A 57,345-nucleotide genomic window follows, 5' to 3' on the forward strand; every position below is an offset into this window, starting at 1 on the left:
ACCACCACGTCGCGCCCGGGTGGCGGCCCCTTGGGTCGCGCCCCCGCAGTTGCTGCCGGACCGGACGAGGACGATGGTCCGCGCCAGATCCGTCGTGGCCCCGGCGGCGCCGCGCGCCCCGTGGTGGCGCCCAAACCCACCCACAAGCCTGGCCCGCAGAAGGAGCGCGGCCGCCTGACCGTCGTCACCGCGCTCAATGCCGACGAGGTTCGCGAGCGCTCGATCGCCTCGTTCCGCCGCCGCACCCAGCGCCTGAAGGGCCACGCCTCGAACGAGCCGAAGGAAAAGCTCATTCGCGAAGTGACGATCCCGGAAGCGATCACCATCCAGGAACTCGCCAACCGCATGTCCGAACGCGCGGTCGACGTCATCCGCATGCTGATGAAGCAGGGCGCGATGCACAAGATCACCGACGTGATCGACGCCGACACTGCGCAGCTGATCGCCGAGGAGCTCGGCCACACCGTCAAGCGCGTCGCCGCGTCGGACGTTGAAGAGGGTCTGTTCGACCAGGTCGACGATTCCACCGACACCGAGACGCGGTCGCCGGTGGTGACCGTGATGGGCCACGTCGACCACGGCAAGACCTCGCTGCTCGACGCGCTCCGTCATGCCAACGTGGTCTCCGGCGAAGCCGGCGGCATCACCCAGCATATCGGCGCCTATCAGGTGCTGTCGCCCGAGAGCGGCAAGAAGATCACCTTCATCGACACGCCCGGCCACGCCGCGTTCACCGCGATGCGCGCCCGCGGCGCCAAGGTCACCGACATCGTCGTGCTAGTGGTCGCGGCCGATGACGGCGTCATGCCGCAGACGGTCGAAGCCATCAACCACGCCAAGGCCGCGCGCGTGCCGATCATCGTTGCCATCAACAAGATCGACAAGCCCGACGCAAAGCCCGAGCGCGTCCGCACCGAGCTGCTCCAGCACGAGGTGCAGGTGGAATCCTTCGGCGGCGACGTCGTCGACGTCGAAGTGTCCGCCAAGAACAAGACCAATCTCGACAAACTGCTCGAGATGATCGCACTGCAGGCCGATATCCTCGACCTGAAGACCAATTCGGAGCGTCCGGCCGAGGGCACCGTGATCGAAGCCAAGCTCGATCGCGGCCGTGGTCCGGTCGCGACCGTATTGGTCCAGCGCGGCACGCTGCGTGTCGGCGACATCATCGTCGCCGGCGCCGAAATGGGCCGCGTCCGCGCGCTGATCTCCGATCAGGGCGAGACGGTTCAGGAAGCCGGCCCCTCGGTGCCGGTCGAAGTGCTCGGCTTCAACGGTCCGCCGGAAGCCGGCGATCGTCTCGCGGTCGTCGAGAACGAAGCCCGCGCCCGCCAGGTCACGAGCTATCGCGCGCACCAGAAGCGCGAGAACGCGGCGGCCTCGATCTCGGGCATGCGCGGCTCGCTCGAGCAGATGATGTCCCAGCTGAAGACAGCGGGCCGCAAGGAATTCCCGCTGATCATCAAGGCCGACGTGCAAGGCTCGCTGGAAGCGATCTTGGGCTCGCTGGAGAAGCTCGGCACCGACGAAGTCGCAGCCCGCATCCTGCATGCGGGCGTCGGCGGCATCTCGGAATCCGACGTCACGCTCGCGGAAGGCTTCAACGCCGCGATCATCGGCTTCTCGGTTCGTGCCAACAAGGAAGCTGCTGCCGCCGCCAAGCGCAACGGCATCGAGATCCGCTACTACAACATCATCTACGATCTCGTGGACGACGTGAAGAAGGCAATGAGCGGCCTGCTCGCGCCGACCTTGCGCGAAACCATGCTGGGCAATGCTGCGATCCTGGAGATCTTCAACATCTCCAAGGTCGGCAAGGTTGCCGGCTGCCGCGTCACCGACGGCACCGTGGAGCGCGGCGCCAATGTGCGCCTGATCCGCGACAACGTCGTCGTGCACGAAGGCAAGCTGTCGACGCTGAAGCGCTTCAAGGACGAAGTGAAGGAAGTCCAGGCCGGCCAGGAATGCGGCATGGCCTTCGAGAACTATCACGACATGCGTGCCGGTGACGTGATCGAGTGTTATCGCGTGGAGACGATCCAGCGCTCCCTGTAAGTCCAAATCTTACCGAAGCGCCCGGATCTTTTTGAGCTGAAATTGCGGGAGTGCGATGGCCGGATTTTTTCCGGCCATCCACGCTCCATTCGTTTCAACAGGACAAATGACAATGCTCGTGTCCCAACGCGGGCACGACGAGGTGATTTTCGACCATGCCACGGCATCATCAGAAAAAGAGTTCCGCGCCCGGCGGCTCGCAGCGCCAGCTGCGCGTCGGCGAGCAGGTTCGCCACGCGATAGCCGATATTCTGGCGCAAGGCAGTGTGCATGATGCGGATCTCGAAGGCCACATCATCACCGTGCCGGAGGTGCGGATGTCGCCCGATCTGAAGCTCGCGACAATCTACGTGATGCCGCTCGGTGGCCGCGACACCGAGCTCGTCATCACTGCGCTCGATCGCAACAAGAAATTCCTGCGCGGCGAAGTCGCGCGGCGCGTTAACCTGAAATTTGCACCTGACCTTCGCTTCCGCGTCGACGAACGATTCGACGAAGCGGAACGGATCGAGAAGCTTTTGCGAACACCTGCGGTGCAGAAGGACTTGGACAAGAATCCGGATTCGGATCGGGAAGAAGAGCAATGATGATGGACCCGGCTCACGGCACGATTGCCAGCAACGAGGCCGACACGCGCGACATCCAGCAAAATAATTTTGCAGATGTCAGCGGCAATGCGCAGCCGCATCAGGAGGCGCGCCGCGTCAACAACGATCCGCGCGCGAACAAGCAGAAGGGCAATCAGGTGCGCCGCGACCGGCGCGACGTGCACGGCTGGGTCGTACTCGACAAACCGATCGGCATGACCTCGACGCAGGCCGTCGCCGTGCTCAAGCGCCTGTTCAACGCCAAGCGCGCCGGCCACGCGGGCACGCTCGATCCGCTCGCCTCCGGCGGCCTGCCGATTGCGCTGGGTGAAGCCACCAAGACGGTTCCTTTCGTGATGGACGGCCGCAAGCGCTACCGCTTTACGGTATGCTGGGGCGAGGAGCGCGACACCGATGATATCGAGGGCCAGGTCACGGCAACGTCGGACCGGCGCCCGACCCGCGAGGCCATCTTGGCCCTGCTGCCGCGATTCACGGGCGTGATCGAGCAGGTTCCGCCGCGCTATTCGGCGATCAAGGTCCAGGGCGAGCGGGCTTATGACCTCGCCCGCGACGGCGAAGTCGTGGAACTGGCGCCCCGCCCGGTCGAGATTCACCATTTAGCCCTTGTAGATCAACCGGATAACGACCGGGCCGTGTTCGAGGCCGAGTGCGGCAAGGGAACCTATGTCCGGGCGCTCGCCCGCGATATGGGCCGGATTCTGGGCACTTTCGGCCATATCTGCGCGCTCAGGCGGACCCTGGTCGGCCCATTCAGCGAGAATGACATGATTCCGCTGGATCAACTGGAGGCTTTGTGCGATAGAGCCGCGTCCGGCGAGGGAAGCCTCGCCGACGCGCTAATGCCCGTTGAGACCGCGCTGGACGACATCCCGGCACTGGCCGTCACTCGGGCTGATGCGGCAAGGCTCCATCGGGGCCAGGCCGTTTTGTTGCGCGGACGGGATGCGCCCACAAGTAGCGGCACAGTCTATGTCACGGTGGCAGGCCGTCTTTTGGCGCTTGCCGAAGTTGGCAATGGCGAAATCATCCCCAAGCGTGTGTTCAACCTGACCGGCTTGACTGCCTCAACCGGTCGCAACGAGAGAAATTGACGATGTCGATTGCCGCAGAACGCAAAGCGGAAGTCATCAAGACGAATGCCACCAAGGCCGGTGATACCGGTTCGCCAGAGGTTCAGGTCGCGATCCTTTCGGAACGCATCAACAACCTGACCAGCCACTTCAAGACCCACGTGAAGGACAACCATTCGCGTCGTGGCCTCCTGAAGCTGGTCTCGACCCGCCGCTCGCTCCTCGACTACCTGAAGAAGAAGGACGAGGCGCGGTACAAGGCGCTGCTCGAGAAGCACAACATTCGTCGTTAAGAGTTCTTGCGCGCGCCACTGGCGCGCGTTTTAGCGCGTGGTTTCGAGCGAAAGCGCTTATTGCAGGGTTTTTGATCGAGGCTCACGCGTACGTCCGGTGCGGGCCAATGACGCTGCGCATCCGGGGCATGATCGGCGAAGACCAAAGGTTCGGTGTTCGCAATCGTGCCGACTGACAGTCCAGCAGCAATCCGGCGGCTGGGCGCAACGGGCAAGGTGCCCGTATGACCCGAAAGGATGGACGCCATCCGACATCCAAAAACCATGGCAGGATCGCAGGACGCTGATCGCCCGCTCCGATCAGCGTCCTGCAATCTTGACATGGTTTTTGTTTTTCGAGCCGTCCCTTCTTTCGAGAACCCATGAAAGAAGACCTCTATGTTCAATAAGCATTCAGTCGAGATCGACTGGGGCGGACGCCCTCTCAAGCTCGAAACCGGCAAGATCGCACGCCAGGCCGACGGCGCCGTCATCGCCACCTATGGCGAGACCGTGGTCCTTGCCACCGTCGTCGCGGCGAAGACGCCGCGTGAAGGCGTCGACTTCCTGCCGCTGACCGTCGACTACCAGGAAAAGACCTACGCGGCTGGCCGCATTCCCGGCGGCTATTTCAAGCGCGAGGGTCGTCCGACCGAGAAGGAGACGCTGGTCTCCCGCCTGATCGACCGTCCGATTCGTCCGCTGTTCGTCGACGGCTGGCGCAACGAGACCCAGGTGATCGCCACCGTGCTGTCGCACGACATGGAGAACGACCCCGATATCGTCGCGCTCGTGGCCTCCTCCGCTGCGCTGACTCTCTCGGGCGCTCCGTTCAAGGGCCCGATCGGCGCCGCCCGCGTCGGCTTCGCCAATGACGAGTTCATCCTCAACCCGACGCTCGACGAGATGGTCGACACCCAGCTCGACCTCGTCGTCGCCGGCACCGCCGACGCCGTGCTGATGGTGGAATCGGAAGCCAAGGAGCTGAACGAAGACATCATGCTCGGCGCCGTGATGTTCGGTCACCGCCACTTCCAGCCCGTGATCAACGCGATCATCGAGCTCGCCGAGAAGGCCGCCAAGGAGCCGCGCGAAGTCACCGTCATCGACAACGCCGCGCTCGAGAAGGAAATGCTCGGCCTGGTCGAGCAGGAGCTGCGCGCCGCCTACGCCATTCCGGTCAAGCAGGATCGCTACGCCGCGGTCGGCAAGGTCAAGGAGAAGGTGATCGCCCACTACTTCCCCGAAGGGCAGGAGCCGAAATACGACAAGCTGCGCATCAGCGCCGTGTTCAAGGAGCTCGAGGCGAAGATCGTTCGCTGGAACATCCTCGACACCGGCAAGCGCATCGACGGTCGCGACTCAAAGACCGTGCGCAACATCATCGCCGAAGTCGGCGTGCTGCCGCGCGCCCACGGTTCGGCGCTGTTCACCCGCGGCGAGACGCAGGGCCTGGTCGTCACCACGCTCGGCACCGGCGAGGACGAGCAGTACATCGACGCGCTGTCGGGAACGTACAAAGAGACGTTCCTGCTGCACTACAACTTCCCTCCCTATTCGGTCGGTGAGACCGGCCGCCTCGGCGGCACCAAGCGCCGCGAGATCGGCCACGGCAAGCTTGCCTGGCGCGCGATCCATCCGGTGCTGCCGCCGCATCACGAGTTCCCCTACACGATCCGCGTGGTCTCGGAGATCACCGAATCCAACGGCTCCTCGTCGATGGCTTCGGTCTGCGGCGCCTCGCTCGCACTGATGGACGCCGGCGTGCCGTTGAAGCGGCCGACCGCGGGCATCGCGATGGGCCTGATCCTCGAAGACAAGCGCTTCGCGGTTCTCTCCGACATCCTCGGCGACGAAGACCATCTCGGCGACATGGACTTCAAGGTGGCCGGCACCGAGCAAGGCATCACCTCGCTCCAGATGGACATCAAGATCGAGGGCATCACCGAGGAGATCATGAAGGTCGCCCTCGGCCAGGCCAAGGAAGGTCGCATCCACATCCTCGGCGAGATGGCGAAGGCGCTCACCAACGCCCGCGCCGAGCTCGGCGAATACGCGCCGCGCATCGAGACCTTCAAGATCGCCACCGACAAGATCCGCGAAGTGATCGGCACCGGCGGCAAGGTGATCCGCGAGATCGTCGAGAAGACCGGCGCCAAGGTCAATATCGAGGACGACGGCACCGTGAAGGTCGCCTCCAGCGACGGCGAAGCGATGAAGGCCGCGATCAAGTGGATCAAGTCGATCGCCTCCGATCCGGAAGTCGGCCAGATCTATGACGGCACCGTCGTCAAGGTGATGGAGTTCGGCGCCTTCGTGAACTTCTTCGGTTCAAAGGACGGCCTGGTTCACATCAGCCAGCTCGCGGCCAACCGCGTGCAGAAGACCTCCGACGTCGTCAAGGAAGGCGACAAGGTCAAGGTCAAGCTGCTCGGCTTCGACGACCGCGGCAAGACCCGCCTGTCGATGAAGGTCGTCGACCAGACCACCGGCGAAGACCTCGAAGGCAAGGGCGGCGACGGCGAGAAGGCTCCGCGCGAAGCGGCCGGCGAGTAATCGCTTCAAGCCATTTCAGAAACACGAAGGGCGGCGTTTCGGCCGCCCTTTTTGTTTGTCGCTTGCTATGCGCTGGGATCACGCTGCGATGTCGAACCGGTCGAGGTTCATCACCTTGGTCCAGGCCTTAGCGAAGTCAGCCACGAACTGCTGCTTGGCATCCGACGAGGCATAGACCTCGGCGAAGGCGCGGAGCTGCGAGTGCGAGCCGAAGATCAAATCGGCACGCGTGGCGGTCCACTTCACCGCATTGGTCTTGCGGTCGCGGCCCTCGTAGGAGCCGTCGGCAGCCGCCGTCCACGCCGTGCTCATGTCGAGCAGGTTGACGAAATAGTCGTTGGACAGCGTGCCCACCTTGGAGGTGAAGACGCCGGCCTTCGACCCGTTCGCATTTGCACCGAGCACGCGCAGGCCGCCGACCAGCACGGTCAACTCAGGACCCGAGAGCTTCAGAAGCTGCGCGCGATCGACGAGCGCTTCTTCCTGCTGCAGGAACTGATGCCTCTTGCTGACATAGTTGCGGAAGCCATCGGCGCGCGGCTCGAGCGGCGCGAAGGACTCGACGTCGGTCTGATCCTGCGTCGCATCCATGCGGCCCGGCGTGAAGCCAACCTTCACGTCGACGCCAGCATCCTTGGCGGCCTTCTCGACCGCGGCGGTGCCGCCGAGCACGATCAGGTCAGCAAGCGAGACCTTCTTCGCACCAGTGCTGAACTCCTTCTGGATCGCTTCGAGCTTGCCGAGCACCTTGGAGAGCTGGGCCGGCTGGTTGACCTCCCAGTCCTTCTGCGGAGCAAGACGGATGCGCGCACCGTTGGCGCCGCCGCGCTTGTCCGAGCCACGGAAGGTCGAGGCCGAGGCCCAGGCGGTCGAGACAAGCTCGGACACCGAGAGACCCGACGCCAGGATCTTCGACTTCAGCGCAGCGATGTCCTGATCACTGACCACCTCGTGGTTCAGGGCCGGGATCGGGTCCTGCCAGATCAGCGTCTCCTTCGGCACCAGCGGGCCGAGATAGCGCTGGATCGGGCCCATGTCGCGGTGGGTGAGCTTGAACCAGGCGCGGGCAAAGGCGTCCGCGAACTGATCGGGATGCTCGAGGAAGCGGCGCGAGATCTTCTCATAGGCCGGATCGAAGCGCAGCGAGAGGTCGGTGGTCAGCATCGTCGGGCGATGCTTCTTCGACTTGTCGAACGGATCAGGAATGATCGCGTCGGCACCCTTGGCGGTCCACTGGTTCGCACCGCCGGGGCTCTTCGTCAGCTCCCATTCGTACTTGAACAGGTTCTCGAAGAAATTGTTGCTCCACTTCGTCGGCGTCGTGGTCCAGGTCACCTCGAGACCGCTGGTGATGGAATCACCGGCGAGGCCCGACGCGTGCTTGCTCTTCCAACCGAGGCCCTGATCTTCTAGCGCGCCTGCTTCCGGCTCCGCACCGACCAGCGACGGGTCGCCCGCGCCGTGGGTCTTGCCGAAGGTGTGGCCGCCCGCGATCAGCGCGACGGTCTCTTCGTCGTTCATCGCCATGCGGAAGAAGGTTTCGCGAATGTCCTTGGCTGCGGCGACCGGATCCGGCTTGCCGTTCGGGCCTTCCGGATTGACGTAGATGAGGCCCATCTGCACGGCGCCGAGCGGCTCGGCGAGCTGGCGTTCGCCGCTGTAGCGCTCATCGCCGAGCCAGGTGCCTTCGGGACCCCAATAGAGCTCTTCCGGCTCCCAGACATCGGCGCGACCACCGGCGAAACCGAAGGTCTTGAAGCCCATCGACTCCAGCGCGACGTTGCCGGCGAGCACCATCAAATCGGCCCAGGAAATCTTGCGGCCGTATTTCTGCTTGATCGGCCAGAGCAGCCGGCGAGCCTTGTCGAGGTTGGCGTTATCGGGCCAGGAGTTGAGCGGAGCGAAACGCTGCTGACCGGCACCGGCGCCGCCGCGGCCGTCCGTGATGCGATAGGTGCCCGCGCTGTGCCAGGCCATGCGGATCATCAAGCCACCATAGTGACCGAAATCGGCGGGCCACCATTCCTGCGAATCCGTCATCAGGGCGGTGAGGTCCTTGATGACCGCGTTCAGGTCGAGCGTCTTGAATTCCTTGGCATAGTCGAACGCCTCGCCCATCGGGTCGGACAGGCTGGAATTCTTGTGCAGCATATCGATGCTGAGATTGGTGGGCCACCAGTCGCGGTTTGCTGGCACGCGTTTGCCGCCCGAAAACGGGCACTTCGAAGTGTCGTCCATGAATACCTCCTCTGGTGGCGTCGCACTCGCGCCATTTACCAGGTCGAACCACTCTAGGCGTCGCCTTCGATCAGGGGAAGTTGACTTTAATGATCGCTGCGATAGTTTTTTCTGATGATCAACCTCACCCTGCGCCAGCTGCGCTATTTCGACGCATTGGCGCGCCACGGTCATTTCGGCCGCGCCGCGGAGGCCTGTTCCATTTCGCAGCCGGCGCTGTCGATGCAGATCAAGGAGCTCGAGCAGGCGCTCGGCGGGCTGCTGCTGGAGCGTAGCGCGCGCCAGGTCGCGCTGACCCGGTTTGGCGAGGAGCTTGCGCAGCGTGTCCGCGACATCCTGCGCTCGGTCGATGAACTCGGCGATTTCGCCCGCGCCTCGCAGGACCGCTTTGCCGGCCGCCTGCGCATCGGCATGATTCCGACGATTGCGCCTTATCTCTTGCCCAAGATCACCAAGAATCTCACGCGCATGCATCCGGAGCTCGACATCCGCGTGCGCGAGACGATGACGCCGCGCTTGATCCAGGAGCTGGTGGAAGGCCGCCTCGACACCGCCATCGTCGCGCTGCCGGTGTCCGAGCCCTCGCTCACCGAGGTCGCATTGTTCGAGGAGAAATTTTTGCTGGTGCGGCCCGGCACGGATGCAGGCACCCCAGCGCCGTCGCGCGAGATGATGCGCGAGATGCGGCTGTTGCTGCTCGAGGAGGGCCATTGTTTCCGCGACCAGGCGCTGTCGTTCTGCAACATGCAATCGGCGCCGCCGCGCGAGATGCTGGATGCGAATTCGCTGTCGACGCTGGTCCAGATGGTCAGCGCCGGCATTGGCGTCACGCTCATTCCGGAAATGGCGGTATCGGTGGAGACGCGATCGGCGTCGGTTTCGCTGTCGCGCTTCCGCGACCCCGAGCCGTCGCGCACCATCGGCATGGTCTGGCGCAAAACAAGCCCGCTGGCGCGGCAGCTGCTGCAGATCTCCGAAGTGGTGTGCCTGTCCGCCGGCAAGGTGCGCCCGCGGCAAGCCGCGCGCAGCGTGAAGGCTTGAGATGTCTGATCCGATCATCCGCCCGGCGCACGCCGACGAATATGACGAGATCGGTCGTGTCTGGATGGAGAGCTGGATCTCGACCGGGCTCGGCGAAGCCAGCGAATTCCTGCTGGCAAACCTGCGCGCACGCATCCGGCGCGAGATCGAGAACGGCTGGAGCCTGTTCGTCGCCGACGACGTCGGCACCATTGCCGCGATGCTGGCGCTGCACCTGCCGAAGCTCCATCTCGACATGCTGTTCGTCGCGCCCGCCTATCAGGGGCAATCGCTCGGTCGGAAGCTGCTCGCCTTCACGCGTACGCAAATGCCCGACGAGATGTACCTGCGCTGCGTTCGCGAGAACGAAAAGGCCTGGCGCTGGTACGAGCGCGAAGGCTTTGTGTTCGAGAGGGAAGAGATCGAACCGTCGAACGGGTTCGTGATGAAATACTACCGGTGGAAGCGGCCCACCGGGTAGCCAGCGATCGTATAGACGATCGCGGCGGGTTACTCCGCAGCCTTGAGATCATCAGGCCTCGGCATCAGCACGATGTTGTAGCCGGAATCGACATAGTGGATTTCGCCGGTCACGCCGCCCGAGAGATCCGACAGCAGATACAGCGCCGAGCCGCCGAGCTCGTCGAGCGTGACGCCGCGGCGGAGCGGCGAATGCTTCTGCATGTATGCGAACATGGCGCGTGCCTCGCCGATGCCGGAGCCGGCGAGCGTGCGGATGGGGCCGGCGGAGATCGCGTTGACGCGGATGCCGCGCGGTCCGAAATCCGAGGCGAGATAGCGCACCGAGGCTTCCAGTGCCGCCTTGGCGACGCCCATCACGTTGTAGTTCGGCATCGATCGCTCAGAAGCGCCGAAGGTCAGCGTGATCATGCTGCCGCCGTCCGTCATCAGCTCGGCCGCGCGCTTTGCGACCTCCGTGAACGAGAAGCAGGAGATCACCATGGTGCGCGAAAAATTCTCGCGGCTGGTGTCGGCGTAGCGACCTTTCAGCTCGTTCTTGTCGGCGAAGCCGATCGCGTGAATGACGAAATCGAGCTTGCCCCATTTTTCGCGAAGCGCGGCGAAGGTCGCATCGACGCTGGCGATGTCCTCGACGTCGCAAGGCAGCACCAGCTCCACGCCAAGCTGCTCCGCCAGCGGCTTGACGCGCTTGCCGAGGGCCTCGCCCTGGAAGGTGAAGGCAAGCTCGGCGCCGTGAGCATGCAGCGTCTTCGCCATGCCCCAGGCGATCGAATGATCATTGGCGATGCCCATGATCAGACCGCGCTTGCCTTTCATCAGACCTTCCATTGCCTGCTAACTCCACTGTCAGTGTCATCGCCCGCGCGGGCGGGCGATCCAGTATTCCAGAAGCGGTCGTAAAAAATCGAGAAGCCGCGGCGTATAGGATGCCCCGCCCCCGTGCGCAATTGCGCACTAGGCGGGGCATGACAGCTTGTGGGCTCACACGTCCATCCGGCTGAACACCAGCGTGGCGTTGGTGCCGCCGAAGCCGAACGAGTTCGACAGCACGGTGCCGATTTTGACGTTGTCGATGCGCTTGCGCACGATCGGCATGTCGGCGAACACGGGATCGAGCTCCTGGATGTGCGCACTCTCGCAGATGAAACCGTTCTTCATCATCAGCAGCGAGTAGATCGCCTCCTGCACGCCGGTCGCGCCCAGCGAGTGGCCTGTCAGCGCCTTGGTCGCGGAGATCGGCGGGCACTTTTCGCCGGCGCCGAACACGCGACGAAGCGCATCGATCTCGGGCGGGTCGCCGGCCGGCGTCGAAGTGGCGTGCGGGTTGATGTAGTCGACCTTGGTCTTCACCGTCGACATCGCCATGCGCATGCAGCGCTCAGCGCCTTCGCCCGACGGCGCAACCATGTCGTAGCCGTCCGAGGTCGCACCATAGCCGACGATCTCGCCGTAGATGCGCGCACCGCGCGCCTTGGCATGCTCAAGCTCTTCCAGCACCAGCACGCCGGCGCCGCCGGCGATGACGAAGCCGTCTCGATTGACGTCATAGGGACGCGAGGCGGTGGCGGGCGTGTCGTTGTACTTCGAGGACATCGCGCCCATGGCGTCGAACAGCACCGACAGCGACCAGTCGAGCTCCTCGCAGCCGCCCGCGAAGATGACGTCCTGCTTGCCGATCTGAATCGTCTCATAGGCATTGCCGACGCAGTGGTTCGAGGTCGCGCAGGCCGAGGAGATCGAATAATTCACGCCCTTGATCTTGAACCAGGTCGCAAGCGTTGCCGACGCTGTGGACGACATCGCCTTCGGCACGGCAAACGGACCGACGCGCTTGGGTCCCTTGGTGCGGGTGATGTCGGCGGCTTCGACGATGGTGCGAGCGGACGGACCACCGGAGCCCATGATGATACCGGTGCGAATGTTGGAGACTTCGTCAGGCGACAGGCCGGAGTCCTGGATCGCCTGTTCCATTGCGATGTGATTCCACGCGGCGCCCTGGCCGAGGAAACGCATCGCACGGCGGTCGACGACCGTCGAAGGATCGAGCGTGGGCGCACCTTGCACCTGCGAGCGGAAACCGAGTTCGGCATATTTCTCGGCCCGCGAAATGCCCGACTTCGCCTCGTGGAGGCTTGCAAGCACTTCCTGGGTGTTGTTTCCGATCGACGAGACGATACCCATCCCGGTGACCACAACCCGCCTCATGACAGCCTCGCCTAAATCGTTGTCTTCTTGGTGATGCGCTTAGCCCAGGCTCACGCCCTGCTTGAACAGGCCGACCTTCAGATCCTTCGCGCGATAAATAATCTGGTCGTCGACCGAAAGCCATCCGTCGGCAATGCCGAGCACCAGCTTTGAACGCATCACGCGCTTGATATCGACGTTGTACACAACCTTGCGAGCCTCGGGCAGCACCTGGCCGCCGAACTTCAATTCGCTGAGGCCAAGCGCACGGCCGCGACCTTCGCCACCGCTCCAGCCCAGATAAAAGCCGACCATTTGCCACAGCGCGTCGAGGCCGAGACAACCCGGCATCACCGGATCGTTCTTGAAGTGGCAGCCGAAGAACCAGAGATCGGCCTTCACGTCGAGCTCGGCGCGCACCAGGCCCTTGCCGAATTCGCCGCCATTGTCGTTGATTTCCGTGATGCGGTCGAACATCAGCATCGGCGGTAGCGGCAATTGCGCATTGCCGGGGCCGAACATCTCGCCGCGGGCACATGCCAGCAAATCTTCGTATTCGTAACCATTGCGCCTGTTCAGCATGCGGAAGCCTCTGTTTGAACCCCGATTGAGCGGCGTTTCTGGCAAAAATGGGCCCCATCCTGCTCGGATGGCAACACCCATTGCCATCCTCAGGCGCCAATACCGAGAGCCGGATCGGCCGCGGGCCGGGCCCCAATGCCTGGCCGCGCCAAAATCGGTTGGGCGGAACCGCGCGCTCTCTAACACAGGCCTTTTCGGGTAGCAAAGCCGTCCCATGAAGGTAAAATGACGAAGCTTCGGGGCAGTTCCTCAGCTGATTAGAACCACTCTAGTTGCGAGAAACTTGCATCTGCATCTATCTGTCCATATATTGCAGATAGATAGTGTTCACGCGTGCCCGAATCCTGGAAATGAGCGAAAACAACGCGATCCGTCACGACGAAGATGCGCATGCGGCCCTTCTGTCCGGCCGCCAGCCGGCCCTGACCGGCTGCCCTTGGCACGACGTCAACGAAATGCTCCAATCTGCCGGCTTGCGCCCGACGCGTCAGCGCATGGCGCTCGGCTGGCTGCTGTTCGGGAAGGGCGCGCGCCATCTCACGGCTGAAATGCTGTATGAGGAAGCGACGCTGGCCAAAGTGCCGGTCTCGCTTGCGACCGTCTACAACACGCTGAACCAGCTGACCGATGCCGGCCTGCTGCGCCAGGTCAGTGTGGACGGCACCAAGACCTATTTCGACACGAACGTCACCACCCACCACCATTACTACCTCGAGAACAGCCACGAGCTGGTCGATATCGAGGATCCGCATCTGGAGCTGTCCAAGATGCCGGAGGTGCCAGAGGGGTACGAGATCGCACGCATCGACATGGTCGTGCGCCTGCGCAAGAAGCGCTGACACTACCTAAAAAATCGAATTGAGATCGTCATGGCCGGGCTTGTCCCGGCCGTTGTTGTTTCGCGTCGTCATTCCGGGGCGGTGCGCAGCGCCGAACTATGGTGCGCTCTTGCGCACCTGAGAATCTCGAGATCCCGGGTTCTCGCTGCGCGAGCCCCTGGATGACGCCTCCAGCGTCAATTCACCTGCTCGTCCGCGTAGACGCCCCAGAGGCGCTCCTGCTGGATCCAGCCGTCAAAGCCATTGCCGGTGACGTGGCACCAGCTGGTGGTGCATTTTTTCACTGTGGTCACGACCCCGGCCTGGAGCTTTGCGGCCACCGCGCTGTCGGGATCGGCATGGTCATAGATCGGCGCCAGTTCGTCCTTGTGCTTCATGGTGACCACCGCAGTGCGGCGGCCCGACAGGAGAGAATGATAGACCCAACCCTCGGCGCCCTCGGAATCGCGCACCCGACGCCAGTTCTCGAACTCTGCGGTGATTTCGACCGGCAGACCGGCCCTTGTGTAGACCCAGGCCACGTCATTGTCCTTGGTCGGGCCCGCGCGGACGTTCACGTGATCCGATTTGAGGCTGACATAGCGCGGCACGGGAAGACCGCTGGCGGTCTGGGGCGTGGTGTCCTTGGCCGAGTGCGAGGGGCCGACCGAAGCGCTCCACCAGGTGCAAACGAGCGCCATCACCGAACAAAAACGCCCCAACGCCATCAACCCGTCTCCTGTCGAAGACCCGGCTAAACCGGGTCCTCACCCCAAATTCCAAAACCTGCCGCGCACGCCCCTCCCCCGCCCCACGCGGGTGTTCCCGAAGCGCTAGTCCTGGTTCTTGTCTTGGGCCGGCCTTCTGCTAGAGAGGACGGACATCTGAACAACCAGTTTGCCCCGATTTTCCGGTCGGAAAGCGGGGCGAAAGCTTGAAGGAAACGCCGGGGACGACACGGCAAAGGCAGTGTCGAACAACCGGGTTAATGAGGCCTCAACAGCCGGCCTTTGGCGACAAAGACCGCCTGCAACGCCTCATGAGGGCAAGACATGTCGGTGAAGAAAAAGCCCCTCGTCGTGGTGACGCGCAAGCTGCCGGACTCGATCGAGACCCGGATGCGCGAGCTGTTCGACGCGCGCATCAATCTGGACGACACGCCGATGTCGGCCGAGCAGCTCGCCGAAGCGGCGCGCACCGCCGACATCCTGGTTCCGACCGTCACCGATCACATCAGCGCCGACATCGTCAACCAGGCTGACTGCAAGCTGAAGCTGATCGCCAATTTCGGCAACGGCGTCGACAATATCGATGTCGAGGCCGCGCATGCCCGCGGCATTACCGTGACCAACACGCCGAAGGTTTTGACCGAAGACACCGCCGACATGACCATGGCGCTGATCCTGGCCGTGCCGCGCCGGATGATCGAAGGCGCCTCGGTGCTGACGGAGGGGAAACCCTGGGCCGGCTGGTCGCCGACCTGGATGCTCGGCCACCGCATCGGGGGCAAACGCCTCGGCATCATCGGCATGGGCCGCATCGGCCAGGCGGTCGCGCGCCGCGCCCGCGCCTTCGGCCTGCAGATCCACTATCACAACCGCCGTCCCGTCGCTCCGAAGATCGCCGAAGAGCTCGGCGCGACCTATTGGGAAAGCCTCGACCAGATGCTGGCGCGGATGGACATCATCTCGGTGAACTGTCCGCACACGCCGGCGACCTACCATCTGCTGTCGGCGCGGCGGCTGAAGCTGATCCGCAAGGATGCCTACATCGTCAACACCGCACGCGGCGAAGTCACCGACGAAGATACGCTGATCAAGCTGATCGAAGGCGGCGAGATCGGCGGCGCCGGCCTCGACGTCTACGAGCACGAGCCGGCGGTCAATCCCAAGCTGGTGCGGCTCGCCAAGGCCGGCAAGGTGATACTGATGCCGCATATGGGCTCGGCCACGATCGAGGGCCGCGTCGAGATGGGCGAGAAGGTGATCATCAACATCCGCACCTTCCTCGACGCGCACAAGCCGCCGGACCGCGTGCTGCCGAGCATGCTGTAACCTGATGACCGCAATCAGGTACGATGGATGCTGAGATCGTCGAACACCGGCCCGTCGCCGTTGAGCGGATTGGCGGGATCGCGCGTATAGCGCAGCGTCTCGAAACGCATCGCACGCGCGTCGATCATCAGCAGGCGGCCGACGAGACCCTCGCCGAAGCCGACGATCTCGCGGATCGCCTCCAGCGCCATCATCGAGCCGAGCACGCCGGCGAGCGCGCCCATGACGCCGGCCTCCGCGCAGGCCGGCACGGTGCCTGGCGGCGGCGCTTCCGGAAACAGGCAACGATAGGTCGGATTGAATTCGCCTTGCTCATTCGTCTCATGCGCGCGGATCGTGGTGAGCGAGCCGTCGAAGGTGCCGAGCGCCGCCGTGATCAGCGGCCGCTTCGCAAAGAAGCAGGCGTCGGAAGCGAGATACCGCGTCGAGAAATTGTCGGAACCGTCGAGCACGAGATCGTAACCGCCGATCAGCGAGAGCGCATTGTCGGCATTGAGCCAGGTGGCGTGGCCGACGAAGCGGACGTGCGGATTGAGTTCTGCGATCCGCTCGGCCGCGCTCTCGACCTTATGGCGACCGATATCGGGCGTGGTGTGAATGACCTGGCGCTGCAGATTCGAAAGCGACACCACGTCGTCATCGACCACACCGAGCGTGCCGACACCGGCGGCAGCCAGATACATCAGGGCAGGCGCACCGAGCCCGCCGGCGCCGATCACCACCACGGAGGCCTTTTTCAACGCAGCCTGACCCGGGCCTCCGACATCGCGCAGCACGATATGGCGGGCATAGCGTTCGAGTTCGTCCGGGCTCAGCATCGTCCTTCGTCCCTCTCAACCCTCATGGTGAGGAGGCGCAAAGCGCCGTCTCGAACCATGCAGGCCCCGCTGCGACAGCTCGGCCTTCATCCTTCGAGACGCCGCTTCGCGGCTCCTCAGGATGAGGCTCAACTCCTGAACCAGCCCAACATTGTTCGCGACCAACGAGATGTGCTTCAATGGCAGCGCGTTCAATGGGCTGGCTGGATTTGTCATGAGATCGATGCTTGCGGCAACACTGATGTTGGCCTCCGCCACAGGCGCCGGCGCCCAGATGACGGCGCCACAGGTCCCCGGCACAAAGCCGAAGACGGTCCAGACCGTTCCGATCAAGCCGCCCGCCCTGCAAACGCCGTCGGAAACGGCCTATGCCATGGCGCAGGCCGAACGGCTATCGCTGCAGTCCGACCTCGCCTGGGTCGGCGAGTATAACGGCGCCATCACCGGCGACGTCAGCTCCCGCATGGTCGATGCCATCAAGCAATACCAGAAGGCCAAGGGCGGCAAGCCGACCGGCGTGCTCAATCCGCAGGAGCGCGCCGCGCTGGCCGAGACCGCACGGCGCAAGCAGGACAGCGTCGGCTGGAAAATCGTGACGGAGATGACCAGCGGCGCGCGGCTCGGCATCCCCTCCAAGCTGGTACCGCAGCAGGCGACCGACGCCAACGGCTCGAAATGGACCTCGCCGACCGGCACGGTGCAGGTGCTGCTGAGCCGTCGCAAGGAGGCGAATCCGACCACCGCAAAACTCGCCGACGCCGAGAAGAAGGAACCGGCCGGCCGCAAGGTCGATTACACCGTCGTGAAGCCCGATTTCTTCGTGCTGTCAGGATTGCAGGGCCTGAAGAAGTTTTACGTGCGCGGCACCTTCAAGGGCGACGAAGTCCGTATCATGACGATCCTGTACGATCAGGCGACCGAAAACACGGTCGAGCCTGTCGTGATCGCGATGTCGAGCGCGTTCAATGCTTTTCCATCGGGGCCGCAAGCAGGGCCGCCGCCGCGCAAGACCGTCGAATACGGCACCGGTATCGTCGTCAGCGACGACGGCGCAATCGTCACGGATCGTCTCGTCACCGATTCCTGTCTCGCCATCACCATCGGCGGCTACGGCAATGCCGATCGCCTCACTGAAGACAAGGAGCACGATCTCGCGCTGTTGCACATCTACGGCGCGCGCGGATTGAAGCCGCTCAGCCTGACCGGCGGCGCGGCAAAGACTGCTGTCGATGTCGTCGGCATCGCCGATCCGCAGAGCCAGGGCGGTGCAGCCGGCGTATCGAGCGTCAAGGGCGCGCTGGCGCCGATGACGAGCAGCGACTCCGCGTTGTCGCCGCCACCCGCTGTCGGCTTCTCCGGAAGCCCCGCCCTCGATAGCGACGGCAAATTCGCGGGAATTGCGCTGTTGAAGCCGGCGATGGTCGCAGGGCCTGCGACCACGTTGCCGGCGTCGCAAGCGGTGATGGTTTCCGCAGAGACGGTGCGTGACTTCCTGAAGGCAAACGACGTCACCGCGAATGGCACGTCGAACGATGCGAAGGCCGCCGTCGTGCGCGTGATCTGCGTGCGGAAGTAACTCGGACGGCGGCCGCGATACTTCTGCTGTCTCGACGCGTGCAGCTACAAAATATCTCCCCGCCGAGCCAAACTGTTTCGGCTTTGCCTTACAAGCCTTTAGGAGTGGCCAAATTTTCGAGCGGGGCTGTCAGGCGGCAAACGAGACCGGTCGAATCATAGGAAACGTCGACGGATCCACCAAAATCGTCTTCCAGAACCCGGGAAATGAGCCGTGACCCAAAACCGACCCGGGAAGGCTCCGATGCAATTGGTCCGCCAAGTTCCTGCCAGACGAAAATGAATCTTGTCCCTCCGTCCTGATCCTCCGCCGTCCAGGCAATCGACACGTGGCCGTTTGCCACGCTCAGGGCGCCGTACTTCAAAGCGTTCGTCGCCAGCTCGTGGATCGCAAGAGACAGACCGAGAGCCTGTCGAGACTTGACGACAAGCGGGGGGCCCGAAACCGTAAAGCGGCCTTCGCCTGTCCGATAAGGGATGAGGGCAGTGTCGATCACATCCAGAAGGGGCGCGGCAGCCCAATTTGCGGCGGTCAACAGGTCATGGGCGCGCCCGAACGCGCCAAGTCGCGCCTGGTACTTTCCAAGATCGGCTTTGCTGGATGGTTCGCGAAATGTCTGGGCGGCCACCGCGCTCAGAACGGCAAGCGTGTTCTTGACGCGGTGCTTCAGCTCCTCATTGATGAGGCCCAGCGCTTCTCTTGCCATATGCTCGGACGTGACATCCCGGCAGACCACAAGCACGCCGCCCACCTCGCCTTCGAGATCGATCGGACCAAAGCTGTACGTCCACCAAACGTCTTCGCGGCGACCGTGACGGGTCACCGGCACAAGCTGATCCTCATGCCAGGTCGCTCCCTTGCCGGACATGACGTACTCGATCTGCGGACCAATGATGTTCCAGATCTCAGCCCAGCACTCGCGGCCGCGCGCCCCCAGCGCGCTTGGATGGCGTTCGGGTCCCATCGTCTCGCGATATGCGTCGTTGTAGAATTGAATGAGGTCAGGCCCCCACCAGATGAACATCGGGTGCCGCGAGGTCAGAACGAGCCGTACCGTCACGCGAAGACTTTGGGGCCAAATTTCCGGAGAGCCCAGAGGAGTGCTGGACCAGTCGAACGCTCGCGTCAACGCGCCCAACTCACCTCCGCCGGCCAAGAAGTCGCTGCCAATATCCCTGCCCATACGCACAACCCTACCGAGACGGCACTCGATCCTCCCGCTGCCGGCGTTTCGTAGCATACAATCTCCGATGCGTGCCGTCATCCGCCTCGATCGCACCGCCTGGACGACGTCCGTCTCGAATTTGCCGACGCACTGTCGGAAAGCTGCCGCGGCCGTTCCAAAACTGCCAGTCACTAGATTCGTGTTCGTTCAAGGCAGAGGACGACGTTCGTCGTTTCAAGAGCGGACGTCTAACTCAGACTGAATCTGATCCCGGCTTTCGTAAGCCCGCCGGAAATGCCGACCGGCGTGCCATCTGCACGCCAGCAGGCGGCGCCGGTCATGGTGCCGTCGTCGTGGAAGGCGATACCGTTCATGCCGCCTGCGACAGTCGCGACCGGCTGGACCTTGTGGCCGAGCGCTGCGAGTTTTGCGCGCACGGCTTCCGGCACGGCCTGCTCGACCTCGAGCGCATTGCCTTCGGTCCAGACGCGCGGCGCCTCGACCGCTTCCTGCAGGCTCATGCCGTGGTCGATCAGATTGACCAGCGCCTGCATGGCGCTCGGAAAGATGCGCTTTCCCCCGGGCAGGCCCAACGCATAGCGCAGCTTGCCATCGCGCAAAGCCATCATCGGTGACATCGAGGTCGTCACGCGCTTGCCCGGCGCCAGCGACAGCGCGTGGCCCGGCCGCGGATCGAACAGGTTCATGTAATTGTTGGCGATGGCCCCGAGACCGGGGATCATGATCTTGGCGCCGAACAGATTGTTGATGGTCTGCGTGGTCGCGACCACGTTGCCAAAACTGTCTGCCGCAGTCATGTGCGTGGTGTGCGCGCTTTCGAGCTGCGTGACGCCGGCGCCCCAGGCTTGCGCACGCGCAGGGTCGATCGCGCGGCGGCGCTCCTCGGCATAGGCCTTCGAGGTCAGCTTCTCCACGGGCACGCCGACATAATCAGGATCGCCGCTCGCCGCGGCGCGATCGGCGAAAGCGATCTTCAGGACCTCGGCGAGGTAATGAATCGTCTCCGACGTGCCGAAGCCGAGGCCGCCGATGTCGTAACCCTCCAGAATGTTCAGCATCTGCGCGATGTGCACGCCGGAGGCCGCAGGCGGCGGCGGGCCAAAAATGCTCCAGCCGCGATAGTCGGCGCGGATCGGCTGACGCTCGACCGTCTTGTAGCTCGTCAGATCATTGCGGCGGATGAAGCCGCCGGCTTTCTCCATGTAGTCGACGAGGATGTCGCCGAGCGGCCCTTCGTAAAGAGCCTGCTCGCCGTGGTCGGCGATATAGCGGAGCGTCTCGGCATATTCCGCTTGCACCACACGTGCGCCGACCTTGAGCGGCTCGCCGTCGGGCAAATAGATCGCCGCGATCGGTTTGTCCCTGCGCATCACGGCGGCGCTCTCGCTGATGCATTCGTGCAAATACGGCGTCGCCGCATAGCCACGCGCGGCGTGCTTGATCGCCGGCTGCATGACGTCGGCGAGCGACATGGTGCCGAACCTTTGCAGCGTCTCGCACCAGGCTTTCAGCGAGCCCGGCGTGGCGACCGCCTTCGGCCCGTTGAGGTTCTCGTTGCCGACGGTGTCGAAGACGTCGTGGGCCGAGCCCGGCTTCGAAATGTAGGTGGTGTCGCGCACCGAGGCGGGCACCGTGCTCTGGCCGTCGATGATGCGGTGGCTGCCGTCCGCGAGGCGGATATGCGCCATGCCGCCGCCGATGATGCCGACCATCATCGGCTCGACCACCGTCAGCGTGAACAGGGTGGCGATCGCCGCATCGATCGCGTTGCCGCCGGCCGCCAGCATCTCGGCGCCGGCGCTGGACGCCAGCGGGTGGTTGCTCACGACCATGCCGCGGCTCGAGACCGCCGGCATCTTCTGGCATTCAAAACCCGTTGCCGTCCGGTCGCGCCAATTTCCGCCCATGCCTGATGTCCTTCTTGTTCACGATGGCGAGCACATCACACGCAGGATTACGGGTCCAGTAATGGTACGGATTAGCTGGCATTCCTGATTCTGCCATCATCGTTACTGTTGATTCGGACATCCGCGGTCCCCTTTGGATCGGGCAGGGCACGTCCTGAGCGAGAAGAGCTCAGCATCGAAATGCGATGCACGTTCGCGTGGCGTTATCCCGAGACCCAAGCACTCCAAAGGATTCAACTCTCCATGCACACGATCGTACTGGCCACCCAAAAGGGTGGTAGTGGGAAGAGCACGCTCGCCATCGGCCTCGCGCTGGCTGCCAAGCAGGCCGGCTTCACCGTTCGCCTGATCGAGACCGATCCGCAGGGCACCCTGTCCAACTGGGCCCGCCGCCGCAACAATGATGACGTGGTCGTCGAGCCGATCTATCACGCCGCCGATTTCGCGCCGCGGCTGAACATGCTCGCCGAGAGCGGTCTCCAGCTCTCGATCGTCGACACCGCAGCGGGCCTGTCCGCCGCGACAACGGCCGCGATCCGCCATTCCGACCTCTGCCTGATCCCAGCTCGCCCGAGCGTCGCCGACATCGAGGCGACCGTCTCCACTGTCAGCGTCGCGCGGGCCTGGAAGCGTCCCTACAGCTTCGTGCTGAACCAGACGCCGATCCGCGGCCAGCGCATCGACAATGCGGCCAATACGCTCGCCGAGGAAGCCGCGCTGGATCTCGCTGACGTGCTCGCGCGCCCGCTGATCGTGATGCGCAATGACCACCAGGACTCGCTCGCATCGGGCCTCGCGGTCAGCGAGTTCGCGCCGAACGGCAAGTCGACCGAGGAGGTCCGCGGCCTCTGGCGCTGGATCGAAACCCGTCTCGAGCTCGAAGCCACCACCAATGTCCTGATCGACCAGGTCATCTCTGCGGCCAACGGTGTGCTGCATATCGCCGCCGAGCAAACGGCGGACGAGACGACGACACTGGCGTCCTGAGCGGGGCGATCGCTCAGACGACAGCCGGCCCTCCACCATCCGGAAGGGCCCCAGCGACGAAGCAATCCGGCCACCAGCCCGGCCGGATTGCTTCGCTTCGCGCTTTTCGACGATGGCGAACGCACCCTCGAACCAAAATGTCGAAAACAACCCCATGCACAGTAGACCGGCGTCGAGCTGAGTTCTGCGACGACAGCACTCTATCCTCCGCAATGACGGGGTGGGGCCGCCGTCTTCGCCGAGACTCACGACCTGTCGGCGGCAGGCCCGATCTTTATTTCTGACATTTCGGACACCAGAACGTCGACCGCCCGTTCTGGGTGAAGCGCTTCACGGTGGCGCCGCAGCGCGGGGTCGTGCATTTTTCGCCTTCGCGGTCGTAGACCTTGAAGGAATGCTGGAAATAGCCAAGCTCGCCCGAGGTCTGGCGATGGTCGCGCAATGACGAGCCGCCGGCCTTGATGGCGTCGTTCAGCACGGTGTGGATGGCGCCGACCAACCGCTTGGCGTGGTCCGTAGCTTCGCCCTTTTTGGTCGACAGGGTCGCGGCGATCCGGCGCGGCGACAGATGCGAGCGGTGCAGGGCTTCGCAGACGTAGATGTTGCCGAGCCCCGCGACCACGCGCTGGTCGAGCAGCGCCGCTTTCAGGCTCGTGGCCTTGTCCCGGCAGGCGTGCGCCAGCATCGCGGCGTCGAACTCGTTGCCGAGCGGCTCGGGGCCGAGATCGCGCAGCAGTGGCTCGTCTTCAAGGGCGTTGCGCGCGATCACTTTCATGTAACCGAAGCGGCGGGGGTCGTTGAAGACGATGTCGGCGCCCGAGGACATCCGAAACAGCACGTGGTCGTGCGCGGAATCCTTCCCCTTGGGATAGTGAAACTCGCCGGGCGCGGCCTCGTTGTCCGGCTTGATGACGCGGAACGAGCCCGACATGCCCAGATGCATCAGCAGCACGTCGCCGGAGCCGAGATCGGCCATGAGATATTTTGCACGGCGGCCAAGTCCCGTGACGATCTGTCCCTGCAGCCGGGCCACGAAATCGGGCTGGAACGGAAAGCGCAAATCGGGCCTGCGGGCCTCCGCAACGACGATTTTCGCACCCTCCATGACGGGCTGAAGGCCGCGGCGGACGGTCTCGACTTCGGGCAATTCAGGCATGGTCAGGCATTCACCTTATGAGGGCGGTGTGATAGCGCCATTGCGGCGGGCGGGCTATGGTCCGCCCAGTGGAGTAGAGTAATGGATCGGCCGGGCGAAACCACGCATTTTGGCTTCAAAGACGTTCCCCTCGGGGACAAACAGACGCTGGTGAACGATGTGTTTCACAGCGTGGCGTCGCGCTATGACCTGATGAACGATTTGATGTCCGGTGGCCTGCACCGGGTCTGGAAGGACATCATGATCAACACGCTCGACCCGCCCCGTGGCGACCGGCCGTTTGCATTGCTCGACGTTGCCGGGGGTACCGGCGACATCTCGTTCCGGGCCGCCAAGGCGGCGGGCCCCGGCTTCCATGCCACGGTCTGCGACATCAATTCCGACATGCTCGCCGTGGGCCGCGAGCGCGCCGCCAAGCGCCATCTCGAGACCCAGGTCGATTTCGTCGAGGGCAATGCCGAAGCGCTCGCCTTCGCCGACCGCAGCTTTGACGCATATACGATCGCTTTCGGCATTCGCAACGTACCGCAAATCGACAAGGCGCTGCGTGAAGCCTATCGCGTGCTGAAGCCCGGCAGCCGCTTCCTGTGCCTGGAATTCTCCACCGTCGAGATGCCCGGCCTCGACAAGCTTTATGATCTGTTCTCGTTCAAGGTGATCCCGCCGCTCGGCCGCATGGTCACGGGCGACGCCGAATCCTATCAATATCTCGTCGAATCGATCCGTAAGTTTCCGAAGCCCAACGCCTTCGCCGACATGATCCGCGAGGCCGGCTTCTCCCGCGTGAGCTGGCAGACCCTGACCGGCGGCATCGTCGCACTGCATTCGGGCTGGCGTTTGTGATCTCTGCCATCACCCACGTTTCGCGCCTGATCCGCGCCGCCTTCGTGTTTGCGCGCGAGGGCGTTTTCGGCGCCGTTGACCCGAACCTGGTGCCACCGCCCGGACAACTCGCCCTGAAGATGGCGCGCCTGGTCGAACGCCGCGGCGCCAAGCAGGGACCACGCATCTCGCACGCGCTGACGCGGATGGGCCCGGCCTATCTCAAGCTCGGCCAATTCCTGGCGACGCGCCCTGACGTCGTCGGCTTCAATATGGCGCGCGACCTCGAGAGCCTGCAGGATCGCTTGCCGCCGTTTTCGCAAGCCGAAGCCGAGTCCGCGATCGCGACGTCGCTGGAACGGCCGCTGAAGGATATTTTCGTCACGTTCGGTCCGCCCGTGGCGGCCGCCTCGATCGCGCAGGTGCATCGCGGCGAGGTGATGCGCGACGGCATCCGCAGGTCTGTTGCCGTCAAGGTGCTCAGGCCAAACGTGGCATCGCGCTTCCGCCGCGACCTCTCCGATTTCTTCTTCGTCGCACATAAGGCCGAGACCTATTCGGCCGAGGCGCGACGTTTGCGCCTCGTCGAAGTCATCAACACCATGTCGCGCTCGGTCGCGATGGAGATGGATCTGCGGTTGGAGGCCGCCGCGCTGTCGGAGATGGCGGAGAACACGCAGGACGATCCTGATTTCCGTGTCCCCGATGTCGACTGGGACCGCACCACACACAACGTGTTGACGATGGAGTGGATCGACGGCATCGCGCTGAACGATCACAAGCGTCTCGCAGAAGCGCAGGTCGACCTGCCCGATCTCGGCCGCAAGGTGATCCAGAGCTTCCTGCGTCACGCGCTGCGCGACGGCTTCTTCCACGCCGACATGCATCCGGGCAATCTGTTCCTCGATGACGCCGGCCGCCTCGTCGCGGTCGATTTCGGCATCATGGGCCGGCTCGGCATGAAGGAGCGGCGCTTCCTCGCCGAAATCCTGCTCGGCTTCATCACCCGCAATTATCGCCGCGTCGCCGAGGTACATTTCGAGGCGGGCTACGTGCCCTCGCATCACTCGGTCGAGAACTTTGCGCAGGCGATCCGCGCCATCGGCGAGCCCATTCACAACCGCACCGCCGAGGAAATCTCGATGGCGCGGCTGTTGACGCTGCTGCTCGAGGTCACCGGCCTGTTCGACATGACGACGCGGCCGGAGCTGATCCTGCTGCAGAAGACCATGGTGGTGGTCGAAGGCGTGGCCCGCGGCTTCGATCCCAAGCTCGATATCTGGAAGGTCGCCGACCCCGTGGTGCGCGAATGGATCGAGCGCAATCTCGGCCCGATCGGCCGGGTGCAGGGCGCGCTCGCCGGCGGCGGCGCCCTCGCCAAGGTGCTGATGCGCCTGCCCGACATCGCCCAGCGCTCGGTCGCCGTGCTCGAGCAACTCGAGACCATGACGCGCGAGGGCATCCGGCTGTCGCCGGAGAGCATCGCCGCCATGGGTCGCAGTGAGGGCCGCAAGAACCGCTGGCGCACCGTGGCGGTCTGGATCATCGCCGTGACCTTCATCGGCATCCTGATTGCCGTCCGGAATCTTTGACGGCCTGAAGGATTGATTGCATTGCAATCAGCTGAGTGATAGCATCGCTATCATTCCGTGCTGGAGGGCGTCATGGCAAGCCTGACCATCCGTAAGCTCGACGACGCCGTCAAAACCTATTTGCGGCTGCGCTCGGCCAAGAACCGCAGGTCGGTCGAGGAAGAGGTCCGGGTCATCCTCAGGGAGCTGATCGAGGGCCGCGAGGAGCCGCTGACGCCGTTTTCAGCGCCGCCCGAGGCAGCACCTGCGCCCCTGCGCACCGGCGCCGTCCCTGAGGCCAGCGTCACCCTGATCATCGGAGGCGGCATCGCGGCCTTCAAGTCACTCGACCTGATCCGCAGGCTGAAAGAGCGGCGCATCGAGGTTCGCTGCGTGCTGACCAAGGCCGCCGAGCAATTCGTCACGCCGCTCTCGGTCAGCGCCCTCTCCCATGAGCGCGTCTACACCGATTTGTTCGATCCCCAGAGCGAGTTCGACGCCGGCCATATCCGCCTCGCGCGCGACTGCGACCTGATCGTCGTGGCGCCTGCCACCGCTGACCTGATGGCGAAGATGGCAAATGGTCATGCCGACGATCTCGCCAGCGCCATTCTGCTCGCGACCTCCAGAAAGATCCTGCTGGCGCCGGCGATGAATCCGCTGATGTGGAACAATGCGGCGACCCGCCGCAACGTCGCACAGCTGCAGCGCGACGGCATCCTGATGATCGGCCCCAATTCAGGCGAGATGGCAGAAGCGGGCGAAGCCGGCATCGGCCGCATGTCGGAGGCGATCGAGATCGCCAATGCCGCCGAGAAACTGCTGCGGCCGCCGCTGCCGCGGCCGCTCGCCGGCAAGCGCGTGCTGATCACGGCGGGTCCCACCCACGAGCCGATCGATCCGGTGCGCTATATCGCCAACCGCTCCTCCGGCAAGCAGGGTTTTGCGATTGCCGCCGCCGCGCAGGCCGCGGGCGCCGAGGTGATTCTCGTGAGCGGCCCTGTCGATCTCGACGATCCTGCCGGCGTCACCGTCAAGCATGTCGAATCAGCGCGGCAGATGCTGGAGCAGGTGCAATCTGCGCTTCCCGCCGACATCGCGATCTTCGCCGCCGCCGTCGCCGACTGGCGCGTTGCCAATGAAGGCGAGCAGAAGCTAAAGAAGACGTCGGCCGGCATGCCGCCGCTGCAGCTGGTCGAAAACCCCGATATCCTCGCCACGATCTCAAAACTCGCCGACAAGCGCCCGCCGCTGGTGATCGGCTTCGCCGCCGAGACCGAGCACCTCATCGACAACGCGAAATCAAAACTCGCCCGCAAGGGCTGCGACTGGATCGTCGCCAACGATGTCTCGCCCGCATCAGGCGTGATGGGCGGCGACCGCAACACGGTGCACCTCATCAGCAAGAATGCTGAGAACAACGCCGAGATCACGGTTGATTCCTGGCCTGTCATGACCAAGGAACAGGTCGCCATCGAACTGGTCGCGCATATCGTGAAGAACGTAGCCGACAAAATCCCGGAGCCGGCATCTTGAGCAACCAAGTCACGGTCGAACTACAGCAACTCGCCCACGCCGAGGGCCTGCCGCTGCCGGCCTACCAGAGCGCGGACGCCGCCGGCCTCGATCTGATGGCGGCGGTTGCAGACAGCGAGCCGATGACGCTTGCGCCGGGCGGCTACGCGCTGGTGCCGACCGGGCTTGCGATCGCCTTGCCATCGGGCTTCGAAGCCCAGGTGCGGCCGCGCTCGGGCCTCGCGGCCAAGCACGGCGTCACCGTGTTGAATTCGCCCGGCACCATCGACGCCGACTATCGCGGCCAGATCAAGGTGATCCTGATCAACCACGGACAAGCACCGTTCGTGATCAAGCGCGGCGAGCGCATCGCGCAGCTGGTGATCGCGCCCGTGGTGCAGGCTGCGCTGGTTCCGGTGGCGACGCTGTCGTCGACCGACCGCGGCACCGGTGGCTTCGGGTCGACCGGGCGCTAACTCCCTCCTCTCGTCCTCAGAAACCAGGTCCTCACGGACTCGCGAATGCGCGCCGATTGACTCTACCTACTAATAGGTAGATAAGCTTGGCACCCGTGAACCAGAGGAGAGGCGAGTGACCACCGAACTTTATTGGCTGACATTGACCGCACTCATGACGGCACTGTTCTGGCTGCCCTACGTTCTCAGTCGTATCGTCGCCATCGGTCTCGGCGGAGCGCTTGCGGGAGGCGTCCCTGACAGCGGCAAGCTTGCGGACTGGGCTCAACGCGCCATTCGCGCACATGGCAACGCCATCGAGAACCTGGCCATCTTCGCGCCGATCGTGCTGACCGCGCACGTGCTCGGCATTTCGAGCGCAGCAACCAAGGCCGCCGTCGTCGTCTATTTCTTCGCCCGGCTCGCGCATTACGTGGTCTATGCCGCCGGCATTCCAGCCGCGCGCACGTTGACGTTCACCGCGGGCTGGCTTGCGCAGATTGCGATCATCGCCAGCATCCTGCGCTGGATCTGAACGATGTCGGACGTCAAGCGACGCACATTGCTCGTCACGGGCATGGCCGAAGGCCTCGGCGCCGAGATCGCCACGACCTTCGCGCAACAAGGCTACGACGTGCTCGGCCTGTCACGAACCGGCCGCGGCTCCGAGCAGATCGGCGCTGAGGTCGCGCGGTCCGGCGGCAGCTACACGCATTTGGCCTGCGATCTGACCCGGGCGAGCGACGTTCAACGCGCGCTTGCGCCCATTGCCGGACGCATCGACGTGCTCATTCACAACGCACAGGTTCTGATGATCCGGCCATTCGGCGAAATTTCACCTGAGGCCTTCGAGGAGGTCTGGCGCGTTGCCTGCTTCGGTGCGATGCTGTCCGCGCAAGCCGTGCTTCCGCACATGGCCGCGCGTCGGAGCGGCACTGTGATCTTCTCGGGCGCGACGGCAGGCCTGCGCGGCGGCAGCAACTTCTCCGCTTTCGCGTCGGCCAAATTCGCGCTCCGCGGACTTGCCCAGGCGCTTGCCCGCGAATTCAGCCCGACAGGCGTTCATGTCGCCCATGTCGTGATCGACGGGTTGATCGACGCGCCCAAGACCGATCAACGCTTCGGACCGGCGAAGGCCGGCGGGATGGATTCGAAAGCGATCGCGCAGGCCTACTTCCAGCTCGCGGCGCAGCCGCCATCGGCCTGGACCCAGGAGATGGACCTGCGCCCCTTCACGGAGAAATTCTAGCAGGAGAGTCTCATGGCGAATGATCGCATCAATGCCGACTTCACCCAGCGCGTCGTCATCGCGACCGAAACGATGCCCTGGATTCCTTCCCCACAGGCGGGTGTCGAGCGCCGCATGCTCGACCGGATCGGTGGGGAAGTTGCGCGCGCCACCTCGCTCGTTCGCTACGCCGCGGCGAGTTCGTTTCCTGCACATGAGCATACGCTCGGCGAGGAGTTTCTGGTGCTGAACGGCGTGTTTTCCGATGAGCATGGCGACTATCCGGCCGGAACCTATATCCGCAATCCGCCGCTCAGCCGTCACACGCCGCGGACCGCGCCGGGTTGCACGATCCTCGTCAAACTCCGACAGATGGAGCCGGGCGAGAAGGACCGGCTCATCGTCGACACCGCGCGGGCGACGTGGCGGGATGGCGGCCAGGCAGGCCTGGCAACGCTCCCGCTCTGCGCTATCCCCGGCAGGGAAACGGTGGCGCTGGAGCGCCTGCAGCCGGGTACGACGCTGGAAGAGGTGGACTGCCCGGCCGGCGAGGAGATATTCATCCTGGCGGGCGACCTGCATGACGCCTACGGCCAATACGGCGAGGGGACCTGGATCAGGAATCCACCCATGTTCCGGCGCGCGCTTGGCTCAACCGGCGGCGCGACGTATTGGGTCAAACGAGGTCATCTCCCGCCGATGCCATCATGATGGGGACTGCATGACGACGACGGCGCCGAAGCCGAGATCAGAGACCGCCGAACAGATCCTCGATCTTGCCGAGACGCTGATCCAGACACGCGGCTACAGCGCCTTCAGTTACCAGGACATCGCCGACAGCCTCGGTATCCGCAAGGCGAGCATCCATTATCATTTCCCATCGAAGACCGATCTCGGGGTGGCCGTCGTCGACCGCTACGTGACGCGCTTCGGCGATGCACTGGCAGCGATCGGCGCCGATCAGGCACGATCATCGATGGCAATGCTGGAGTTTTATCTCGAGCCCTATATCGGCTTCGCCAAGACGCCCGACCGAATCTGCCTGTGCGGAGCATTGGCCGGCGAAATCCTGGCGCTACCGCCGCCGCTGCGCTCTCGCGTCGATGGCTTCTTCCAGAGCCATCAGGACTGGCTGACCGACATTCTCAAGCGTGGAACCCGCGGCGGCGAATTTACCCTGGCCGCGCCACCGGCCAAGATGGCGCGCTTCGTCTTCAGCGCCCTGCAGGGCGCGCTGTTGGTGAAACGCACCACCGGCGACGCCGCGCAGCTGCGTGACGTCATCACTGTGATGAAACTCGAACTCACCGCCGGTTCCTAACCTGGCGAATCCGCGAGATTACGGGCTCATTTGGCACCGGACCGAGTTCGGTGGCTGCTTTTTTCCCCAGTGGGATTCCCGTTCACGGTCTGGACTCTTACCGGTGGAGTCGCGGTGGGGGTATTGTCGTTTGATTCGCGCGCGACGGGGGTCGCCGCGAGGTCAATTCGTGCGGTCTTGGGGCAACTATGTCAGGCGTGATCGTGTCGATGCGTCGGACGCTGCTGTCGTGCACTTCGTTGGCGCGCAACAGCCTGCTAGGAGGCGCTCTCGCAGCGCTGTTGCCGGCTGAGCCGGCCAAGGCCGCCGACCTCGTCGACACACTTTCGATATTGCTGGATTTCAACCGGCAGGAACTCGCGGTGCTCGCCACCGCGCTGGCTTTGCTCGGGTTCACGGTCGTGGCCGCGATCCTTTTGATGCGAACCCGCGTGCGCACGGCAAAGAACGAGGCGACGCTGCTCGGGCGGATCAGGGAACTCCAGCTGCAGACCGACCGCTTCGGCGCACTGCTGTTTGCCGAGCCGCAGGTGCTGATCTCCTGGCCGGCCGGCGATGATCGCGCGCAGATCTCGGGCGACATCTCCATGGTGCTGCCCCGCGATTCCTCGCCGCAACGCGTGCTCGCCTTCGGAACCTGGCTGCCGCCGGAACCGGCGCTGCAGATGGATCACGCCGTCGACGCTCTGCGCGAACGCGGCGATGGCTTCCAGCTGACGCTGACCACCGCCAACGGCCACACGCTGGAAGCCATCGGCCGCGCCATCGGCGGCCAAGCTATTGTCCGGATTCGCGAACTCTCCGGCCTGCGGCGCGATCTCGCCGAAACCAATCTGCGCTACAAGGCGCTGTCCGACGAGACCGAGATGCTGCGCGGCTTCGCCGCAGCCAGCCCATGGCCGATCTGGGCCAAGGGCGAGAACGGCGCGCTGACCTTCGCCAATCCGGCCTATGTGCGCGCGACCGAGGCCACGAGCATCGTGGACGCCCAGGAGCGTAAGCTCGAGCTGCTCGACAGCGCCGACCGCACCGCCATGGAGCGCGGCCTGAAGGACACCGCTCACTTCACCTCGCGGCTGCCGATCGTGATCGGCGGCGAGCGGCGCATGTACGACGTGCGCTCCCTCAATGTCGGCCATGGCAGTGTCGGCGTCGCGATCGACGCCTCCGAAGCGGATGCCCTCAGCGCCGCGCTGGTGCGGATGGCGGAGGCGCATCGCCGCACGCTCGACCAGCTCTCATCAGGCGTTGCCGTGTTCGACGGCCAGCGGCGCCTTGCCTTCTACAACGATTCCTACCGGCGGCTGTGGGACCTCGACCGCAATTTCCTCGACGCCAATCCTGATGATTCCAGCGTGCTCGACCGGCTTCGTGCCGCGCGCAAACTGCCGGAGCAGCCGGACTTCCGCGCCTGGAAAGCCAAGCTGCACGAGGCCTATCGCGCGGTCGAGACCGCGAAAGATACCTGGTACCTGCCCGACGGCCGTGCGCTCTCCGTCGTCACCACGCCGAACCCCGAGGGCGGCGTCACCTATCTGTTCGACGACGTCACCGCGAGCCTCGAGCTCGCCCGCCGCTTCGACGGCATGATCCGGGTCCAGCGCGAGACGCTCGACAGCCTCGCCGAAGGTGTCGCCGTGTTCGGCAGCAACGGCAAGGCGCAGCTGTTCAATCCGGCTTTCTTGCGGATGTGGAAGCTCTCGAACGATTCCATGCGCGAGCAGCCGCATATCCAGACCGTCGAGGGCTGGTGCCACCAGCTGTTCGACGACCCCAACGTTTGGCGCCAGATCCGCGAGGCCATCACCTCGATCGAGAACCGCGCCGACGTGCCGCTGAAGCTGGAGCGCAAGGACGGCAGCGTGCTCGACGGCATGATCCGGCCGCTGCATGACGGCGCGACCATGCTGACCTTCCTCGACATCACCGACACGGAGAATGTCGAGCGCGCGCTGCGCGAGCGCAACGAGGCGCTGGAGGCCGCCGACCAGATGAAGGTGGATTTCGTCCACCACGTCTCCTACGAGCTGCGCTCGCCGCTCACCACCATCATCGGCTTCGCGCATTTCCTCAGCGATCCCTCGACCGGGCCGCTGACGCCGAAGCAGGCCGAATATCTCGACTACGTCACCAAATCGACCAACGCGCTGCTGGCGCTCACCAACAACATCCTCGATCTCGCCACCATCGATGCCGGCGCCATGAAGCTGGAGCTCGGCCCGGTCGATGTCAGCAAGACCATCGAGCTTGCCGCCGAAGGTATCCAGGACCGGCTCGCCACCGACCGCATCCGTCTCAAGGTCGAGATCGCGCCCGATGTCGGCAGCTTCATCGGCGACGAGAAGCGCGTGGTGCAGGTGCTCTATAACCTGCTCGCCAACGCCGTCGGCTTCTCGCCGCAGGATTCTACCGTCGGGATCAGCGCGCGCCGCACCGAGCACAGCGTGGTCTTCATTGTGACAGATTCCGGACCTGGAATACCCGCCGACATGAAGGACAAGGTGTTCAACTGGTTCGAAAGCCGCTCGCAGGGCTCGCGTCATCGCGGCGCCGGGCTCGGGCTGTCGCTGGTGCGCTCCTTCGTCGAACTGCATGGCGGCAAGGTGCAGGTGGATTCGGTCGTCGGCAAAGGCACGGTGGTGATCTGCGACTTCCCGACCGACCAGGCGGCGCATCGCGACGCCGCCGAATGAGCGAACCCACCAAACTCTCCGTCGCGCTTCACAACGAGACGGCCACCGCGCAACTGATGGCCGACCTCGCGTTGCTGGTCGGCCCCGGCGACACCATCACGCTGACGGGCGACCTCGGCGCCGGCAAGACCGCCGCGGCCCGCAGCCTGATCCGCTACCTCGCCGGCGACGACGAGCTGGAAGTGCCGAGCCCGACCTTCACGCTGGTGCAGGGTTACGAGCTCGCAGCCTTTGCCGTGCTGCATGCCGACCTCTACCGTGTCGAGGACGAGAGCGAGCTCGAAGAGATCGGGCTGTCGCCGCTCCCCGATGCGACGCTGGTGCTGATCGAATGGCCCGAGCGTGCACCGTCGGCGATGCCTGAAGACCGCATCGACATCGCGCTGACGCATCGGCCGGCGCTGGGCTCGACCGCGCGCGCCGCCGACATCACCGGTTACGGCAAGAGTGCGGCGACGGTCGAGCGGTTGAAGACGCTGCGCGAGTTCCTCGACAGATCAGGTTATCTCGACGCGACGCGCAAGCGGATGCCTGGCGATGCCTCGACCCGCTCCTACGCGCGCCTGATCCGCGACGATGGCGGCGTCATCCTCATGAATTCGCCGCAGCGCCCCGATGGCGCGGCGATCTACAATGGAAAATCCTACAGCACCGCGGTGCATCTTGCGGAGAACATCAAGCCGTTCGTCGCCATCGACGAAGGCCTGCGCGCGGCGGGAATCTCCGCGCCGAAAATCCACCATTGCGATCTCGATCACGGCTTTCTGATCTCGGAGGATTTCGGCCACGAAGGCGTGGTCGAAGGCAATCCGTCGCGGCCGATTCCGGAACGCTATGAAGCCGCGACCGACGTGCTGGCCGTCCTCCACGGCAAGACGCTGCCGCAGACGCTGCCGTTGGACGGGCAGACCTATACCATTCCCACCTGGGGCACCGACGCGCTGCTGATCGAGATCGGCCTGATGGTGGAATGGTATCTGCCCGATCGCAACGCGCCGCTCAGCGACGAAAAGCGCGCGGAATTCTTCGCGATGTGGCGCGAGCTGCTGAAGAAGCCGCTGGCCGCGCCGAAGACCTGGGTCATCCGCGACTACCACTCGCCGAATCTGATCTGGCTCGCGAACCGCGAAGGCATGGCGCGCGTCGGCGTGATCGACTTCCAGGACACCGTGCTCGGACCGCACGCCTATGACGTGGTGTCGCTGCTTCAGGACGCGCGCATCGACGTGCCTGAGAGCCTCGAGCTGACGCTGCTGTCGCGCTACATCAAGGCGCGCCGCAAGGACGATCCCAGCTTCGATGCGGCCGGCTTCGCCGAGCTCTATGCCATCATGTCGGCGCAGCGCAACACGCGCCTGCTCGGCACCTTCGCCCGGCTCAATCGCCGCGACGGCAAGCCGCATTATCTGCGCCACCAGCCGCGGATCTGGACCTATCTGCAGCGCTCGCTCGCGCATCCCGCACTGGAGCATTTGCGCGGCTGGTATCTCGCCAACGTGCCGCCGCCGCAATCCTGAGCTGGAACCGGTTTACCCGCTGTTAGCCATCGCACCGGTATCATCGCCCGCGGGCAGCCGGACAAAAACGGGTTGGAGCAAGGGCAGATGGCGGTCAAGACGGATCATCGCGGGAACGCCAGAGTTGTTTTCGAACGCGGGATTGCGGCCCAGATGATGGGCATTGACGGCACCTGGCGGCGCGAATGCAACATGGAGGACGTCTCCGAGAGCGGCGCCAAGCTGACCATCGACGGCTCGGTCGAAGGCCTGCATCTGAAGGAATTCTTTCTGCTGCTGTCGTCCACCGGACTCGCGTACCGGCGCTGCGAACTGGCCTGGGTGAATGGCGACCAAATCGGCGTCAATTTTCTCAAGCAAAGCGACAAGAAGAAAAAGGCGCGCTCCACAGCTGTCGGGGCATGAGCGCAACACACGTCGTACAACCGTCACGGCGGGTGGCTAAGGCCGTTGAGATGCGGTGCGGACGTGTCAGCTCCGTGCTAGGATTGCTGCAAACGCGAATTTGAGGTTCGAGAAAGCTTGGGTATGTCCGTCAAACCGACCAAAGCCATGGTGCTCGCCGCAGGATTCGGCCTGCGCATGCGTCCACTGACGGACAAGATGCCAAAGCCGATGGTGCCGGTGGCCGGCCAGCCGCTGCTCGACCACGTGCTCGACAAGCTCGGCCAAGCCGGCGTCACCGACGCGGTGGTCAACGTGCACTATCTGCCGGACCAGATCATCGCGCACACCGCAAACCGCCAGCATCCGCGCGTGACCATCTCGGACGAACGCGACCAGGTGCTCGGCACCGGCGGCGGCGTGGTCAAGGCGCTGCCGCTGCTCGGTGACGCCCCGTTCTTCCACGTCAATTCCGACACGCTCTGGATCGACGGGGTTCGCTCCAATCTGGCGCGGCTCGCGGAAAATTTCGATCCCGCAAGCATGGACATTCTGCTGCTGATGGCGCCGACCGCAACCAGCATCGGCTATAGCGGCCGCGGCGATTACGGCATGCTGCCCGACGGCGCCCTGCGCAAGCGCAAGGAAAAGGAGATCGTGCCGTTCGTCTACGCGGGCGCTGCGATCCTGTCGCCGAAGATCTTCGAAGGCGCGCCGCAGGGCGAATTCTCGCTGACCAAGATGTTCGACCGCGCCAATGAGCAGGAGCGCCTGTTCGGCCTGCGCCTCGACGGCGTCTGGATGCATGTCGGCACGCCCGATGCGGTGCACGCCGCGGAAGAGGCGTTTCTGGAGAGCGTGGCGTAGGGCCAGCGAACAGCGGGGACGATTCCAACCCGCCCCATGACCATTCGACCGCGCATGCCTATATTGCCCTGATCCCCGAATCAGGCAGCTCATGCGCGTATTCAGCGTTCCCCTCTCAGTTCCGTTCCTGCGCACGATCGTCGCAAGCCTACTCGACGGCCGGCTGGTCGAGGGATTCGAGGCGCGCAAGGAACCGGCGCGGCTGGCGGACGCCACGCTGTACTTGCCGACGCGCCGCGCCATGCGCGTCGTCCGCGAGATCTTTCTGGAAGAGATGAAGTCGGATGCGGTCGTGCTGCCGCGCATCGTCGCGCTCGGCGATATCGACGAGGACGAGCTCGCTTTCGCCGACGCGGGCGAGCAATTTTCCGGCGCGACGCCACTCGACATTCCGCCGCGGCTCGGCGAGCTGGAACGGCGGCTGACGCTGGCCCAGCTCGTGGCCGCCTGGTCGAAGCGTCCCGTCCTGTCACCACTGGTAGTCGGCGGCCCCGCCTCAACACTGGCGCTCGCCGGCGATCTGGCACGCCTGATCGACGACATGGTCACGCGCGGCGTGGACTGGAGCAAGCTCCGAGGCCTGGTGCCGGATCAGCTCGATCAATACTGGCAGCATTCACTCCAGTTCTTGAACATTGCCAGCGAGACCTGGCCCGCCCATCTCGCCGAGATCGTCAGGATCGAGCCCGCGGCGCGGCGCGATCTCTTGATCGCCGCGGAAGCAAAGCGGCTGACGGCGCATCCGCATGGCCCGGTGATTGCGGCCGGCTCGACCGGCTCGATGCCGGCCACCGCAAAGTTCCTGCATGCAGTCGCCTCGCTCCCACACGGCGCCGTGGTGCTGCCGGGCCTCGACACCGATCTCGACGACGATGCCTGGCGCAGCATCGGCGGCAGCAGGGACCTGCTGGGCATCACCGAGAATCCAACCTCGAACCATCCGCAATATGCGATGCACGCGCTGCTGGATCGGTTCGGCATCAAGCGCAGCGACGTCGAGATCCTCCAGCCGCCGGCGGACGGCGGCCGCGACCTGCTCGCATCCGAATCGATGCGACCGTCCGCCAAGACGGAAGTCTGGCATGACCGACTGAAGCAGCCTGATGTCGCCGCGAAGATAACAGGCGGCATGAACAATCTCGCCGTGGTCGAGGCGCCCAATCCGGAAATGGAAGCACTCGCCATTGCGATTGCGATGCGCGAGGCGCGGCATCTCGATAAATCGGCAGCACTGGTGACGCCCGATCGCGCGCTGGCGCGGCGGGTGATGGCGGCGTTGACGCGCTGGAATCTCGCCTACGATGATTCCGGCGGCGACGTGCTGATGGAAACCTCCGCCGGCGTGTTTGCGCGCCTTGCGGCAGAAGCCGCGACCAAGGGATTGGAGCCGCCGACGCTGCTGGCGATGCTGAAGCATCCGCTGTGCCGGCTCGGCCGCGCGAACGGCGCCTGGAAGGCGGCGATCGAGGACCTCGAGCTCGCCATCTTGCGCGGCACGCGCCCGCCGGCGGGCACAGGCGGTCTCTTGCGCGAGTTCACCCGCTTTCGCGAGGAGCTGGCAAAGCTCTGGCGCAAGGAGGTTTCCGCGTTGCACGCCGCCGAGCCGCGCGCCCGTCTTAGGGCGGAAGACCTCGATCGCATCCAGGCGTTGATCGACACGTTGCAGAAGGCGCTGGCGTCGATCGAGAGCCTGGCATCATCAAAACCGTTCGACTTCGCCGAGCTCGCGCACCGGCATCGCGAGATCATGATCGAGCTGTCGCGCGATGAGCAGGGCATCCCGCTCGCCTTCGAGGAGCGCGAGGGCCTCGCGCTCGGCGGCGCCTTCGACGATCTCCTACGCGGCGGCACCACCAGCGGATTGATGGTGACGCTGCCCGATTACGCCGACGTCTTCCAGACCGCGTTCAGCGACCGTGCGGTGCGCCGACGCGACAAGCCCGGCGCGCGCCTGCAGATCTACGGCCCGCTGGAATCGCGCTTGATGCAGGCTGACCGTGTCATCATCGGCGGCCTCATCGAAGGCGTCTGGCCGCCGGCGCCACGGATCGATCCCTGGCTGAGCCGGCCGATGCGGCACGAGCTCGGCCTCGACCTGCCGGAGCGACGCATCGGCCTCTCCGCGCACGATTTTGCGCAACTGCTTGGCGGCGACGAGGTGATTCTCACGCATTCCGCCAAAGCCGGCGGCGCACCTGCGGTGGCTTCGCGCTTTCTGCATCGGCTGGAGGCCGTCGCGGGCGACGCGCTCTGGAAGGCGGCTGTCCGCGCCGGCGAAAAATACGTGCAGTTCGCCGGCGCGCTGGACCACTCTGCCGAGGTCACGCCGGTCAAGCAGCCCGAGCCGCGGCCGCCGCGCGCGACGCGGCCGCTGAAAATGTCGGTGACCGCGATCGAGGACTGGCTGCGCGATCCCTACACGATCTACGCCAAATATATCCTGCGGCTCGATGCGCTCGATCCCGTTGACATGCCGCTGTCAGCCGCCGACCGTGGCTCGGCGATTCACGATGCCATCGGCGAGTTCACCGAGACCTTCGCAGTGCATCTGCCCGACGATCCCGCCCGCGTGTTGCGTGCGATCGGCGAGAAACATTTTGCGCCGCTGATGGAGCGACCCGAGGCGCGCGCGCTGTGGTGGCCGCGCTTCCAGCGCATTGCGCGCTGGTTCGGCGAATGGGAGACGGCGCGCCGCGATGCGATCGAGGCGATCACGGCGGAGACGCGCGGCGAGATCTCGATCCGGCTCGACAATGAGCGCAGCTTCCGCCTCTCCGCACGCGCCGACCGCATCGAGCGGCGCCAGGGTGGCGGCTATGCCATCCTCGACTACAAGACCGGCCAGCCGCCGACGGGAAAGCAGGTCCGCATGGGCCTGTCGCCGCAGCTCACGCTCGAAGCTGCGATCCTGCGCGAGGGCGGTTTCCCTGATATCGACGCCAGCGCGTCGGTGAGCCAGCTCGTCTATGTCCGCCTCAGCGGTAACAATCCGCCGGGCGAGGAGCGTATCCTCGAGCTCAAATACAAGCCGGGCGACGAGCCGCAGCCGCCCGACACGGCCGCCGCCGAGGCGCGCGCCAAACTGGAAGCGCTGATCCGTGCCTTCGACGATCCGAACCAGCCCTACACCTCGCTGAACCTGCCAATGTGGACCAACCGCTACGGCGCCTATGACGATCTCGCCCGGATCAAGGAATGGTCCGCGGCCGGCGGTTTGGGGATCGAGGAATGGTGAAGCTTCCGCGCCCCATCCCCGACGAAGTGCGCGCACGACAGGCGCGTGCGTCCGATCCGACCGCGTCGGCCTTCGTGTCGGCCAATGCCGGCTCGGGCAAGACGCATGTGCTGGTGCAGCGCGTGATCCGCCTGCTGCTGTCAGGCGTGCCGCCGGAAAAGATCCTCTGCATCACCTTCACCAAGGCCGCCGCCGCCAACATGGCCGAGCGCGTGTTCACGACGCTTGGCCATTGGGTGACGCTTGACGATGCCGGGCTCGACGTCGCGATCAAAGCGGTCGGCATCCCGCATCCCGACCGGAAACTGCGACGCGAGGCGCGAAAGCTGTTTGCTTGCGCGCTGGAGACGCCGGGCGGATTGAAGGTGCAGACCATCCACGCCCTCTGCACCCGCCTGCTCCAGCAATTCCCGTTCGAGGCCAACGTGCCGGCGCGCTTCGCTGTGATGGACGACCGCGACCAGACCGACATGATGGAGCGCGCCAATCTGAAGGTGTTTTTGGAGGCCGCGCGCGATCCGGAGAGCGCGACCGGCCGCGCGCTGCTGACGGCGATGGCCAGCGCCGCCGATGTCACCTTCAAGGAAGTGATCCGCGAGGCGTGCCTGAGCCGCGATCATTTCATGGCCTGGACCGATGCGGCCGGCAACGCCGGCGCGGCGGCTGATCAGATGGCGGCCGTGCTCGGCGTCGAGGCCAGCGATCGCATCGAGGACATCGAGACCGAGATCCTCGATGGCCCTTATCTGCCGCGGTCGCGCTGGGACGACATCGCCTTTGCGCTTGAGGACGGCACCTCTTCCGACAAGAGCCAGACGGGTCGCCTGCGCGAAGCCAAGGCATTTTCCGGCGCCGCGCAGGTCGACGCTTATCTCTGTGTGTTCCTCACCGACGAAAAGCTGCCGCGCAAGGCGGTGCTGACCAAGAAGTTCGGCGAGCACAATCCGTCCGTCGCGCGCCTGTTCGAGAACGAGGCGTTGCGCCTCAGCGGCCTGATCGAGAAGCGCCGCGCCGTCACCATGCGCGACCGCACTGCGGCCCTGCTGCATATCGCCACCGCTGCCGCAGCGAACTACCGCCGCGAGAAGCTGGAGCGTGGCCTGCTCGACTACGACGATCTGATCGACAAGACCCTGGCGATGCTCGACCGCATCTCCTCGGGCTGGGTGCACTACAAGCTCGACCGCGGCGTCGATCACGTGCTGATCGACGAGGCGCAGGACACCAGTCCGCGGCAATGGGACATCGTCGCGCACATCATCTCGGAATTCACCGCGGGCGAAGGCGCGCGCGAGGGGCTGAACCGGACGGTCTTCGCGGTCGGCGACGAGAAGCAGTCGATCTTCTCGTTCCAGGGCGCGGCCCCGCACGAGTTCGACGCGCGCCGGCGCGAGCTGCATCGCAAGTTCACCGCGGCGGGACTGAAATTCGATCCTGTGGCCTTCACCTATTCATTCCGCTCGGGCGCTACGATCCTGAACTCGGTCGACCACGTTTTCCGTGATCCCCAGATCTACAAGAGCATCCATTCCGTCGAGATCGGCCATCCCCTGCACAACGCGCTTGCCGACGCCGGCCCGAGCGTGATCGAGCTGTGGGATCTTGCCGAGGCCGACGACCGGCAGGAGATCGAGGGCTGGCGCGCGCCGTTCGACGGCGTCGCCGTCACCAGCCCCGAGGTGAAACTTGCCCGCCGCATCCAGACCGAGATCAAGCGGCTGGTCGAGAGCGGCACGCTGACGGGCCATGAGGGCGAGCGGCGCCCTTTGCGCTATGGCGACATGCTGATCCTGGTGCGTCGGCGCGGCAATGCGTTCGACGCGGTGATCCAGGCGCTGAAGCACGCTGGCGTCCCCGTCGCCGGCGCCGACCGGCTGAAACTGACCGAACACATCGCGATCATCGATCTGATGAACCTTGCGGATGCGCTGCTGCTGCCGCAGGACGACCTTGCGCTGGCGGTGGCGCTGAAGAGTCCACTGTTCGGGCTCGACGACGACGACCTGTTTCAATTGGCCCATGATCGCAAGGGATCGCTGCGCCGCGCGCTCGGCGAGCATGCCGCGGACAACGAGAAGTTCGCGACCGTGCTGCGGCGCCTGGAGGCCTGCGAGAGTCGCGCCCGCGAGGAGACGCCGTTTGCGTTCTACGCCTGGCTGCTCGGCGGCGACGGCGGCCGTGCGCGCATCCTGCGCCGGCTCGGCCATGAAGCGAATGACGCGCTGGACGAATTTTTGGAGCTGGCGCTGAATTACGAGCGCAAGGCGCCGGCCTCCCTGCAAGGCTTCATGGCCTGGCTGCGCTCGGCCGACACCGAGGTGAAGCGCGACATGGAGATCACCCGCGACGAAGTCCGGGTGATGACGGTGCACGGTGCCAAGGGCCTCGAGGCCTCCGTCGTGTTCATGGTCGACACCACGTCGTCGCCGGCGGACTCGCAGCGTGTCCGCCTGATCAACGTGCCGCGCGGCAATGGCGGCGAGGTGGTGGTGTGGGCCGGGCGCAAGGCCGACGATCCCAAGCCGGTCGCCGACGCGCGCAAGGCGATGCTGGAGGAGACCGAGGACGAATATCGCCGCCTGCTTTACGTCGCGATGACGCGCGCGGCCGACCGGCTGGTCGTCGGCGGCTGCATGCCCGGCAATATGCGGACGGTACGCAAGCTGAGCTGGTACGATCTGATCGATACCGGACTGTCAGGCTCGGGCCTTACGAAAGAGACGATCGAGACGCCGCTTGGCAAGGTGACCCGATTCGCCCGGCCGGAGGACGTTGCGGCGCTAGGCACACCGGCGGCATCTCTGGACCAGACCATCAGCCTGCCGGACTGGTTGCGCACCCCGGCGCCGCGCGAGATGATCGACGACGATCCGGTTCGCCCGTCCGGCCAGCCGGCCGAGGAGGGCCGCGCGGTCCGGTCAGGCGAATCGGTCCAGTCCCGCGCACTGGCGCTGCAGCGCGGCACACTGGTGCACCGGCTGCTGCAATCGCTGCCTGACATCGCCACAGAGCGCCGACGCGAGGCCGCGCTCGGCTTCATGGCCCGGAATGCCGCTGACTGGGCCGAGGCCGACCGCATCGTCTTGGTCGACAAGGTGCTGGCCCTGATCGCCGAACCGCGATTCGCTCCGCTCTTTGCGGCGGGCAGCCGGGCCGAGGCCGCCATCGTCGGCCGACTGGAGCGGCCGGGCCGTCCGCCGGCGCTGGTGTCGGGTCAGATCGACCGGCTGGTGGTGACGCCGTCAGAAGTTCTGATCGTCGATTTCAAGACCAACCAGACGGCGCCCAGGAGTGCCATTGATGCGCCCACCGCCTATGTCAGGCAGCTCGCGCTCTACCGGGCGGTGCTTTCCAGGCTTTATCCCCAAAAGCCCATCCGTGCCGTGCTGCTCTGGACCGAGGCCCTTGAATATATGGAGATTTCGGCCCCCGCGCTGGACGCGGCGCTGGCATCCCTTCATCTCGGTGTGAGCGTCCTTGACCCGGCAAGGGGCCGTTCATAGGTTGAAGCCATGATCCGCGGCGCGATTCCAGGTCGCGCCGATTCTCTTTCAACCGAGTGAGGTACTCCAATGGCCGTTGGCAAGGTTTCTGACACCGATTTCGAAGCCGAAGTGCTCAAGGCGAACGGCCCCGTCGTCGTCGATTTCTGGGCCGAGTGGTGCGGCCCCTGCCGCATGATCGCACCCGCGCTCGACGAGATTGCCGGCGCGATGGGCGACAAGGTCAAGATCGTGAAGCTCAACGTCGATGAGAGCCCGAAGACCGCGTCGAAATACGGCGTGATGTCGATCCCGACCCTGATGATCTTCAAGGGCGGCGAGATGGCGTCCCGCCAGGTTGGCGCCGCGCCGAAGGCGAAGCTTCAGCAGTGGATCACATCCGCGGTCTGATCCACCTCGCGACGTCTGATTTTCGACAACGGCCGGCGCTTCGCCGGCCGTTTTATTTGTCGGCCGCTTCCGCGCGCTCATTGCCTTCGACGAGCGCCTGAAACATCGCGACCAACCGCTTGGTGTCCGCACCTAGCGGCGCAAAGAACGCGGTGTCAGCCTCCTCAACCGCCACAACGGCCTTGCGGGCAAGATCGCGTCCGGCCTTGGTGACCGAGATGGCCTTGGCGCGGGGATCCTCGGGATGATCGACCCGCTGGATCAGCTGCGCCGCTTCCAGCGCCCGCAGCACCTGCGACGTCGTCATGGGGTCGACGCCGCAGAGTTGGGAGAGCCGGGCCTGGGTCAGCGTCTCGGACGTGCCGAACCAGGTCGCCGTCGCCAGCAACACGAACTGGGAATGCGTTAGCTCGTAGGGCGTAAGCGCCGCCCGCTGCCGCCGCTGCCAGGCGTTCGAGATCTTCCAGAGCAGGAAGCCCGGGCTTTCGGCGGGGCCGGACAGACGGGTCGGCAGCGGTGACTTGGTCATCGCGTCCCCTCGGCCAATTTGGACAGGCTCGCAAGCACCTCGGGGAAATCGGCGGAAACGGCCGGGCCGATCTCGGCGGCCCCAGGCCCGTGGGCATCGACGGCATAAACGATGCGCGTGCGCGCCGGGCCAAGCGGCTCGATGCGATGCGCGACGAGGATGGCGAGATCGCCCACCCGCGTTTCATCGACGAAGCAGACGTTCTCGCGAACATCGATCAGCTGGGAGCGCAATGCGTCTTCGCCAGGCGGCTTCATGGTGAACCAGGTGCCTGATGCAAACGGCCCGTCGATGTCGATCTGCTCGATGCCCGCGTTCCAGTTCTTCCAGGCCCGGATATCGCGAAAGATGCTCCAGATCGTCTCCGGGCTCGCCGACGTCTCGATCGCATATTCGCTCCGCCAGGTGTTTTCGTCGCTCATGGCATGACCTCCATTTTGATATGCGCGCTTATAATAAGCGAACATATCATATTGTCAAGTCGTCCGGGAGGAGCGAATTTGCGCGCCCGGCGTTGAAGCTGATGTCGTTGAGTCAAAGAGCGTTCGCCGTGCCCTCTTCCCGCCGAGCAACCCGCCAAAAACCCGCCCGGCTCGCCGCCATGGAGGCGCGTTCCGTCGATACCATCCCTGAGGGCAAGGAATGGCAGTACGAGCCGAAATGGGACGGCTTCCGCTGTCTGCTGTCGCGCGATGGCGGCAGCATCGATCTGCGCTCGAAATCGGGCGAGGACCTCGCGCGATACTTCCCCGAGATCGTTGCCGCCGCGCTGAAGCTGAAGGCTGAAAGGTTCACGCTCGACGGCGAGATCGTCGTCCCCTTGGACAAGGGCTTTTCCTTCGACGCGTTGCTGCAACGGATCCATCCCGCCGCCAGCCGGGTGAAGAAACTGTCGGAGGAAACGCCGGCGCTCTATCTCGTGTTCGATCTGTTGGCGACGGCGAGGGAGAAGCAGCTCGTACAAGAACCGCTGAGCGAACGGCGGCCGGCGCTGGAGGCGTTTGCCAAAGCCAATCTGAAGGGCAGCAATTTCCGTCTCTCGCCGGCAACGACGAGCTACGCCACCGCGACAAAATGGCTGGCGCAGTCTGGCGGCGGCTCGGACGGCGTCATCGCCAAGCGCATCGACCTGCCTTATCAAGCGGGAAATCGCGACGGCATGCAGAAGATCAAGAAATTTCGCAGCGCCGATTGCGTGGTCGGCGGCTTCCGTTACGCCACCAACAGACTGGCCGGCCGCAAGGTGGTCGGGTCGTTGCTGCTCGGGCTTTATGACGACGAGGGCCTGCTGCACCATGTCGGCTTCACTTCTGCGATCAAGTCAGAGCAAAAGCCCGATCTGACTGACCGGCTGGAGGCGCTGATCGGCGAGCCCGGCTTCACCGGCAACGCACCTGGTGGCCCAAGCCGATGGTCGACCGAGCGCTCGGCAAAATGGTGCCCACTGAAGCCGAAGCTGGTGATCGAAGTCTGTTACGACCATTTCAGCGGCGAGCGCTTCCGCCACGGCACCTCGATCCTGCGCTGGCGCCGCGACAAGGCACCGCGGCAATGCAGCTTCGAACAGCTGAAGCAGAAGGTGGCGGACCCGATGAAGATGTTGAAGTGATGTAGTGGTTGGAATCGATGCGGGAGGACCGGGTTCACCTCTCCCCTCCGGGGAGAGGTGAACCCGAGCCGCACGAGCTCAATTTCATCATCCACTACTTGATCCACCCGGTCGCCAGCGCGTTCGCCAGCTCCGGCTGGTTGTTGCGGCGGGCGAGCGCCGCCATCGCTTCATGATCGTAAGCGACGTGGCGGAACGTCACCTGCCAGGCACCATCGGCAAGCTCGAGGATCGCATAACGTGCGTGCGGCGTGCCGGCTTCGACGACATGCGGGAATGGATGCACGTCGCGATAGCCGGGGCTGCCGACGCTGCCGGGATTGACGATCAATCTGTTGTCGCGAAGACGCACGGCGCGGGCGAGATGGGTGTGGGCGCAGAGGATCAGCGACTGCGTGATTCCTGTCGCGAACTGTTCGATGCGGGCGAGCGGCGATAGCGCGACGGTGCCATCGGGATGCACCGTGTCGAGCCAATAGATTTCGTCATCCTCGGGCGTGGCGTGACAAAGAAAGACCTGATCCCGGAACACGCGCGTCATCGGCTGCGCGCGCAGCCAGTCGAGCTGAGCCGCATTGAGCGCGTCAAAGGCCGGACGGTCCCACGAGCCCATCTTTTCCCGAGGACGATCGAGCAGATAGCGATCGTGGTTGCCGAGCACGTGCACGGCATCGAGGGCCATCAGGATCTCGATGGTCCTGACGGCATCGAGCGGGCCGCTCAGCATGTCGCCGAGATTGACGATGTCGGTGATGCCAAGCGCGCTGATGTCGGCCAGCACCGCCTCCAGCGCGAGGTAGTTTCCGTGGACGTCGGCAATCGCGGCAAAGCGCATCGGCATTCTCTCTTGCCCCGTACGCAGCGCAGCACGTCAGTGGTGCGCTGCTGAGCCGGGGCCCATGTGGCGGCAATTCTGGGTCCCGGCTCTGCGCTCCGCTTGTCCGGGACACGAGAACTCATGCAGGAGGCGTGCCGTTGAGGCCGAGCACGTGGCCGGCGAGATAGAGCGAGCCCGTGATCAGGATGCGCGGCGGCACCTCGTAGGCGAGCTTTGCCAGGGAACGCAGCGCAGCCTGGACGCCGGGCGCGATCTCGACACGCATGCCGAGGCTGCGGACGGCGTCTGCGAGGCGATCGACCGGCATCGCATTCTCGGTATCAGGAATCGGCACCGCGATGATGTGGCGCGTGAGGCCGGCGAAGTTGGCGAGAAACGCCTTCGCATCCTTGTTGGCCATCATGCCCACGATGATGACCAGCGGCCGCGACACGCGTTCTTCGAAATCGCCGAGCGCGGCGGCGGCGACGCGGCCGCCTTCGGCATTGTGTCCGCCGTCGAGCCAGATCTCGCTGCCCTGCGGCCCGAGAGCGAGCAGCTCGCCCGAGGTCAGGCGCTGCATCCGCGCCGGCCATTCGGCACTGACGATGCCGGCCTCGAATGCCGCCTGGTTGATTTTGAAGGTCTGGATCGCACGCAGCGCCGCAATCGCGAGCCCGGCATTGTCGAACTGGTGCCGGCCGAACAGGCGCGGCGCAGCGAGATCCATCAGGCCGCGCTCGTCGGAATAGACCAGACGGCCATGCTCGACATTGACGTGCCAGCTTTCGTTCGCGGCAAACAGCGGCGCTCGCATCTGCTTGGCTTGCGCCTCGATCACAGCCATCGCCTCGGGTGACTGTTCGGCGCACACCACGGGCACGCCGCGCTTGATGATCGCGGCTTTCTCGCCGGCGATCGATACCAGGGTATCCCCGAGGAAATCCATATGGTCCATGCTGACGGGCGTGATCACGCAGGCCGCGGGCGTATCGACCACATTGGTCGAATCGAGCCGGCCGCCAAGACCGACTTCCAGCAGCACTGCGTCAGCAGGATTTTGCGCGAACAACAGGAACGCTGCCGCCGTCTTCAGCTCGAAGACGGTCGCGGGCTCGCCCGCATTGACGCGTTCGACCTGTTCCAGCGCCGCACGCAATTCGTCGTCACTGACGAGCACACCACCACCAACCCGGCCGAGCCGGAAACATTCGTTGATGCGCACGAGATAGGGCGAAGTGTAGGCGTGCACGCGCAGGCCCGCGGCCTCCAGCGTCGCGCGCAAATACGCGACCGTCGAGCCCTTGCCGTTGGTGCCGGCGACGTGGATCACCGGCGGCAGCTTGCGTTCGGGATGATCGAGCCGATCGAGCAGGCGATGCATCCGCTCGAGCCCGAGGTCGATGCGCTTCTGATGCAGGGCCGACAGCCGCGCGATCAATGCATCGAGCGACGCCTTTGCGCTGTCAGGGGACGCGTTCACGCGTGGGGCGCAGCCGGCGCGGTCTCGGGAGCCGATACGATCTGCGCCGGGGTCGTCACCGGCTGGACCGATTTCGAGGCACCATCGAGCGCCGGCGCCTTGGTCAGGAGGCGGCACAGCCGGGCCAGGGTCGGACGCAGCTCATGGCGATGCACGACCATGTCGACCATGCCGTGCTCTTTCAGGTATTCGGCGCGCTGGAAACCCTCGGGCAGCTTCTCGCGGATGGTCTGCTCGATCACGCGCGCACCGGCAAAACCGATCAGTGCACCGGGCTCGGCGATCTGGACGTCGCCGAGCATCGCATAGGATGCCGTGACGCCGCCGGTGGTCGGGTTGGTCAGCACGACGATGTAGGGCTGTTTTGCTTCACGCAGCATCTGCACCGCGACCGTGGTGCGCGGCATCTGCATCAGCGACAGGATGCCTTCCTGCATGCGCGCGCCGCCAGACGCCGCGAACACGATGAAGGGCGCCTTCTTCTCGACGGCGAGCTCGAGCCCGCGGACGATGGCCTCACCCGCGGCCATGCCGAGCGAGCCGCCCATGAAATCGAAATCCTGCACGGCAACGACGACGCCGGCGCCTTCGAGCTTGCCGTAGCCGACCTTGATCGCGTCGTTGAGGTTGGTTCGCGCGCGCGCGTCCTTGATGCGATCGACGTATTTCTTCTCGTCGCGGAATTTCAACGGGTCGGGCGTCACGTCAGGCAGCGCGACGTCGAACCAGGTCTCGTTGTCGAAGATCGACTTCAGCCGCGCCACCGCGCCCATGCGCATGTGGTAGTTCGAGCCGGGGATGACGAACTGGTTGGCCTCGACGTCCTTGTAGAACACGAGCTGTCCGGAATCCGGGCACTTGATCCACAGATTCTCCGGCGTCTCCCGCCGCAGCATGTTGCGGATCTTCGGCCGGACCACATTGGTAAGCCAGTTCATGGTTTGCTCCGATGTACGAGCCCCCAAGGGATCGCCTGAAGGATATATGGCGGCCGGGCCGTTGCCCGGCAACCCGCCGTGTCACCCGCTCTTAAAGCGGAATTGTGGTCTATTCGGACGCCTGTTTGGCGCCCCTGACGCCTTGGGCCAGGGCTGCGGTCAGCTCGGCCACTGCGTTAACGGTTTTGGCAGTCGCTCGCCCCTCGGCATCGAGGCTGTTCTTGAGCGCATCGACCAGCGCGGTGCCGACCACCGAACCATTGGCCTTCTCGGCAATGGCGCGCGCCGCCTCCGGGGTGCGGATGCCGAAACCAACGCAGATCGGCAGCTTGGTATGCCGCTTGATGCGCGCGACGGCTTCACCGACGGCATTCGCGTCCGCGGCCGCCGCACCGGTGATGCCGGCGATCGAGACGTAATAGACAAAGCCCGACGTGTTCGTCAGCACCGCGGGCAGGCGTTTGTCGTCGGTGGTCGGCGTTGCCAGGCGAATGAAGTTCAGGCCCGCCTTCAGCGCGGGAATGCAGAGCTCGTCGTCCTCCTCCGGCGGCAAATCGACGATGATGAGGCCGTCGACACCTGATGTCCTGGCATCAGCCAGGAACTTGTCGACGCCGTAGATGTAGATCGGATTGTAATAGCCCATCAGCACGAGCGGTGTGACGTTGTCGTCCTTGCGGAAGTCGCGCACCAGCTGCAGCGTCTTCTTCAGGGTCATGCCACCCTTGAGCGCGCGCAGACCTGCCGCCTGGATCGAGGGACCGTCCGCCATCGGATCGGTGAAGGGAATGCCGAGCTCGATGACGTCGGAGCCTGCCTTGGGCAGCGCCTTGACGATCTCGAGCGATGTCGTGAGATCGGGATCGCCGGCCATCACATAGGTGACAAAGGCCGCGCGGCCCTGCTTCTTCAGCTCGGCGAAACGGGTGTCGATACGCGTGGTCACTTGGTCTTGCCCTTCAGGATGTCGCCGACCTGCGGGACGTCCTTGTCGCCGCGGCCGGAGAGATTGACGACCATCAGGTGGTCTTTCGGCCGCTTCGGCGCGAGCTCCATCACCTTGGCGATGGCGTGCGCGGGCTCGAGCGCGGGGATGATGCCTTCGAGCTTCGAGAGCAGCTGGAACGCGGCGAGCGCCTCGTCATCGGTCGCGGAGAGATAGACGACGCGGCCGACCTCGTGCAGCCAGGAATGCTCGGGGCCGATGCCGGGATAGTCGAGGCCGGCCGAGATCGAATGCGCGTCCTGGATCTGGCCGTCGGCATCCATCAAGAGGTAGGTACGGTTACCATGGAGCACGCCGGGACGGCCGCCCGCGATCGACGCCGCATGCAGCTGCGTGAGGCCGTGGCCCGCCGCTTCGACGCCGAAGATCTCGACGGAGGGATCGTCGAGGAAAGGATGGAACAGGCCCATCGCATTCGAGCCGCCGCCGATGCAGGCAACCAGCGAGTCCGGCAGGCGTCCCTCGACCTCCTGCATCTGCGCCTTGGTCTCATTGCCAATGATCGACTGGAAGTCGCGCACCAGCGTCGGATAGGGATGCGGGCCTGCCACCGTGCCGATGCAATAGAAGGTATTGTGCACGTTGGTGACCCAGTCGCGCAGCGCCTCGTTCATGGCATCCTTGAGCGTGCGCGTGCCCGACTGCACCGGCATCACCTTGGCGCCCAGCATCTCCATGCGGATCACGTTGGGCTGCTGCCGCTCGACGTCGACGGCGCCCATATAGACCACGCATTCCAGGCCGAAGCGCGCGCACAGCGTCGCGGTGGCGACACCGTGCTGGCCGGCGCCTGTTTCGGCGATGATCCGCTTCTTGCCCATGCGCCGCGCCAGCATGATCTGGCCGAGCACGTTGTTCACCTTGTGCGAACCGGTGTGGTTGAGCTCTTCGCGCTTGAGATAAATCTTGGCGCCGCCGAGATGCTCGGTCAGCCGCTCGGCGAAATAGAGCGGCGAGGGTCGGCCGACATAGTTCTTCAGGTAGCCGTTCATCTCGGCCTGGAACGCCGGATCGGCCTTGGCCGCGGTGTAGGCCTTCTCCAGGTCGAGGATCAGCGGCATCAGGGTTTCGGCGACGAAGCGTCCGCCGAAGATGCCGAAATGGCCACGCTCGTCGGGCCCGCTGCGGTAGGAATTTGGTTTGGCGATGTTCATCGAACGCTCAACTCTTGAGTGGCGCGCGCGGCGCGAATGAAGGCCTTGATCATGTCCGGATCTTTCACGCCGGGAGCGCTCTCGACACCGGAGGACACGTCGACGCCACCAGCGCCGGTGACGCGGAGGGCCTCGGCGAGGTTTTGCACATCGAGGCCGCCCGAAACCATATACGGGAGATCGAGCACCAGGTTTTCCAGCAGGTGCCAGTCGAACGGCGCACCGAGGCCGCCGGGGCGGGTCGCATCCTTGGGCGCACGCGCATCGAACAGGATGCGGTCGGCGATCGCGGCATAACCGGGCAGCACCGCGAGATCGGCTGCGGTCGCGACCGGCACCGCCTTCATCACCGGACGGCCGAATTTCTGCTTGATGTCGCGCAAGCGCGCCACGCTTTCCTGGCCGTGGAGCTGGAAGATGTCGGGCGACAGCGCGTCCATGATGTTGTCGAGCGTCGCATCGTCGGCATCGACCGTGAGCGCCACCTTCAGCGCGCGCTGCTTCACCTGCCGGCCGAGCTCGCGCCCGGTCTCCAGCGAGACGTGCCGGGGCGAGGGCGGAAAGAACACGAACCCGACCATGTCGGCGCCCGCATCGAGCGCCGTTTGGAGCGTCTCGGGCGTGGACAGGCCGCAGATTTTGACGAGCAGGGACATGGTCTCAAAGCAAAAGGAGGCCGCAAGTGGCGGCCGGGAAACGGGCTTTTCGGTCGGGGCCGCTTCTACAACGTCGCGCGCTGCTTGTCTCGCCCGACGGGCCCATAAAGACCCACCCCTGAGGGCACCGGGAGGCGCTGGGCCTCGGGCCTGGCTGCGGCCGTCTGGGCCCGCAGGCCGGCCAATTCGACCTGGGCGGCTCGGGCATCCGCCTCATGCCGGCGTGCGGAGCGGCGCCAGTGCCGCTGGCCGAACCAGACGGCGCAGCCGCCGACCACGACGCCCAGGGCAGCCACCAGGATCAGGAGCAGGAACAACGGCATCGTGCGCGACAAGGCCGGATCGTTCGCCATGAAGGGATCGAACGAGACCGTGACGTCATGGCGGTTGGCGACCGCAAAGGTCACCAGGATCACGGCCAGGGGAATCAAGATCAGCGCGGTCAGGAATTTTCGCATCGCGATCGCTCGTCTTGAATCACGCTCGCGGCCGCATCATGCGGCCATTCAGTTAAGCCCGGACGACTTAATCGGGCGCGCCGGGATCCGGATGATCGCGGTTGAGCCGCTCGCGCATTTCCTTGCCGGTCTTGAAGAACGGAACGCTCTTCTGATCGACGGGGACATGGGCGCCGGTGCGCGGATTGCGCCCTGCGCGCGCAGGGCGATGCTTGACCGAGAAAGCACCGAAGCCGCGCAGCTCGACGCGGTCACCGCGTGCGAGGGCCGCTACGATCTCTTCGAGAATCGCATTCACAATGTTCTCGACATCCCGCTGGTACAGATGCGGGTTGTGCTCGGCGATACGCTGAACAAGTTCGGATTTGATCATCGAGAGATAGGACCCGGAAGCGTGCGGATGACCATTTCCGTGAAAATGCCTTGATCTGTCAAGACGCTAAATGAACGCCAGGCGTTGTGAAAATGCGTGACATTTGCCGAAAAAGCGGGCTGCAAGGCTACCCGCCAGACGGGAAAAAGGTCTGGGGCTCGCGTGGTTCCGTCAGTTTCCCGTCAATTCGACGCAGCCGGCTGCCACAGGGCCAGCATGCCGTCCAACCCGGCACGATCGACCGCCTGCGCCACGCCAGTTTGCTCGATTTGATGCGCAATCGCGCTGAATCCAAGCGCTTCCAGCGTCACTGAGGCCGCCGTCTTGAGGAATGTCAGATCGCCGAAGCGAGGCTCGAGCTTGTAATCGCGTACCGAAAGACCCTTCTTGACGCCCTTCTGTTCCTCGAGCCAGGCGACCGCGGTCTTCTCGTCGCCGAGCTGATCGATCAGCTTGAGGTCGATCGCCTGCCGGCCGGTGAAGACGCGACCATCGACGACTTTTTCCAGCTGCGTGTCATCCATGCCACGCCGCTGCTTCACCAGATCCTTGAACCAGGCATAGGAATCCTTCACCAGCGCATCCAGCGCGGCGCGCGCTTCCGGGCTGGTCGGCTCAAAACCGTTGGGCGCGGCCTTGAGCGGCGTGGATTTGACCTCCTCGACCTTGACGCCGATGGTCTTCAAGAGCTCGCTGAAGTTCGGAAACTGGAATAGCACGCCGATCGAACCGACCAGCGAGCTCTGCTGGGCGATGATGTGGTCGCTGGCGATCGCGGTGATGTAGCCGCCGGATGCCGCAAGGCCTTCGACCACGACGACCAGCGGCTTCTTCGCCTTCAGCCGCGTCAAGGAATCATAGAGCTGCTCGGAGCCGGCGGTGGTGCCGCCGGGCGAGTTGACGTGAACGATCACGGCGGCGGCCTGCGAATTCTCCAGCCGCTCCAGCGCCCGCGTGCGCTCGGAATCGCTGCGGATCAGGCCGTCGATCTCGACACGCGCGATGGAGCCTGCAGAGACGAAGCTGCCGCGCGCGCCTGGCGTCGCGATCAGCGCAAAGCCCGCGATCGCGGCGATCGCGATCAGCGCGGCCATCACGCGCCAGAACGTCAGCTTGCGGCGGATCCTGCGGCGATCGACGATGATGTCCGAATCGAGCGACATCGAGATATCTCCAAATGAAAGGCCGCGGGCGTTTTGCCGTCACACGTAACTATCGGCTTGTTGGGATACATCAATTGCGGCGCAATTTGAAGAAAACAAGGCTGTGAACGGGGGTAGGCCGGGACGGCGGCGGAGAAACAAAAAAAGCCCCGGCCGGAGCCGGGGCTTTGATGTCTGACGAACCCGTGGGGTTCGCTTACTTAGGGTTCGCTTACTTGCTGTCGCGATTCTTGAGCGCGGTGCCCAGGATGTCGCCGAGCGTCGCACCCGAATCCGAGGAGCCGTACTGCGCGATGGCTTCCTTCTCTTCGGCGACTTCGAGCGCCTTGATCGACACCTGGACCTTGCGGGCCTTCTTGTCGAACTGGATCACGCGGGCATCGACCTTCTCGCCGACGGCGAAGCGTTCGGCACGCTGGTCGTTGCGGTCACGCGCGAGCTCCGAGCGCTTGATGAAGGTCGAGAAGTCGGTCCCGGCGATCTTCACCTCGATACCGCTTTCCTTCACTTCGAGCACTTCGCAGGTCACGACCGCGCCCTTCTTGACATCGCCCGGCTCGGCGAACGGGTCGCCTTCGAGCTGCTTGATGCCGAGCGAGATACGCTCCTTCTCGACGTCCACATCGAGCACCACGGCCTTCACCATGTCGCCCTTCTTGTAGTTGTCGATCACCTGCTCGCCCGGAAGCTTCCAGTCGAGGTCGGAGAGATGGACCATGCCGTCGACGTCGCCCTCGAGGCCCAGGAACAGACCGAACTCGGTCTTGTTCTTGACTTCGCCCTCGACCACCGAACCGGTCGGGTGACCTTCGACGAAGACCTCCCACGGGTTGCGCATGGTCTGCTTGAGGCCGAGCGAGATGCGGCGCTTGACGGAATCGACTTCCAGCACCTGCACATCGACTTCCTGCGAGGTCGACACGATCTTGCCGGGGTGCATGTTCTTCTTGGTCCACGACATCTCGGAGACGTGGATCAGGCCTTCGATGCCCGGCTCGAGCTCGACGAACGCACCGTAGTCGGTGATGTTGGTGACACGGCCGGTGAAGCGGGCACCCAGCGGGTACTTGGCTTCGATGCCCTGCCACGGATCGTCCAGCAGCTGCTTCATGCCCAGCGAGATGCGGTGCGTCTCGTGGTTGATCTTGATGATCTTGACCTTCACGGTCTGGCCGATCGAGAGCACCTCGGTCGGGTGGTTGACGCGGCGCCACGCGATGTCGGTGACGTGCAGCAGGCCGTCGATGCCGCCGAGGTCAACGAACGCACCGTAATCGGTAATGTTCTTGACCACGCCGTCGATGACCTGACCCTCTTCGAGGTTCTGCACCAGCTCCTGGCGCTGCTCGGCGCGGGTCTCTTCGAGAACCGTGCGGCGAGACACGACGATGTTGCCGCGGCGGCGGTCCATCTTGAGGATCTGGAACGGCTGCGCGTTGTTCATCAGCGGCGCAACGTCGCGGATCGGACGGATGTCGACCTGCGAACGCGGCAGGAAGGCAACGGCACCGTCGAGGTCGACGGTGAAGCCGCCCTTGACCTGGTTGAAGATGACGCCCGTGACCTTCTCGTTGTTCTGGAACGCCTTCTCCAGCTTGCCCCAGCTCTCTTCGCGGCGCGCCTTGTCGCGCGACAGCACAGCTTCGCCGAGGGCGTTTTCGATGCGATCGAGGAACACTTCGACCTCGTCGCCAACCTTGATCTCGCTCTCACGGCCGGGGCCGGAAAATTCGCGCAGCGCAACGCGGCCTTCGGTCTTCAGGCCGACGTCGATGACGGCCATGTCCTTTTCAATTGCAACCACCTTGCCCTTGACGACCGAGCTCTCCTGCAGGTTGCCACCTGCGAAGGACTCGTCGAGCATCGCGGCGAAATCGTCACGCGACGGGCTATAGGTATCAGCGGAAGTCGAAGCCATTTGTTCTCCAGTTGCGGATGTCTTGCCGGCCGTTGGGTTCAAGGGCGTATCGCGCGCGCAGTGTCGGAAGGCCCGCAAGACCTTCGAGCGACCGCTCGTTGCTTCGGCTCGGCGCCGAAACAGCGGAAGCGGGCCGGCAGGGCCCGCGCGTTCGATACGTGGAAATCGTTATGTCCGGAGCCTGGATCGCGTCGGTCCCCAACAGGGACCGAGAGTATCGACCTCAAAGAGCGGGAGCGGGCGCTTCCTCCAATGACGGCTGCGGCTTAACCCCGCGACCGGCCCGCTCGGACGGCCTCGATAATGTCGATGGCGGCCCGGACGCCGCCTTCTATATCCAGTTGGGAGTTATCTAGCAAGTAAGCATCCCGGGCCGGTTTTAACGGCGCGATCGGCCGGTTCTTGTCCCGTTCGTCGCGCCGGATGATGTCGGCCAGCACCGCCGCCTCATCCGCCTCCTCGCCCCTCGCGCGCGCCTCCACGGTGCGGCGGTGGGCACGGACCTTGGGGTCCGCCACGACGAAGATCTTCACGTCGGCATGCGGGCAGATCACGGTTCCAATGTCACGTCCATCCAGCACCGCGCCGGGCGGGTCGGCGGCGAATTGTCGCTGGAAATTGAGCAGAACCTCGCGGACTCCAGGGATCGCCGAAACGATCGAGGCGCCCTCGCCGGCCTCCTGGGTCTTCAGCGCGGGGTTGCCGAACTTCTCGGGATCAAGTTCCTGCGCCGCCGCGACCGCGGCGGCCTCGTCGCGGAGATCATGTCCGGACTGCATCAGGGCGTAGGCGACCGCGCGATAGATCACGCCGGTATCGAGATGACGATAACCATAGTGATGGGCGAGGCGCTTGCCGAGCGTGCCTTTGCCCGAAGCTGCGGGTCCGTCGATAGCGATAATCATGAAAACTCGGCCCCAAGCGAACGCATCATCGGGATGAAGTCAGGGAAACTGGTGGCGATGAAGGCGGTGTCATCGACCGTCACCGGCTGGTCGGAGGCGCAGCCCATCACCAGCGCGGACATCGCGATGCGATGGTCCATATGGGTGGCGACAGTGCCGCCGCCGGGCACATGGCCGCGCCCCTCGACGATCAGATCATCGCCGGAGACCGTGACCTTGACGCCGTTGACGCGAAGCATCGCGGCGGTCGCCTCGAGCCGGTCGGATTCCTTGACGCGCAGCTCCTGCAGGCCGCGCATGATGGTCGTGCCCTCGGCGAACGACGCCGCCACGGCGAGCACCAGATATTCATCGATCATCGAGGGCGCGCGCTCCGGCGGCACCTCGACGCCGCGCAGCTTCGAGGCGCGCACGCGCAGGCGCGCCATCGGCTCGCCGGCATCGCCGCGGACTTCGCTTTCCTCGATGGACCCGCCCATTTCGCGCAACGTCGTGAACAGGCCGGTGCGCAACGGATTGGTCATCACGTCAGACAGAACGATGTCGGAGCCTTCGACGATCAGCGCCGCGACGATGGGAAATGCCGCCGAAGAAGGATCCGCGGGCACGATGACGGTGGCGCCATGCAACTCGGGCTGGCCCACCAGTGTGATGCGGCGGCCGTGAGTCCCCTCGGCGACCGAGGCGATCTCGGCGCCAAAATGCTTCAGCATCAGTTCGGTGTGGTCGCGGCTGGCTTCGTTCTCGATCACGGTGGTCGTGCCCGGCGCGGCGAGACCCGCCAGCAACACCGCCGATTTGATCTGGGCCGAGGCCACCGGGGTCTTGTAGGTGATCGGCAGCGGATCGCGCGCGCCCTGGATGGTCAACGGCAGGCGGCCGCCCTCGCCGCCGGAGACGACCTTGGCGCCCATCTTTTCGAGCGGATCGAGGATCCGGCGCATCGGGCGGCTGCGCAGCGAGGCATCCCCGTCGAAGTCAGCCGAGATCGGGCAGCCGGCGACGGCGCCCATGACCAACCGGCAGCCGGTGCCGGAATTGCCGAAATCCAGCGCCGCCTTGGGCTGGGCAAAGCCGCCGACACCCACGCCATTCACCTTCCAGGCGAAATCGCCGGTGCGCTCGACCTTGGCGCCGAGGGCCTGCATGGACTTGGCGGTATTGAGGACATCCTCGCCCTCGAGGAGGCCCGTGATGCGGGTCTCGCCGACCGCCAGCGCGCCCAGGATGAGGGCACGGTGGGAGATCGACTTGTCCCCGGG

50 protein-coding genes (1 of these 50 only partly in view) are annotated in these 57,345 nt (G+C 64.7%); 27 read left to right on the forward strand and 23 right to left on the reverse strand.

The features are described from left to right. The 5 genes from infB to pnp form a co-directional block, all read left to right on the forward strand. Window positions 1-2,055: translation initiation factor IF-2 (infB, locus tag Q0687_RS02345; protein ID WP_298871732.1), on the forward strand; the 2,055-nt coding region annotated here is incomplete at its 5' end. Window positions 2,056-2,210: 155 nt separating this feature from the next. Next, on the forward strand, window positions 2,211-2,642 hold the full coding sequence (rbfA, locus tag Q0687_RS02350; RefSeq protein WP_298871734.1) for a 30S ribosome-binding factor RbfA: 432 nt from the start codon (window positions 2,211-2,213) through the stop codon (window positions 2,640-2,642). Further along, a complete protein-coding gene (truB, locus tag Q0687_RS02355) occupies window positions 2,639-3,757 on the forward strand; it encodes a tRNA pseudouridine(55) synthase TruB (RefSeq protein ID WP_298871735.1) in 1,119 nt (372 codons plus the stop codon). The genes rbfA and truB overlap by 4 nt, the downstream gene beginning before the upstream one ends. A 2-nt stretch (window positions 3,758-3,759) precedes the next feature. Further along, a complete protein-coding gene (gene rpsO, locus Q0687_RS02360) occupies window positions 3,760-4,029 on the forward strand; it encodes a 30S ribosomal protein S15 (RefSeq protein WP_028133641.1) in 270 nt (89 codons plus the stop codon). Window positions 4,030-4,407: 378 nt separating this feature from the next. Further along, window positions 4,408-6,564: a polyribonucleotide nucleotidyltransferase gene (gene pnp, locus Q0687_RS02365; RefSeq protein WP_298871744.1), complete on the forward strand. Its 2,157-nt coding sequence runs from the start codon at window positions 4,408-4,410 to the stop codon at window positions 6,562-6,564. Window positions 6,565-6,642: 78 nt separating this feature from the next. On the opposite strand, the gene katG is transcribed toward pnp, so the two are convergent. After that, window positions 6,643-8,802 (reverse strand): catalase/peroxidase HPI, encoded by a 2,160-nt coding sequence (katG, locus tag Q0687_RS02370; protein ID WP_298871747.1) that lies wholly within the window; start codon window positions 8,800-8,802, stop codon window positions 6,643-6,645. Between the two features lie 114 nt (window positions 8,803-8,916). On the opposite strand from katG, the gene Q0687_RS02375 reads away from it, so the two are divergent. Further along, window positions 8,917-9,843, forward strand: a complete 927-nt coding sequence (locus tag Q0687_RS02375; RefSeq protein ID WP_298871749.1) for a hydrogen peroxide-inducible genes activator — start codon at window positions 8,917-8,919, stop codon at window positions 9,841-9,843. Window position 9,844: 1 nt separating this feature from the next. Beyond that, entirely contained in the window at window positions 9,845-10,303 is a 459-nt protein-coding gene (locus tag Q0687_RS02380) for a GNAT family N-acetyltransferase (RefSeq protein ID WP_298871751.1), read from the forward strand. Between the two features lie 29 nt (window positions 10,304-10,332). Here Q0687_RS02380 and fabI read toward each other — a convergent pair whose 3' ends face one another. From fabI to fabA, 3 genes are all read right to left on the reverse strand, one after another. Further along, the gene (gene fabI / locus Q0687_RS02385) at window positions 10,333-11,133 is read right to left on the reverse strand and encodes an enoyl-ACP reductase FabI (RefSeq protein ID WP_298871754.1); all 801 of its coding nucleotides are present in this window, start codon (window positions 11,131-11,133) and stop codon (window positions 10,333-10,335) included. A gap of 153 nt (window positions 11,134-11,286) precedes the next feature. Beyond that, window positions 11,287-12,510 (reverse strand): beta-ketoacyl-ACP synthase I, encoded by a 1,224-nt coding sequence (fabB, locus tag Q0687_RS02390; protein ID WP_298871757.1) that lies wholly within the window; start codon window positions 12,508-12,510, stop codon window positions 11,287-11,289. Window positions 12,511-12,549: 39 nt separating this feature from the next. Next, window positions 12,550-13,071, reverse strand: coding sequence for a bifunctional 3-hydroxydecanoyl-ACP dehydratase/trans-2-decenoyl-ACP isomerase (fabA, locus tag Q0687_RS02395; RefSeq protein WP_298871759.1), 522 nt, complete (start codon window positions 13,069-13,071; stop codon window positions 12,550-12,552). Window positions 13,072-13,421: 350 nt separating this feature from the next. Here fabA and irrA point away from each other — a divergent pair, with 350 nt between their 5' ends. Further along, entirely contained in the window at window positions 13,422-13,910 is a 489-nt protein-coding gene (gene irrA, locus Q0687_RS02400) for an iron response transcriptional regulator IrrA (RefSeq protein ID WP_128948747.1), read from the forward strand. Window positions 13,911-14,086: 176 nt separating this feature from the next. Here the strand turns inward: irrA and Q0687_RS02405 are convergent, their stop codons facing one another. After that, the gene (locus tag Q0687_RS02405; protein WP_298871765.1) at window positions 14,087-14,617 is read right to left on the reverse strand and encodes an SH3 domain-containing protein; all 531 of its coding nucleotides are present in this window, start codon (window positions 14,615-14,617) and stop codon (window positions 14,087-14,089) included. A 324-nt stretch (window positions 14,618-14,941) separates the two neighbouring features. On the opposite strand from Q0687_RS02405, the gene Q0687_RS02410 reads away from it, so the two are divergent. Continuing rightward, a complete protein-coding gene (locus Q0687_RS02410) occupies window positions 14,942-15,943 on the forward strand; it encodes a D-glycerate dehydrogenase (RefSeq protein ID WP_298871768.1) in 1,002 nt (333 codons plus the stop codon). 14 nt (window positions 15,944-15,957) lie between these two features. Here Q0687_RS02410 and moeB read toward each other — a convergent pair whose 3' ends face one another. Continuing rightward, a complete protein-coding gene (gene moeB / locus Q0687_RS02415; RefSeq protein WP_298871771.1) occupies window positions 15,958-16,761 on the reverse strand; it encodes a molybdopterin-synthase adenylyltransferase MoeB in 804 nt (267 codons plus the stop codon). Between the two features lie 214 nt (window positions 16,762-16,975). Between moeB and Q0687_RS02420 the strand changes: the two genes are divergently transcribed. Further along, on the forward strand, window positions 16,976-18,337 hold the full coding sequence (locus Q0687_RS02420) for a serine protease (RefSeq protein ID WP_298871773.1): 1,362 nt from the start codon (window positions 16,976-16,978) through the stop codon (window positions 18,335-18,337). Between the two features lie 88 nt (window positions 18,338-18,425). Here the strand turns inward: Q0687_RS02420 and Q0687_RS02425 are convergent, their stop codons facing one another. Together Q0687_RS02425 and ggt are read right to left on the reverse strand one after the other, a co-directional pair. Continuing rightward, window positions 18,426-19,361 (reverse strand): PAS domain-containing sensor histidine kinase, encoded by a 936-nt coding sequence (locus Q0687_RS02425; protein WP_298871776.1) that lies wholly within the window; start codon window positions 19,359-19,361, stop codon window positions 18,426-18,428. Between the two features lie 389 nt (window positions 19,362-19,750). Further along, the gene (gene ggt, locus Q0687_RS02430; RefSeq protein WP_298871780.1) at window positions 19,751-21,430 is read right to left on the reverse strand and encodes a gamma-glutamyltransferase; all 1,680 of its coding nucleotides are present in this window, start codon (window positions 21,428-21,430) and stop codon (window positions 19,751-19,753) included. A gap of 243 nt (window positions 21,431-21,673) precedes the next feature. Between ggt and Q0687_RS02435 the strand changes: the two genes are divergently transcribed. After that, on the forward strand, window positions 21,674-22,417 hold the full coding sequence (locus tag Q0687_RS02435) for a ParA family protein (RefSeq protein ID WP_298871782.1): 744 nt from the start codon (window positions 21,674-21,676) through the stop codon (window positions 22,415-22,417). Between the two features lie 274 nt (window positions 22,418-22,691). Here Q0687_RS02435 and mutM read toward each other — a convergent pair whose 3' ends face one another. After that, window positions 22,692-23,573, reverse strand: coding sequence for a bifunctional DNA-formamidopyrimidine glycosylase/DNA-(apurinic or apyrimidinic site) lyase (mutM, locus tag Q0687_RS02440; protein ID WP_298871783.1), 882 nt, complete (start codon window positions 23,571-23,573; stop codon window positions 22,692-22,694). A gap of 81 nt (window positions 23,574-23,654) precedes the next feature. Here mutM and ubiE point away from each other — a divergent pair, with 81 nt between their 5' ends. The 15 genes from ubiE (at window position 23,655) to trxA (ending at window position 43,074) form a co-directional block, all read left to right on the forward strand. After that, window positions 23,655-24,416, forward strand: coding sequence for a bifunctional demethylmenaquinone methyltransferase/2-methoxy-6-polyprenyl-1,4-benzoquinol methylase UbiE (gene ubiE, locus Q0687_RS02445; protein WP_298871786.1), 762 nt, complete (start codon window positions 23,655-23,657; stop codon window positions 24,414-24,416). Then, window positions 24,413-25,987: a 2-polyprenylphenol 6-hydroxylase gene (gene ubiB / locus Q0687_RS02450; protein WP_298871788.1), complete on the forward strand. Its 1,575-nt coding sequence runs from the start codon at window positions 24,413-24,415 to the stop codon at window positions 25,985-25,987. Before ubiE ends, ubiB begins: the two co-directional genes overlap by 4 nt. Window positions 25,988-26,059: 72 nt before the next feature. Next, the gene (gene coaBC, locus Q0687_RS02455) at window positions 26,060-27,502 is read left to right on the forward strand and encodes a bifunctional phosphopantothenoylcysteine decarboxylase/phosphopantothenate--cysteine ligase CoaBC (protein ID WP_298871789.1); all 1,443 of its coding nucleotides are present in this window, start codon (window positions 26,060-26,062) and stop codon (window positions 27,500-27,502) included. Beyond that, entirely contained in the window at window positions 27,499-27,957 is a 459-nt protein-coding gene (gene dut / locus Q0687_RS02460) for a dUTP diphosphatase (RefSeq protein WP_298871790.1), read from the forward strand. Before coaBC ends, dut begins: the two co-directional genes overlap by 4 nt. A gap of 115 nt (window positions 27,958-28,072) precedes the next feature. After that, entirely contained in the window at window positions 28,073-28,471 is a 399-nt protein-coding gene (locus Q0687_RS02465) for an MAPEG family protein (RefSeq protein ID WP_298871791.1), read from the forward strand. Between the two features lie 3 nt (window positions 28,472-28,474). After that, window positions 28,475-29,185: an SDR family NAD(P)-dependent oxidoreductase gene (locus Q0687_RS02470; protein ID WP_298871793.1), complete on the forward strand. Its 711-nt coding sequence runs from the start codon at window positions 28,475-28,477 to the stop codon at window positions 29,183-29,185. 12 nt (window positions 29,186-29,197) lie between these two features. After that, window positions 29,198-29,875, forward strand: a complete 678-nt coding sequence (locus Q0687_RS02475) for a cupin domain-containing protein (RefSeq protein WP_298871794.1) — start codon at window positions 29,198-29,200, stop codon at window positions 29,873-29,875. Between the two features lie 10 nt (window positions 29,876-29,885). Beyond that, window positions 29,886-30,485 (forward strand): TetR/AcrR family transcriptional regulator, encoded by a 600-nt coding sequence (locus tag Q0687_RS02480; RefSeq protein ID WP_298871797.1) that lies wholly within the window; start codon window positions 29,886-29,888, stop codon window positions 30,483-30,485. A 188-nt stretch (window positions 30,486-30,673) separates the two neighbouring features. Further along, entirely contained in the window at window positions 30,674-33,178 is a 2,505-nt protein-coding gene (locus Q0687_RS02485) for a PAS domain-containing sensor histidine kinase (protein WP_298871799.1), read from the forward strand. After that, window positions 33,175-34,695 carry a tRNA (adenosine(37)-N6)-threonylcarbamoyltransferase complex ATPase subunit type 1 TsaE gene (tsaE, locus tag Q0687_RS02490; RefSeq protein WP_298871802.1) on the forward strand — a complete coding sequence of 507 codons (1,521 nt, stop codon included), beginning with the start codon at window positions 33,175-33,177 and terminating at the stop codon, window positions 34,693-34,695. The genes Q0687_RS02485 and tsaE overlap by 4 nt, the downstream gene beginning before the upstream one ends. A gap of 87 nt (window positions 34,696-34,782) precedes the next feature. Further along, on the forward strand, window positions 34,783-35,100 hold the full coding sequence (locus tag Q0687_RS02495; RefSeq protein ID WP_298871805.1) for a PilZ domain-containing protein: 318 nt from the start codon (window positions 34,783-34,785) through the stop codon (window positions 35,098-35,100). 123 nt (window positions 35,101-35,223) lie between these two features. Next, the gene (locus Q0687_RS02500) at window positions 35,224-35,946 is read left to right on the forward strand and encodes a nucleotidyltransferase family protein (protein WP_298871808.1); all 723 of its coding nucleotides are present in this window, start codon (window positions 35,224-35,226) and stop codon (window positions 35,944-35,946) included. A gap of 91 nt (window positions 35,947-36,037) precedes the next feature. Beyond that, complete coding sequence (addB, locus tag Q0687_RS02505) at window positions 36,038-39,181, forward strand: double-strand break repair protein AddB (RefSeq protein WP_298871810.1); 3,144 nt, start codon at window positions 36,038-36,040, stop codon at window positions 39,179-39,181. Beyond that, window positions 39,175-42,684, forward strand: coding sequence for a double-strand break repair helicase AddA (gene addA, locus Q0687_RS02510; RefSeq protein WP_298871812.1), 3,510 nt, complete (start codon window positions 39,175-39,177; stop codon window positions 42,682-42,684). Before addB ends, addA begins: the two co-directional genes overlap by 7 nt. Before the next feature lie 69 nt (window positions 42,685-42,753). Further along, window positions 42,754-43,074, forward strand: coding sequence for a thioredoxin (trxA, locus tag Q0687_RS02515; RefSeq protein WP_007598398.1), 321 nt, complete (start codon window positions 42,754-42,756; stop codon window positions 43,072-43,074). Window positions 43,075-43,126: 52 nt separating this feature from the next. Here the strand turns inward: trxA and Q0687_RS02520 are convergent, their stop codons facing one another. Together Q0687_RS02520 and Q0687_RS02525 are read right to left on the reverse strand one after the other, a co-directional pair. Beyond that, a complete protein-coding gene (locus Q0687_RS02520) occupies window positions 43,127-43,603 on the reverse strand; it encodes a MarR family transcriptional regulator (RefSeq protein WP_298871817.1) in 477 nt (158 codons plus the stop codon). After that, the gene (locus tag Q0687_RS02525) at window positions 43,600-44,025 is read right to left on the reverse strand and encodes an SRPBCC family protein (RefSeq protein ID WP_298871819.1); all 426 of its coding nucleotides are present in this window, start codon (window positions 44,023-44,025) and stop codon (window positions 43,600-43,602) included. The genes Q0687_RS02520 and Q0687_RS02525 overlap by 4 nt, the downstream gene beginning before the upstream one ends. A 179-nt stretch (window positions 44,026-44,204) precedes the next feature. Between Q0687_RS02525 and Q0687_RS02530 the strand changes: the two genes are divergently transcribed. Continuing rightward, the gene (locus Q0687_RS02530; RefSeq protein ID WP_298871822.1) at window positions 44,205-45,212 is read left to right on the forward strand and encodes an ATP-dependent DNA ligase; all 1,008 of its coding nucleotides are present in this window, start codon (window positions 44,205-44,207) and stop codon (window positions 45,210-45,212) included. Between the two features lie 94 nt (window positions 45,213-45,306). Here the strand turns inward: Q0687_RS02530 and Q0687_RS02535 are convergent, their stop codons facing one another. The 12 genes from Q0687_RS02535 to aroA all read right to left on the reverse strand — a co-directional run. Then, window positions 45,307-46,047 carry a metallophosphoesterase family protein gene (locus Q0687_RS02535; RefSeq protein ID WP_298871855.1) on the reverse strand — a complete coding sequence of 247 codons (741 nt, stop codon included), beginning with the start codon at window positions 46,045-46,047 and terminating at the stop codon, window positions 45,307-45,309. 121 nt (window positions 46,048-46,168) lie between these two features. Beyond that, window positions 46,169-47,512, reverse strand: a complete 1,344-nt coding sequence (locus Q0687_RS02540) for a folylpolyglutamate synthase/dihydrofolate synthase family protein (protein ID WP_298871825.1) — start codon at window positions 47,510-47,512, stop codon at window positions 46,169-46,171. Further along, the gene (accD, locus tag Q0687_RS02545; RefSeq protein WP_298871827.1) at window positions 47,509-48,450 is read right to left on the reverse strand and encodes an acetyl-CoA carboxylase, carboxyltransferase subunit beta; all 942 of its coding nucleotides are present in this window, start codon (window positions 48,448-48,450) and stop codon (window positions 47,509-47,511) included. Before accD ends, Q0687_RS02540 begins: the two co-directional genes overlap by 4 nt. A gap of 109 nt (window positions 48,451-48,559) precedes the next feature. Next, window positions 48,560-49,396 carry a tryptophan synthase subunit alpha gene (gene trpA / locus Q0687_RS02550; protein WP_298871830.1) on the reverse strand — a complete coding sequence of 279 codons (837 nt, stop codon included), beginning with the start codon at window positions 49,394-49,396 and terminating at the stop codon, window positions 48,560-48,562. Then, complete coding sequence (gene trpB, locus Q0687_RS02555; RefSeq protein WP_298871832.1) at window positions 49,393-50,610, reverse strand: tryptophan synthase subunit beta; 1,218 nt, start codon at window positions 50,608-50,610, stop codon at window positions 49,393-49,395. The genes trpA and trpB overlap by 4 nt, the downstream gene beginning before the upstream one ends. Beyond that, window positions 50,607-51,266 (reverse strand): phosphoribosylanthranilate isomerase, encoded by a 660-nt coding sequence (locus Q0687_RS02560; protein WP_298871837.1) that lies wholly within the window; start codon window positions 51,264-51,266, stop codon window positions 50,607-50,609. The genes trpB and Q0687_RS02560 overlap by 4 nt, the downstream gene beginning before the upstream one ends. Window positions 51,267-51,331: 65 nt before the next feature. After that, window positions 51,332-51,724: a LapA family protein gene (locus Q0687_RS02565; protein ID WP_298871839.1), complete on the reverse strand. Its 393-nt coding sequence runs from the start codon at window positions 51,722-51,724 to the stop codon at window positions 51,332-51,334. A gap of 67 nt (window positions 51,725-51,791) precedes the next feature. Next, window positions 51,792-52,097, reverse strand: a complete 306-nt coding sequence (locus Q0687_RS02570) for an integration host factor subunit beta (RefSeq protein WP_007598410.1) — start codon at window positions 52,095-52,097, stop codon at window positions 51,792-51,794. A 182-nt stretch (window positions 52,098-52,279) separates the two neighbouring features. Then, on the reverse strand, window positions 52,280-53,260 hold the full coding sequence (sppA, locus tag Q0687_RS02575; protein ID WP_298871841.1) for a signal peptide peptidase SppA: 981 nt from the start codon (window positions 53,258-53,260) through the stop codon (window positions 52,280-52,282). A gap of 211 nt (window positions 53,261-53,471) precedes the next feature. Further along, window positions 53,472-55,178 carry a 30S ribosomal protein S1 gene (gene rpsA, locus Q0687_RS02580; protein ID WP_254127247.1) on the reverse strand — a complete coding sequence of 569 codons (1,707 nt, stop codon included), beginning with the start codon at window positions 55,176-55,178 and terminating at the stop codon, window positions 53,472-53,474. Between the two features lie 266 nt (window positions 55,179-55,444). Further along, window positions 55,445-56,083, reverse strand: a complete 639-nt coding sequence (gene cmk, locus Q0687_RS02585; RefSeq protein ID WP_298871847.1) for a (d)CMP kinase — start codon at window positions 56,081-56,083, stop codon at window positions 55,445-55,447. After that, a protein-coding gene (gene aroA, locus Q0687_RS02590) for a 3-phosphoshikimate 1-carboxyvinyltransferase (RefSeq protein WP_298871849.1) crosses the window boundary here: on the reverse strand, window positions 56,080-57,345 show its 3' portion. The gene runs 72 nt beyond the window's last position; only the last 1,266 of its 1,338 coding nucleotides appear in the window; its start codon lies beyond the right edge, outside the window; it ends in the stop codon at window positions 56,080-56,082. Before aroA ends, cmk begins: the two co-directional genes overlap by 4 nt.

The sequence above is a fragment of the uncultured Bradyrhizobium sp. genome (genome assembly GCF_936928535.1).
GTDB lineage: Bacteria > Pseudomonadota > Alphaproteobacteria > Rhizobiales > Xanthobacteraceae > Bradyrhizobium.

What these genes read in the sequence shown, in the direction of transcription:
- rbfA (WP_298871734.1), top strand. Translation starts at nt 2,211, where the DNA reads ATGCCACGGCATCATCAGAAAAAGAGTTCCGCGCCCGGCGGCTCGCAG.
- truB (WP_298871735.1), top strand. Translation starts at nt 2,639, where the DNA reads ATGATGATGGACCCGGCTCACGGCACGATTGCCAGCAACGAGGCCGAC.
- rpsO (WP_028133641.1), top strand. Translation starts at nt 3,760, where the DNA reads ATGTCGATTGCCGCAGAACGCAAAGCGGAAGTCATCAAGACGAATGCC.
- pnp (WP_298871744.1), top strand. Translation starts at nt 4,408, where the DNA reads ATGTTCAATAAGCATTCAGTCGAGATCGACTGGGGCGGACGCCCTCTC.
- katG (WP_298871747.1), bottom strand. Translation starts at nt 8,802, where the DNA reads ATGGACGACACTTCGAAGTGCCCGTTTTCGGGCGGCAAACGCGTGCCA.
- Q0687_RS02375 (WP_298871749.1), top strand. Translation starts at nt 8,917, where the DNA reads ATGATCAACCTCACCCTGCGCCAGCTGCGCTATTTCGACGCATTGGCG.
- Q0687_RS02380 (WP_298871751.1), top strand. Translation starts at nt 9,845, where the DNA reads ATGTCTGATCCGATCATCCGCCCGGCGCACGCCGACGAATATGACGAG.
- fabI (WP_298871754.1), bottom strand. Translation starts at nt 11,133, where the DNA reads ATGGAAGGTCTGATGAAAGGCAAGCGCGGTCTGATCATGGGCATCGCC.
- fabB (WP_298871757.1), bottom strand. Translation starts at nt 12,510, where the DNA reads ATGAGGCGGGTTGTGGTCACCGGGATGGGTATCGTCTCGTCGATCGGA.
- fabA (WP_298871759.1), bottom strand. Translation starts at nt 13,071, where the DNA reads ATGCTGAACAGGCGCAATGGTTACGAATACGAAGATTTGCTGGCATGT.
- irrA (WP_128948747.1), top strand. Translation starts at nt 13,422, where the DNA reads ATGAGCGAAAACAACGCGATCCGTCACGACGAAGATGCGCATGCGGCC.
- Q0687_RS02405 (WP_298871765.1), bottom strand. Translation starts at nt 14,617, where the DNA reads ATGGCGTTGGGGCGTTTTTGTTCGGTGATGGCGCTCGTTTGCACCTGG.
- Q0687_RS02410 (WP_298871768.1), top strand. Translation starts at nt 14,942, where the DNA reads ATGTCGGTGAAGAAAAAGCCCCTCGTCGTGGTGACGCGCAAGCTGCCG.
- moeB (WP_298871771.1), bottom strand. Translation starts at nt 16,761, where the DNA reads ATGCTGAGCCCGGACGAACTCGAACGCTATGCCCGCCATATCGTGCTG.
- Q0687_RS02420 (WP_298871773.1), top strand. Translation starts at nt 16,976, where the DNA reads ATGAGATCGATGCTTGCGGCAACACTGATGTTGGCCTCCGCCACAGGC.
- Q0687_RS02425 (WP_298871776.1), bottom strand. Translation starts at nt 19,361, where the DNA reads ATGTTCATCTGGTGGGGGCCTGACCTCATTCAATTCTACAACGACGCA.
- ggt (WP_298871780.1), bottom strand. Translation starts at nt 21,430, where the DNA reads ATGGGCGGAAATTGGCGCGACCGGACGGCAACGGGTTTTGAATGCCAG.
- Q0687_RS02435 (WP_298871782.1), top strand. Translation starts at nt 21,674, where the DNA reads ATGCACACGATCGTACTGGCCACCCAAAAGGGTGGTAGTGGGAAGAGC.
- mutM (WP_298871783.1), bottom strand. Translation starts at nt 23,573, where the DNA reads ATGCCTGAATTGCCCGAAGTCGAGACCGTCCGCCGCGGCCTTCAGCCC.
- ubiE (WP_298871786.1), top strand. Translation starts at nt 23,655, where the DNA reads ATGGATCGGCCGGGCGAAACCACGCATTTTGGCTTCAAAGACGTTCCC.
- coaBC (WP_298871789.1), top strand. Translation starts at nt 26,060, where the DNA reads ATGGCAAGCCTGACCATCCGTAAGCTCGACGACGCCGTCAAAACCTAT.
- Q0687_RS02470 (WP_298871793.1), top strand. Translation starts at nt 28,475, where the DNA reads ATGTCGGACGTCAAGCGACGCACATTGCTCGTCACGGGCATGGCCGAA.
- Q0687_RS02475 (WP_298871794.1), top strand. Translation starts at nt 29,198, where the DNA reads ATGGCGAATGATCGCATCAATGCCGACTTCACCCAGCGCGTCGTCATC.
- Q0687_RS02480 (WP_298871797.1), top strand. Translation starts at nt 29,886, where the DNA reads ATGACGACGACGGCGCCGAAGCCGAGATCAGAGACCGCCGAACAGATC.
- Q0687_RS02485 (WP_298871799.1), top strand. Translation starts at nt 30,674, where the DNA reads ATGTCAGGCGTGATCGTGTCGATGCGTCGGACGCTGCTGTCGTGCACT.
- tsaE (WP_298871802.1), top strand. Translation starts at nt 33,175, where the DNA reads ATGAGCGAACCCACCAAACTCTCCGTCGCGCTTCACAACGAGACGGCC.
- Q0687_RS02495 (WP_298871805.1), top strand. Translation starts at nt 34,783, where the DNA reads ATGGCGGTCAAGACGGATCATCGCGGGAACGCCAGAGTTGTTTTCGAA.
- Q0687_RS02500 (WP_298871808.1), top strand. Translation starts at nt 35,224, where the DNA reads ATGTCCGTCAAACCGACCAAAGCCATGGTGCTCGCCGCAGGATTCGGC.
- addB (WP_298871810.1), top strand. Translation starts at nt 36,038, where the DNA reads ATGCGCGTATTCAGCGTTCCCCTCTCAGTTCCGTTCCTGCGCACGATC.
- addA (WP_298871812.1), top strand. Translation starts at nt 39,175, where the DNA reads ATGGTGAAGCTTCCGCGCCCCATCCCCGACGAAGTGCGCGCACGACAG.
- trxA (WP_007598398.1), top strand. Translation starts at nt 42,754, where the DNA reads ATGGCCGTTGGCAAGGTTTCTGACACCGATTTCGAAGCCGAAGTGCTC.
- Q0687_RS02520 (WP_298871817.1), bottom strand. Translation starts at nt 43,603, where the DNA reads ATGACCAAGTCACCGCTGCCGACCCGTCTGTCCGGCCCCGCCGAAAGC.
- Q0687_RS02525 (WP_298871819.1), bottom strand. Translation starts at nt 44,025, where the DNA reads ATGAGCGACGAAAACACCTGGCGGAGCGAATATGCGATCGAGACGTCG.
- Q0687_RS02530 (WP_298871822.1), top strand. Translation starts at nt 44,205, where the DNA reads ATGGAGGCGCGTTCCGTCGATACCATCCCTGAGGGCAAGGAATGGCAG.
- Q0687_RS02535 (WP_298871855.1), bottom strand. Translation starts at nt 46,047, where the DNA reads ATGCGCTTTGCCGCGATTGCCGACGTCCACGGAAACTACCTCGCGCTG.
- accD (WP_298871827.1), bottom strand. Translation starts at nt 48,450, where the DNA reads ATGAACTGGCTTACCAATGTGGTCCGGCCGAAGATCCGCAACATGCTG.
- trpB (WP_298871832.1), bottom strand. Translation starts at nt 50,610, where the DNA reads ATGAACATCGCCAAACCAAATTCCTACCGCAGCGGGCCCGACGAGCGT.
- Q0687_RS02560 (WP_298871837.1), bottom strand. Translation starts at nt 51,266, where the DNA reads ATGTCCCTGCTCGTCAAAATCTGCGGCCTGTCCACGCCCGAGACGCTC.
- Q0687_RS02565 (WP_298871839.1), bottom strand. Translation starts at nt 51,724, where the DNA reads ATGCGAAAATTCCTGACCGCGCTGATCTTGATTCCCCTGGCCGTGATC.
- Q0687_RS02570 (WP_007598410.1), bottom strand. Translation starts at nt 52,097, where the DNA reads ATGATCAAATCCGAACTTGTTCAGCGTATCGCCGAGCACAACCCGCAT.
- sppA (WP_298871841.1), bottom strand. Translation starts at nt 53,260, where the DNA reads ATGTCGCTCGATTCGGACATCATCGTCGATCGCCGCAGGATCCGCCGC.
- rpsA (WP_254127247.1), bottom strand. Translation starts at nt 55,178, where the DNA reads ATGGCTTCGACTTCCGCTGATACCTATAGCCCGTCGCGTGACGATTTC.
- cmk (WP_298871847.1), bottom strand. Translation starts at nt 56,083, where the DNA reads ATGATTATCGCTATCGACGGACCCGCAGCTTCGGGCAAAGGCACGCTC.